A 46,252-nucleotide genomic window follows, 5' to 3' on the forward strand; every position below is an offset into this window, starting at 1 on the left:
TCCGGCGGTGGCTTAAAAAGCCGTTGAGCCGATGAGGAGCAGGAGTGCGGATACACCATCAGGGCACATAGATGCCGAATATACGTTTGCATCCACCTCTTAATCAATCCAAGCTTGACTTCTGGGCGGGACCATATACGCCGGAGGCATGCATATGATCGATGCTCTTTCCCCTTGGGGTATTGAAACCCTCGAACGCCATAATGATAAGAATATTCCCGGTAGCCCGGAACGGGCAATCTCACGCTCTGTAATTGAAGACACTGAGAACAGACTTTGGCTCATGGAACGTATTGCCGGAACACAGGTGAATAAACGTTCCGCCATTGCTGAGAATCTGCTGACCTTGCAGAAATCAGGCATGGACTGGCTGCTTCCCTATCAGGAAACCAAGGATGGGCAGGTTATCGCAGAGGTAATGGGCCTCCCTTGGCAGCTCTCGCCCTTTTACGAATCAGACGAACTGCCAAGACCGGAATATGTCTTTGACGCTCAAAGAGGCACAGAACTGGCGAAATTCATTGCCCAGTTGCGTAAACATACAAAGGGTAAAGAGATGCAGGGACAGGACCAATCCTTTGCCCTGATCGAGTATGCCCGCAAACTGGCTGAGACCGTTAAAGAACGGGAACCGACTGTATATAAACGGCTGGAACCGATCTGCGCACGCCTGTTCCCCAAGATGAAGCAATTTTCGCAACTGCCCAAAGCATTCTGCCACGGCGATTTTCATCCCCTGAACGTACTTTGGAAAGGTAAAAAAGTCGGCGCGGTAATCGACTGGGAATTTTCCGGCATGCGTCCTGAAATTTATGACGTGGCAAATATGATCGGTTGCGTGGCCTTTGAGAATCCCGGCGCACTAGGTGAAGGCTTAATCCCGGCCTTCATGGACGGACTTTATGACAATACCGATATCAACGACGACAGTTATGAATCACTTCCCGCCTATATTCCAGCCCTGCGCTTTGCATGGCTTTCCGAATGGCTGCGCAAAAAAGATCACGAAATGGTGGAGATGGAATTAGAATTTATGGAGCTGCTTTTGGCGGTGATGGGATAATTTTTCCACTGGGATCATTTTCGTGACTTCACGAAAATGATCCCTTAATTTTTTTTAGAAACCTTTTTCCAATGGCGGATTAACCAGACTCCCACCGTCAGTCTTGGCAAGCTCCACATCAGCTTCAGCCAGCTTCACAAAACGGTCCTCGACGGACAATCTCTCTTTAGCCAGCCACTGTGCGGCCTGCGGCAGGATGCGGTGTTCCTGCTTGAGGATGCGCTTGCGCAATTCGTCTTCATCTTCACCGGGATAAGCAGGAACTGCCGCCTGAATGATCACCGCGCCGTGGTCCATTTTCTCGTCCACAAAATGCACAGTACATCCGGCTAGTTGAACGCCATATTTCGCAGCATCGCCCTGCCCGTCCACACCGGGAAAGCTGGGCAGGATTGCGGGGTGAATATTGATAATCTTTCCGGGGAATGCATTCAGAAAAACCGGAGTGATAATGCGCATGAAGCCAGCCATGACCACAGCCTCGACTCCGGCATCCTTCAGGATACGCACCATTTCTGTATCGAATTCCTCACGGGAATTAAAATCTTTATGGCTTAGTGCCGCAGTGGGGATGCCGTAAGCTTCGGCCCGTTTCAGGCCGTAAGCGTCAGCCTTATTAGAAAGAACCATCCTGATATCCACGTCAAGGATGTTGTCTTCCATTTTTTCAATAATGGATTGTAAATTCGATCCGCCACCAGATATGAGAACAGCAATAGGAAGACTCATTTTCCTTTTCCCTCCGGGGGCCAAAGAACCTTTTTTTGAGAAAAAAGGTTCTCTGGACTCTCCAAAAAAACTTTTTATCGGGGCTTCGCCGCTTTGTATAATTAATCGTGCTGAAAAATTAGTCCGTTCTCCCATCACACCCCTGCGAAGCTCTATTAAAACGTCTTTGAAAGAGAGGGGATGGGGTCTGGGGAAGGGGAGAGAAAAAAAGAGGACCGCAAGCGGTCCTCTTTTAATAATTACTCAGCAGCTTCCTGCACCAGTACATCGACCAGTGCGGGTATGGTGTAATCTTCGGGCTGAATATCCGGCTCATAACCGAACCCTTCGAGGGTCTTGGCGGTGATGGGCCCGATGCAGGCGATTTTCACACTCTCTTTATATTTATGAAAAACTTCCGGCTCAATGAGATTGAAGAAATTTTCAACCGTGCTGGAGCTGGTGAAAGTCAGGTAATCGATCTTTCCGGCTTCGAGGGCCTCGGCAATGGGTCCGGGATCGTTCTCGGAAAGTCCGGTCTCGTAGACGGGCAGGATTTTGACCTCTGCTCCGGCCTTACGCAACTCTTCGGGTAGCACTTCACGGGCAATCTTGGCGCGCGGTATGAGCACTTTCTTGCCCTTGACGCCCTTTTCGAGCAGTCCGGCAACAACACCCTCAGCAACGTACTTTTCAGGTACGAAATCAGGCTTGATGCCTTTTTCTACCAATGCTTCGGCTGTTGCGGGTCCGATGGCAGCGATTTCAATTCCGGCAAAGGCGCGAGCATCGAGACCAGCTTCATCCATCTGGCTAAAGAAATGTTTTACACCGTTCACGGACGTGAAGATCAACCAATCCCAATTGGAAAGTTCTTTGATCTCATTCTGAACGTCTGCGTAATCAGCAACAGGCTCGATGTTGATGGTCGGGAACTCATGCACACAAGCACCGAGCTTGCCGAGAGTGGAAACAAGTCCGCTGGACTGTTCGCGAGCACGGGTAACTACAACGCCTTTACCAAGCAGGGGCTTTTTCTCAAACCAAGCCAGCTTGTCGTGCAAGGAGCAGACACCGCCGACTACGATAATAGAAGGAGCCTTGAACTTGCGCTCTTTTGCTTCCTCTGCAACGTTCTCAAGAGTAGAAACAAAAGACTGCTGATTGCAACGGGTTCCCCAGCGCACGAGGGCTACCGGAGTTTCAGGATCGCGACCGTTCTTGATCAGATTCTCGGCGATCATGGGCAGGTTTTTCACGCCCATGTAAAAAACGAGTGTGCTGGTGGACTTGGCGTAAACAGCCCAGTCATGACCGGACTTTTCCTTGGTGGGATCTTCATGTCCGGTGATGAAGCATACGGAAGTGGTGAAATCGCGGTGAGTTACCGGGATACCTGCATAAGCGGGTGCGGCAACGCCTGCGGTGATACCGGGAATGACTTCAAAAGCGATTCCGGCTTCGACCAGCTCTTCGGCTTCTTCGCCGCCGCGACCGAAAACATAAGGATCGCCGCCTTTAAGACGGGCAATGACTTTGCCTTCGTTAGCTTTTTCAACGATAAGCTCGTTAATTTTATCCTGCGGCAGGGTGTGGTCGCCGCCTTTTTTACCTACGTAAAGGATTTCGCAATCAGCTTTGCAGTAGGAAAGAAATTCAATATTTGCCAGATAGTCGTAGATGAGCACATCTGCAGTTTCCAGCACTTCTTTAGCCTTAACAGTCAGCAGACCGGGATCACCGGGACCCGCACCAATAAGATATACCAAACCCATATTTGCACCCTCATATGTTATATTTAAAAATAGGGGGCATATACCCCCTATTTTTAAATATTAATCTTATTCCATTACACTGACCAATCTGTCTTTCAGTTCAGTCAGCTTTGCTTTCTTATCATTAATCTCTTCCAAACGGGCTTTTTCTTTCTCAACAACCGCTGCGGGAGCGTTGCTGACAAAGCCTTTGTTGGAAAGTTTCTTTTCTATCACTCCGAGATCTTTGTCCAGCTTGGCGAATTCCTTGTCCAGACGGGCAAGCTCGGACTCGAAGTCCACTGCGCCTGCCAGAGGTACAAAAAGTTCGTTCCCCTGAACAACTGCGGTACCGGATGCGCTGGGACCTTCTGCGTCAGGACCTGCTGTTACGCTATCCAGACGGGCAAGAGCCTTAAACAGATCGATATTGTCGTTAATCAACGCGGCGGACCTTTCATCGGCAGTACGCACGATGAGTTCCAGCTTCTTGGAAGGAGCAATGATCAACTCGGTACGGATGTTACGTACAGCGGAAACAAGACCCTGAAAAAGTTCCATATCTTCTGTGGCTTTTTCATTGCGGCAGTTGTCGCGCTTTTCGGGATAGGCAACGGTTGCGATGTCGCCATTTTCGATTCCGGGCAGTACGGACCAGATTTCCTGAGTTACGAAAGGCATTACCGGATGCAGCAGAACCATGGTCTCGGAAAGAACGGTCCAGAGAACCTTCAGGGTTGCGTCTTTGCGGGTAGGATCATCGCTGTAAAGATCCGGCTTGATCATTTCAAGGTACCAGTCGCAGAACTCATTCCAGATAAATCTGTACATGGTCTGAGCCACTTCGTTGAAGCGGTAGGCTTCCACTGCTTCACGCATGGTATCCTTAACTTCTTCAAGGCGGTGCAGAATCCACTCATTAGCAAGGCCTGTTGCATCATCAAGAGATGCTTCAGGTTTCTTGCCGTCAAAGTTCATGAGCGCGAAACGTGCAGAGTTCCAAATTTTGTTAACAAAATTGCGGTAACCATCAATGCGCTGCTCGGAAAGCTTGATATCGCGGCCCATGGCAGCAAAAGAAGTCAGGGTAAAACGCAGGGCATCAGTACCGTACTTGTCGGACATTTCCAGCGGATCAATAACGTTTCCGGTGGACTTGGACATCTTCTTTCCATGCTCATCACGCACAAGAGCGTGGATGTAAACATGATGAAAAGGAATCTGATCCTGAAAGTGAATACCCATCATCATCATACGTGCGACCCAGAAAAACAGGATGTCGAATCCGGTAATCAGCACGGATGTGGGGTAGTACTTGGAGAGTTCCGGGGTCTCGTCAGGCCAGCCCAGTGTGGAAAAAGGCCAGAGAGCGGAAGAAAACCAAGTGTCGAGCACGTCTTCTTCCTGAGTGAGTTTGGAAGAACCGCACTTGGTGCACTTGCTGGGATCATCAAGGGAAACAATCAGTTCGCCGCACTCTTCACAGGTCCAGGCCGGGATGCGGTGTCCCCACCAGATCTGACGGGAGATACACCAGTCGCGGATGTTATCCAGCCATTCGTAATAGACCTTTTCCCAATTGGAAGGGAAAATCTGGGTTTCAGAAGGAACAGCAGCGCGGGCTTTTTCTGCCAGCGGCTTCATGGCTACAAACCACTGCTCGGAAACATGAGGCTCGATGGTGGATTTACAGCGGTAACATTCACCAACGGAATGTTCGTGATCGTCGATGGAAATGAGGTAACCCTCAGCTTTCAGATCTTCGACGATGACTTTGCGCAAATCATCCTTGAACATGCCCTGATATTTTTCAGGCGCGTTCTCGTTGATGTTACCGTCTTCGTCAAACACGGCAAGAACTTCAAGGTTATGCTTGCGGCCCAGTTCCCAGTCATTCATGTCGTGAGCAGGCGTCACTTTCAAAGCACCGGTACCGAATTCCATATCTACGTAAGAATCACCGATGATAGGCAGTTCGCGGCCCACGATGGGCAGGATGGCGGTCTTGCCGATAAGATGCTTGAAACGATCATCTTCGGGGTTAACGCAGATAGCGGTATCGCCGAGCATGGTTTCGGGACGGGTGGTGGCGATGATCAGTTCGCCGGAACCGTCGGAAAGTTTGTATTTAATGTTGTAGAAATGGCCCGGTTTGGGAGAATGTTCTACTTCGTCATCAGCAAGAGCGGTATGGCAACGGTTACACCAGTTGATGATGTAATTGCCTTTGTAAATGAGCCCTTCTTCGTAAAGCTTTACGAAAACTTCGCGAACAGCCTTAGCGCGCTGTTCATCAAAGGTGAAACATTCACGGTCCCAGTCAACGGACGCGCCCATGCGGCGAATCTGCTTGAGGATGTGACCGCCCTTTTCTTCCTTCCATTCCCAGACACGCTCAATGAATTTTTCACGACCGAGGTCGTCGCGAGTCTTGCCTTCAGTTTTAAGCTGACGCTCCACAACGTTCTGGGTGGCAATGCCTGCATGGTCGGTTCCGGGAACCCAGAGAACATTCTTGCCCTGCTGACGCTGGTAGCGGCAAAGAATATCCTGCAAGGTGATGTTCAGAGCGTGGCCCATGTGCAGCACACCAGTGACGTTGGGCGGCGGAATCACGATGGAGTAAGGATCGCCGTCAGCTTCGGGATCTGCTGTGAATGTTTTATTTTCTTCCCAGTGGTCAAGCCACTTTTTTTCTACATCCCAAGGTTCATAGCCTTTGGGGAGGTTGGATTCCGCCATTTCATGACTCCTGTTTCAAATATAAATTCTTAAGCAAAAAAATACGTACCGGGTCACCGTTATCCGGCTTCCCGTTGCGTACAGGTCTGCTAAGTTGGTTTCATAATAATATTTTTAAAAAAAGATGTGCTTTGCCTGCCCTGATTTTCCGTGTATTTACGGATCAAGGTTCAAAAGCAAAACACTCGCCTCGTCAACTTGCGCTACACACACTTATAAAGAGACACGAACATGTCAAGTATCTATATACTATGGGATGACTCCCACATCTGGGGGCTGCTGATCAAAAGAGCCCTTGAAGCATGGAACATCGACCACGAATTAGTGCGTGGGCATCAAATAGCGCAAGGGCTGCTTTCAGGCAAGCCTCCGGCGGCACTTATCGTTCCCGGCGGCTGGGCCAAGGGCAAAGCCATGCATCTAGGCGGCCCCGGCATCCTTGAAATCCAGAAATATGTAGGTGAAGGCGGCAACTACCTCGGATTCTGCGGCGGAGCAGGACTAGGCCTTTCCGATACAGGTGGGTTAGGTTTAAGCTGTTGGCATCGCAAAGGGTTTGAAAAGAGACTGCACCATTTTTTAAGCGGGCATATCAACGTTAAGCTGGACCAGTCCAGCCCGCTGGTCCCGGAAAGCCTTGGGGAGACAGCTCTTATTCCGGTCTGGTGGCCGGGCCAATTTTCACCGAATAAATGCGACTCCACCACAGCACTGGGCCGCTACCGCGAACCGGGCAAAGACTTCTGGGTGGCCGACCTGTGCATAAGTTCACTACCTGAAGGAACCCTCAATGACTGGCACAACATGTACGGAATCTCGCTTCTGCCTGAATTCCTGCATGACCGTCCGGCTGTTGTTTCCGGCCAGACCGGAAAAGGCAACTTCATCCTCAGCTATCCGCACCTTGAAACTCCGGCTTCAGCACAGGCCAACATATGGCTCTCGCACATCATTGACCACATGTTAGGGCAAGAAGCGCAAAAACGCCCAACTCTCCCGGCATGGGAGCTAGCGGATACTCCGGTCAAATGGAATGACCCGAATCTTATTTCCGTACGCAATTCTCTTGAAAAAATCATCGCCACCGGACAAGGCCATTTCCTGCTTTTCTGGCGCAATCCCTGGTTGCTGGGCTGGAGGAGAGGAATTCCCGGAGCAGCACTGAACAGCCTCTATGCACTTATTTGCAAAGTAACTTCACATGAACCGAATGATGCTTCCATTGAAGCATGGAAATCATGCAAAGATGACTTCATAAAATACATGAAAGTCTTTGAGGAAGGTGTAACCGGCTACTTATTAGCAGAACGCTTTGCTATGACCATGCGCAGTCTAGAACCGGAAACTATATTTCCCAAGGCATTGCAGGAGCAACGTAACGGACTTTTCGGCCCCCCTCCCGGAGCAGGTGGAATTTACGCAAAGCTGCTCTCTATGTTGGAGGAACTCGTTTGGGTCATGCATAAAGAAAAATAAAAAAGACTCCGAATAAGTAGATATCAGTAGTGTTTGAACATTAACTGAATCTAATATAGGGTTAGCTTATAAATACAATTTTTTTCCAATTTCGGTACAACAGCAAATTCTAAAGACACAGGTAACATAATCTATGACTGACCAAGCGACATCTGCACGGGGAGCAGACCTTCGCAACAAGCGGGATGGTACTGCTGTTAAAAGTCATAATGCTGTGCTGGAATTTAAAGTTACCTCAGACAAGATGGCAGCCTTCATCTCTTCCTACACTCCTGCGGAAGGAAATGGAAAACCTCTATCACTTGAGCTGATGCAGTCTGAGCTGGACCGCTCAGGAATCGCCGGGGAATTGGACCACGACGGAGCCATGTTCGCCCTCAAAAGAGCAAGTGAAGAAAAAAGTATTCTCAATGTAGCCCTTGTCCGGGCTCTTTATCCACAAAATGCTGAAGATGGTCAGATCATAACTGACGCAGACCTTAATTTTCCGGTGCTGCCGGGAATGGAAATCGGAAAACTAGGCAAAGCACAGCCTTCCTCCTCCGGCAAGAATCTTGACGGAGAAGAAATCCCGGCAGCAGATACCCATACTCCCAAACCCCTGACTCTTGCAGATGCTGAAAATCGCAACTGCACCCTTGACTCTGAAAGCGGCAAACTGGTGGCCAGCACTTACGGACTTGTGAAAATTCAAGATCAGCAGGTCATGGTTGAACCTCTCATCAAAGTCTCAGCCAACATGATGAAAGTCTCCACCAAACTTTTCCCCCATGACTGCTTTAGACTCAAGTATGACCTCGCTGCCCTTGAATCGGCCCTTGAAGAGATGGACATTTCACGCCCCCTGCAACATGTTGTGGGGCAGACCGCTATAAAAAAAGCCCGCGAAACAGGTGCTGCTCAAGAAGCAATTATAGTGCATGGCACTGAACCGGTTCCCGGACGGGACGGATATTTTGAATATGCCCGCGAAGATCAGACCGCCAGCTCCATCGGCACTACCGGGGAAGATGACCGTGTAGATTTTAAAGACCGTGGAGTTCACCCCATGGTCAACCCCGGAGACATCATTGGCAAAATCCATCCCCCGGTAGAAGGTAAAGCCGGGGAAGATGTCTACGGAAGATTAACTCCTCCCCCCGGCGGCAATCCCCTTGAAATCAAAACCGGGGCGCATGTCGCTCCCATGCCGGACGGTATTACCTATAAGGCCACAGCCACCGGTATTGTCCATTTTCAAGATAATACCCTTGCGGTTAAGGATGTTCTGGAAACCAAGGGAGATGTGGACTACTCCACCGGAAACATCAAACTTGAAAAAGGATCAGTACATGTAAACGGCTCCATCAGAGATGGCTTCACTGTGGAAGTTCCCGCACATGTAGTTGTAGCCGACTCCATAGAAGGGGCCAGTGTCAAAGCCGGAGGCGATATTGAAGTCAAAGGCGGGCTGGTTATGTCCGGAAAAGGGCTGGTCAAGGCTGAAGGCGTCATAACAGCACAATTCGCCTCCAATTCCCGTATTGAATGCGGAGATGAAATCATCATCAAACATGAAATGAGCAATTGCCTCATTCGTTGCAAAGGCCCTGTCACTGCCTTTGGTGGCAAGGGTATTATTCAAGGCGGAGTTGTGAGTTCGAGTGTTGGCATTGAAGCCAACGAAATCGGCTCGGAAATCGGCGTGAAAACCGTTGTCGGCATTACCGCTAAACAAAAGATCAACAGTAAGCTGATCAAAGAAAGGGATGATTTACGAGCCAGACTGCTAAAAATAAATTCTGCCGTAGGACAAGGGGACAACGAGTCCATCCTCAAATCCACCCCTGCGCCCAAGCAGGAACAGATGAAGCAAATTCTCATGATGCGCGGACGCATAAAGCTCAAACTCAAAGAGATACGCAAGCAGCTTTCCAAGGAGCTTAATGATTATTATAAGTCCCTTGAACTTCTCTCCATCCGGGTACACCGCAAAATCCATCCCGGTGTGGAAATAAGAATCGGCGGCAAGACTGTGCAGATCAGCAAACCAACTCCGAGGATGAAGTTCCGCTTTGATGCTGAAGAGCGAACTATTATCGCTACAAAATTCTAACCCCCCGCACATTCCTGTACGAGGGTTTGTAGAATCAATTAGTCCGTTTACATGGACAATCCATTTTTCCATTCACGGAAGACTTCCGGATATTCAAGCACACTTGAATCCACATACATGGGCAGACTGACCATTGCCCCGTTTTTTATAGCCGGAACCTGTGCCAAAGAGGGGTTTTCCTTCAATGCTTTTGCCAGCATCCGCTGCACGGCAGCCGCGTCTCCGGTGATGACGATGACATCAGGGTTTGCCTTATCAAGATCCCTGAATCTTCTTTTGGTAGCAAAGCCCTTACTGACTTTCATCTTTTCCGAAATCAACTTTCCCCCCACATTAGTACAGCCAAGTCTGGAAAGCATATATTTGTCAGAATAGCCTCCGGGGGCCTCCACCTGCACGAAATACTTCCCGGAAGCCATATCGAGCCCCCTAAGGATCAAAACTTTTTTGTTCAGTGAAGCATTCTGAATCTTATTCCTCCGCTCTTCGTATTTCTGGGCCAAATCCTCACCTTTCCGCTCCTTGCCAACTATTTTTGCCACCTGACGCACTGCTGAACCAACGCCTTTTGAAAAGTCCACATACTCTACGCGTACATTCGGAACATCTTTGACCAGATCGGCCATATTAGCAGGATTTACATTTTTCTTATACAGGCAGAAATGGGGGCTTTTCTCAAGGATCAGCAACTTCAGGCCATGTTTCGTCATATAATCAGAAATGGCTTTGGGCTTTCTTTTCGATGCATAAAGCGGGCAGCCCAATATGTCCGTAGCTAGCCTTAACTCTACACCTTTTTCCCACAATGAAGCCCTAACGGCCATTGCCTGCGGGATAACGCCTAATGCCAATGAAACGTCCACCAACCTGTCGCCGATCATTACTGCTTCCATTTTTTCCGGCGCATAGGTCGGCCCTGCGAATGCGTCCATGGTTGCCAATTGTAACAAAATGCCTACAGCCAACATCAAGCCCAACACCTTTGAACAAGAAGTTATTATTCTCATCTCACTCTCGTAATTTAAAATGAATTTAATTTTCAAAATCACTACAGTGGTATACAAAACATAATGTGTAGGTCAAGAGCCAGCACAAAATGATTAAAAGCTCATCTTTATCACTACACGAATAGATTTAGTAAGAAAAAACGAAATAAAGACCACCCGTGAGATAACACCAATAATTACAGCAAAGCAGGATCACCCTTTAGTGGAAACAAGCCGCCCGGTATCATCTGCCGGTTCATCAAAATCAAAATCAAAGCTGTCTTCAAAAGTATCGACCAATTCCTTTTTTACTTCCAGCTCCAGCTCGGTACGCGGTGAAGGTTCCGGCAACCATGGTCCGGGCAATGATGTTTCCGGGATCAGGTAAGAACTGACCTTGTTCTCAATCACCTCATTATTCACATTCTGCCAGCGGGTAAACAGCCCATCCTCTTCATCTTCCAACAATTCGCGAACTTTGTCCGGTTCGGCCAGCAATGCATCATAGAAGGTATCGGAATCAAACCAAAGCAGATTATCTTTCTCCGCTTCCTTAAGACCGATCCACTCCAGATCAACCGCATTATCAGCGACCGGATCACGCCAGAGATCGGCAAAGCCTTCACGAAAGAGGTCTTCGGCAGGCAGGATGGCTTTACGCAAGTCATTGTATCCGTCGGTTATCAATCCGACATTCTTCTCCATATCAGTGACCGCATCCACCACCCGCAAGGGTAGACTTTCCCCGAAATTTCCTTCCAGCTCTACAGTGACCCGGCCTCGATCAAGGGCAAATTCACCGGGCGCACGCACTTCAGTATAACCGTCGATGGTCATCTGTGCGTCTCCACCCGGATGGGCGGTAACATTCAAACCCAGCACATCCAGACCGGAACCGGGTTCCAGCTCCAGCCGTTCCCCGATCTTAGGATTAACCGCAGTAATACTCACTGCCTTGCCGTCAATAAGATAGTAATCGTCCCCGGTATAAACAGGCGAAACCAGTTTGCCATCAACAACTTCAGCATCAATCTTATCTGAGGTAGAGGCTGCGGAGTTAGCAATACGGCCCAATACCGTATCCCAGTCGTCTCCAGCTTCAACGTAGAAATCAATGGTCCCGGACTCGGCACCGATAGTGTAATCAATGGAATGATCCCCGGCGGTCAGGGTTGTGGTTGCATTTATGTCAAAAGACTTACTCAAGAACTGGGAAGGCCCCCCGGCAACAGCATTGGAAAGATCGTAACGGCCCTCTTCCGCCGGGCCGATGGGGACTTGAGTAGCATAAAGCTTCAGATTGGAAATTAATTGACCGCTGCTGTCGCTAAAGGAAAGTTTGTTGGCAGCGTCCAGAGCCTGAGTACTGTCACCTCGGTTTTCTTCAGTGACTACGTAAGCGGTGTTCACGGAAAATGCGAGAGCCGATCCGGTACCGAGCAAATCATCCGGGTTGGAACCAACAGCATTTTGCTTAATAATACGTGCCTGCACAGGCAGGGAGCTTTCATTAACCGCATCACGGACCGCTTCCAGCAACTCGTCATTGGTCATTCCTTCGCTGACTTCAACTTCAAGCTGTTTTGAGGATGCCCCCAAAGCCATATCAAACTTGTAGGTCCCGGCATCAAGGGAAGTTTGTGACTCGCCGGTAAAACCGCGCGAGTAATAGCGGTAGTAACGCTGAAAATCGTCTTTATGAGTAAGAGAGGAAGATATGTTCTTATCAAGAAAGGGATCATTGACCACAAGGCGGGAACTGCTCAGACCGAAACCCTGATCGGGCCAACGAAAAGCAGCAAGGGTTTCACTTAGCGACTTGACCTTGGACTGCACTTCCATGGCCACGGAAGGTGCGGTGAGTTCGTATTTATTCTTGAGCGCGGCACGGCTGAACCGTTCTTCCCAGTATGATCCCGGGAAGACTCTTTGCAGGGAATCAGACTTATCCGTCGACTCCGCTATTCTGAGCTTGTTTCCGTCCAGTGTCAGTTCCGCCACAACCCGTTTCTCCATAGTAAACACCGGCCATACACAACCCCTGCGCAGGAGCCGTGGCCGGAGCCATAGTTCTGTCCTTTATCTGTAATAATGATCGGACAGTTTCGGGTTCGGCTTTACCCCGCCCGATTCTAACAAGGCAGCCGACCATGTTACGGACCATCTGCTTAAGGAAGCCGGAACCGCAGACCTCAAGAATCATCTCCTGCTCAGTCTGACCGGGGTAACGCTTAAAATCATGGATTGTACGAACTGTGGATTTGATCAAAGTTCCGGTATTCTGGAAGGAAGAAAAATCGTGTTCCCCCAAAAAGTACTCCATACCTTGATCTAGAGCGGAAAAATCAAGAGGACCGCATTTCCAGACATACTGCCTGCGCCACGGCAGAAAGAAACTGTTCTCCAGCCATAAGGTATAAGTATAGGATTTGCGGATTGCACTGTAGCGGGAATGAAATTCGGAAGAAACAAGTTCTGTTTCCAGAACGGTAACATCATCAGGCAGCAGAGAATTTAGTGCTCTTTGCCAATTCACCGCAGCAAATTTGCTTTGCACATCAAAATGGGCCACCTGCCCTAGAGAATGCACGCCGCTGTCTGTACGCCCGGAACCATGCACCCGCACCGGAATTCCGGTAACCCGGATTATGGCCTTTTCCAGCACGCCCTGCACTGTGCGCAGCCGGGGCTGCAACTGCCAGCCGCAAAAGTTCGTGCCATCATAAGCTATGGTAAGTTTGATTCTTTGCAATTTCAAAAAAATATTATTCTTCTAGAGGTGTCTGAAGCTTGGTGAGTTCTTCGGAAAGCTTGGCAGCCTTCTTCGGTGTCACAAAACCGAGGATTGCCCCGGCACTGCGGCCACGCATGCCTGACAAAATCTTGACGGCCAGATTAGTATCAAGAGACTCGATAACCTGTGCTGCCTGCTTGGCTTTCATGGCGGTATAAACACCCACCAGATGCTTGATCTTCTTATCTTTAAGAACATCAGCATCGGCTATCATTTTCTTAAGCCTCTTCTCAAGGCTGTTTAATTCGGCAAGCTTCTTATCCAGATTCTGCTCAAGAGTACGCAGGGAGCGTTCCTTACGGGCCAGTTCATCTTCCTTGGCCTTGAGTGCCTTCCAGTCAGCTTCAGGCATATTGGAAGGCTTAGCAGCGGTCTTCGGGGCAGCTTTATCCTTGGCCTCTGCTTCTGCGGCAATGGCTTGCGGAGGGGCGACAACATTACGTACAACATTGCTTTCCACCACGGCTTCCACTACTTGCTGCACTTCCTTAGAAGACTTGGTAATATCAAAACCCAACGATCCGATAAGGGAAAGTTTAAAAAGAGCCAGTAGAATCAGACAGACAAGTATTTTAGAAATTTTCAGGTTTGAAGCGAATCGTTGCCATTTCGTCGAACTCTTTTTGTTCTTTGAGATTTTCTTCTTCATGATATTTCTTCGCCTGATTCTCTTTTAGCTTTTCGAGCAATTTACGATCTTTTGACTTTTTAACAGCATCTGCACGACATTTTTGCAAGTTAAGGGCCAACTGTTTCAAACGGCTTTGAGCAGAATGAAGATCCTCTTTGAGGGCCATATCATACTGCTGCCAAAGCCACATATCGTTGGCTGATAAATTGTCGTATTTCTTTTTCTGGTGGGCGACGATCAATTCTTCAACAGCCCAGAGCTTTTTCTTCTGCTCCTGATGCAGACGCAGGGCTTCCGCAAGGGCAAGCCGAGCCTGCTCTTCTGCCTGTTCCCTGAACTCCAGGACCTTTTCAAGCTTGAAAACAAAAGGCTTGGGCATTTTATGAATTGATCATCATGAAGATTATTTCTTTTCTTCGGGCCTTCCGGCCAGTCCGCAATATCCTTTGTCAGCGTCAACGAATCGCCACATCATACACATGGTACCCTGACAAAATTTCATCTTGTCATCACTGGTCATCAGATAGGGACAGTATTTAAACTTGGCCTCATTTTCAGAATAGAGCATGAAAACCTCTCTGCTAATTGGAAACAACCTTTTCGTAAATCAGGCACTGCTTGCCCATGGCCTGCTTGACGTATTCTTTGACCAGAACGCCGATACGCTCCTCACGGGTGAACTTGTCGGCATACTTGCCTTGCTCGTACACTTCGGGGAACTCGTCGGACAGAACCGGATGCTTTGCTGCAATGTGCTCAACCTGCTTGGAATATTCAGAAATATAATTATCCATATCCTGATCGGACATTCCTTCAATTTCCCTGACCTTTTGAGCAAAAGCTGCGGGCTCAGGAAGATTACTTGATTCCATCAGGGCGGAAAAAGCACGTCCGAAACGCTGACTGCCTTCAAAAATATGCTTGGGACGAACCACGTTCAACCCGGCCCATCCGGCACGCAGCCACTTGAACAGATAACTCACAGTCTGCTCAGGATTATTCTTATCCTGAATGTACAAATTTACAGACATGGAATCGTACATGAAAGTATCCATCCAGCTCAAGCCGCCTGTGGTCAGTCCGGGAATTCCGCTATAGAAATAATTCCACTGGTTGTCATCCACCACCAGACCTTTCATCCCCACGCTGGACTTATCAAGCTGCTTGGAAACGGACAGGAAGACATCGCGCCCTTCAAACTTGAGCAGCACCAACAGACGATTCAAATCGTAACGGTAGTAAGCCCCTCCAAAGGAATCGGGGGTGTTGACTTCAAATTCTTTACCCCGCCAGACTCTGGGGGTATCGCAATCATTAAGATATTTCCATGGCTGAGCTTTCTCAGTGTAGAATTGACTGTCAGCAGACCAACCGCTGACCCTGATAACTGAAGGATAGATGGCGTAGTTAGGGATTTCCGGATTATATGTATATTCAAGAATCCTTTTCAATCCGGCATCGACCTGCATGCGCATGGCCGCACCATTGGAAGAATCACGCTTAGGAAGCTTGATCAGCTTATCAGTCGGGGGTGTGTCATCCACATACTTGATCAAAGCGTTGATTTTGGAAGCATCAAGGCTGGGTTCATTACCGGCAAGAAAATCGAACAGGTAATCAAGCCCTTCATCGACCTGAGTAGGAAGAGTTATTTTCTTCTTATCTTTAGAAGTGGAACACTCCCCTTCTGCTGCCATAAGAAACAAAGGAACCAAAGCGATTACGACCAAAGCAACCGCACGAATTAATGTCCGAAAAGAACTCGGACTTACAAAAAATTTCATATATTTTATGCACCTTCCCGCTCAATTACTGCGGGTTTTTATCTATTCTCTGTACTCCCTATTTATGCACTAATCCGCTTCTTGGCAAGCTCGGCGTTTTGCCGGGAACCTGCACAGCTACGGGGCTAAGCAAACATGCTACCCACATTCGGGATAAGCAAAATAAGTACCCTTTGTAAGTTAGTGCATAATTTAAAGTGCGTATGTATAAATGATGGGACTGTCAGCCCTAAATTAAAAGATCAACCGTCCATATTCCGTCGCTCACAAACCAACTTACATTCTCAGCATTTTTTAAATTTACGAAATATGTTTTTTATCAGTTTCAATTCCTGACTTGCAGTTTTCTTGTACGAATCCTCTGCAATACTGTCGAACTGAATGGAAACAGTTTTCTATTTCTTAAAAAAAAGACGCCCCTAAAGGCGTCTTAACAAAATACACATATGAAAAATCGAATCATTCTATCATAATACATTCAACCGGACAGGTATCTATCGATTCCGCAACACATTCAAGGTCAACTGCTTCCTCTTTAATCACCTCCGCCTTTTCCCCTTCTGAATCAAGGGCAAAGACTTCGGGACAAAGCTCCACACAGGTTTCGCAACCAATACACTCGTCCTGATCAATCACTACTTTTTTAGCCATAATCTGCCTCCAGATATTTGGATAAGAATTACTGATTTTATTTTGAAAACAACTTAAACATAAAGACCGTATTCAGGGCAAGCTTTTAGTTGCGCCACTCAGTTAAAACCATATTAATCCTATCATTTCCAGCAATCTAAAAAAACAGGATTATGCTTAATGCAATCCATACTTCTCCACTATCCGGTCAAAAGTCCCGTCTTCTTTTATGTCCTGCAAGCCTTGATTAAACCTGCGTACCAGTTCACTGCTTTCCTTGTTTTTTCTTGTGAACAACATATAAAGACTCTCAGCTTTTACTGGAGCGGGAACAGAACCGAAAAGAGACTGCTGGGCTGGAAACAATTTCCTGATCAAGTCGTACCCGACAGCACGACTTTCACTCATCAAAGCAATATGCCCACGCACCAACTTTTGCATGCCCATTTCATTATCAGGGACTATAACTATATTAAATCCCATCTTACGGTATTGATCAACCTGAGCATACCCCCGAACAACACCTATGCTATACTTGTCCCCGTTTTGAACACCATTCTCTACTTCCCTTTTCACTTCGCCTTCTGAATAAAATTTTCGGTAATAAAATAACCTGACTGAACGGCTATGCAAGGGAGCTGAGTATAGAGCAAACTCTTCCCGATCAGACATCTTGATCCAAGGAAACGAAGCCATTGCCATACCACTTTTAAGAGTCAATAATGCTCGCTTCCAGGGATAATATTCATACTTGGCAGTTAGTTCCGCTCTTTCCATGGCAGCAGAGACAATTTCATAGCTCATCCCTCCCCCGCCAGCTTCGGCAGTTACATAAGGAGCCCACTCCCCGGTTGCAACAGTGACCACATCCTCTGCGGTTGCAATACGCACAGCCGAAGAGAGCAAAAATAATAAAATTAAAACTGCTCCCCAAAAAAGAAATGTATTAGTAAAGTTAAACCGTTTTACAAACACCGCTACCTCGTTACTCGAGACCTAGATATCATTATACAATGTATAGCATAGCCCACAAAAACTGTCTAAACTCTTTTAGACATTGCTCTAAAAAAACGAATCCCCCTGAAAGAACTTTCAGAGGGATTCAACGTTCAAGTCTATTATTTATTATTCGCCGAGATATGCCTTCTGGATGTCCGGGTTATTAAGAAGCTTTGAGGCTTCATCTTCCATAACCACGTTTCCGGTTTCCAGAACATAGCCGCGGTGGGCCATGCTTAGGGCGACCTTGGCGTTCTGCTCCACCAGAATTACCGTCGTTCCAAGCTTATTGATCTCTTTAATGATACTAAAGATTTGCTTAACGATAAGTGGCGCGAGCCCAAGCGAAGGTTCATCCAGCAGCAAGACCTTGGGGCGGCTCATAAGAGCCCTACCAATGGCCAGCATCTGCTGCTCACCACCGGATAGAGTTCCTCCGGCCTGCCTGCGCCTTTCCCGCAAAATGGGAAACATGGCAAAGACCCGTTCCATATCATCAGTGATTTCATTATCGCTACGGAAGAAGGCACCCATATCGAGATTTTCTTCAATGGTCAGTCTCGGAAAGATACGCCTTCCTTCAGGAACCTGACATAGCCCCATGGAAGGCAAACGGTCCGAGGCCACTTTATTGATGCGTTCGCCCTTGTAGTAAATATCTCCTGCGGTAGCCTCAACTATGTTGCAGATGGTCATTAGGGTTGTGGATTTCCCGGCACCGTTAGCACCGATTATGGAAACGATTTCCCCTTCCATAACCTTGATGCTGATCCCCTTCAGGGCCTTGATACTGCCATATCCCGCATGGATATCACGAAGTTCTAAGATAGGTTCTGACATGGCTTAATCCTTATTTGCCTTCATTCTACGCTTGGGAGGCAACAAACCCTGCGGTCTGAAGAGCATCATCAGAGTCATGACACCACCAAATACAAGCATGCGATAGAGTTCGAAATCCCTGAAAATCTCCGGCAGAGCAATCAGGGCCAGCGCGCCAAGGATAACACCGGGGATTGACCCCATACCGCCCAGAACAACCATGGAAAGAACCATTGCCGATTCAAGGAAGGTGAATGATTCCGGGCTGACAAAGCGCATCCGAGCGGCGTAAAAAGCACCGGCCATGCCGCCGAAGCAAGCACCGGAACAATAAGCCAGCAATTTCATATAAAATGTTGGGATTCCCATTACCTCGGCAGCGGTTTCATCCTCACGGATGGCTTCCCATGCGCGTCCGATACGGGAATGATTTAAACGGTAGACTGCGATGATGGTAAATACCACCAGAACAAGAATAACATAATAAATCAGGGAAAGTTTCTTGAGCCAGAGATGCTCTAGAGTCATACCGTTGGCAAAATCAGGCCAGTAAACGCCCGGGGCTTTAATCCCGGTAATCCCGTTGGGACCGTTGGTAAGACTCATCCAGTTGTTGAGCACCATACGCACGATTTCTGCAAAACCGAGGGTAACAATAGCCAGATAGTCACCACGCATACGCATGGAGCAGTAACCGATTATACAGGCTCCCAATCCGGCAACGCCAGCACTAATAGGCAGACAGATCCAGAAGGCCAGCTGAAAATGTATGGACAGCAGAGCATAAGTATATGCGCCCAATCCATAAAATGCGATATAACCGAGATCGAGCATACCTGCTAGGCCGACCACAATATTCAAGCCGAGCCCAAGGCAGATGTAAATCATGCAGTTAATGGCTACATCCTGCGCATAGCGTCCGAAGAGATGAGGATAAGCACAAGCGAAGGCAAGGATGACAAACGCCCAAACCGCAAAAGGCAGAGTAGATGTTGCCTTTTGCACTCCCCCCACAACCGAACCAGCAGGCTTGGTGATAAAATTGAATGCACCGATGCTGTTCAATTGCCTTAAGACAAGAAGAAACGAACACCCGGCGGCAATCTTCCACCAGACTGAAAAAGTTCTTGCCACTTCCAATCCTTCAGGCTTGACCCCCAACAGAGGCCAGAGCAGGACGAAGAGCCAGATCATCCCAACGCCTAAAGAAGTCCAGTGTTTTTTAAACTCTGGTATCGTCAACGTTCTCTCCCATGATTCCTGAAGGTCTGAAATAAAGCACTCCGATAAGAATCAAGAATGCAAACACATCCTTGTACTCACCGGAAATATAACCTGCGGCAAAGATCTCGACCATGCCGATGATAAATCCACCGATCATTGCCCCGGTAATGTTGCCGATTCCGCCCAGTACAGCGGCGGCAAAAGCTTTGATCCCCGGTACAAAACCCATGTCGTAACGCACCGAGCCGTAGTAGAGGCCGACCATGATCCCCGCCGCAGCAGCCAGCCCCGCACCGATGGCGAAAGTAAGGCTGATAATACGGTTGGAATTGATCCCCACCAGCGCGGACATAATCTTATCCTGAGCTGTGGAGCGCATGGCTTTACCGATGCGAGTCTTGAAGACCAGAAAATTTAGAGCCACCAGCAGGAAGGCGGTCAGACTGACAATAAAAAGCTGCATATAAGACAGCATTACTGTTCCGAACTCAAATCCACCCTGTGTCAATTCGGTGGGATAGGGCCTGTCATATACACCCTGAGTGAGCATCAAACCATTCTGCAAGAAAATGGACATACCCAGTGCAGAAAGAAGCACTGAGAGCCTTGAAGAGCTACGCAAAGGTTTATAAGCCACCTTCTCCACAGCCATAGCCAGCATAGCGCAGTAGGCCATAGCCAGAATAAGCGAACCGGACAGGCAGACCCATGCCGGAGCACCCTGTGCGAGCAGGTAGCTCATGAAGATCACACCGACGTAACCGCCAGCTGCAAAGAACTCCCCGTGGGCGAAGTTAATGAGCTGGATGATGCCGTACACCATGGTATAGCCCAGTGCGATCAGTGCGTAGACACTGCCGAGGGTAATACCGTTGATGAGTTGCTGAAAAAAATATTCCATGGATTTCCGGGGGCTGTACGTAATGGTCCCTGCCACTACGGGCAGGGACCGACACTTGTTTGACTTCTAGTAGAGCTGACCGGTTGCAGGGTTCCAGTAGTTGATGAACTTGCCGTTATCAACCTTACGGATAATGTAGTTGGAGCCGGAGTCTCCGTTGGACTTGAACTTGATGTGCTTGGTTGCACCATCGTAATCAAGCTTCATGAGTTCAGCTTTAACTTTTTCAGGATCGGTAGAACCGGCAGCCTTAACAGCCTTGAAATAAGCCATGGCGGAGTCATATGCATAACCGGAGTATGCACCGGGCTCACCGTACTTGGGCTGGTATTTGGCGTAGAATTCTTTATAAGCAGGAGCGTTGTTGTCAATGTAACCAAAGGTCAGGTAAACATCTTCAGCAGCGTCTTTTGCAATTTCAATAAGCTGCGGATGGTAAACAGCATCCTGAGCCAGACGGACAGCCTTGATTCCCATACGCTTAGCTTGAATAAGCATCAGTGCACCGGTGGCTGAGTTCTGCATGGACATGTAGAACACATCAGGCTTGGTAGTTTTAACTTTGGTCAGGATAGCGGAAAAGTCTTTATCGCCCTGGTTAACGTGCTCGTGACCGAGAACCTTGATTCCGGCAGCTTTACACATCTTTTCAACACCGTCTGCAAGACCCTGAGAGTAGGCTGTCTTATCATCAACAATGTATACGGACTTAGCACCAATCTTATCCTGCATGAACTTGAGCGCGATAGCGCCCTGATCGTCATCCCGTCCGCACATGCGGAACATATAAGGCAATCCGCGGGAGGTAACCCTTTCGTTAGTGGAGGCCGGGGTGATCATGACTATGGATTCTTCATCAAGAACTTCTGATGCGGGCAGGGTTGCGCTAGAGCAATATGCGCCAATAACGCCGTTCGCTTCTTCGTTAATCAGCTTGTTAGCGGTTGCAACAGCCTGACGGGGTTCGCATGCGGTATCCTGAGGCATAACCTCAATGTTGTCGAAGCCGGGAATTCCTCCGTTTGCTTTGACTACTTCCATTGCGGTGAGAACACCGTTTTTAATGTCGTTACCGTCAGCGGCGTAGGGTCCAGTCAGCGGTCCCATGGTTCCGACTTTGAGGGTTTTCGCGAAAACCATGCCTGCACCCAGCATAAGAATAGCTGCGACAAGCATTACTGTCATGATAGAACGTTTCATAAAATGAGCCTCCCTAAAGTGAATAAGGTTAGTTACCCAGATATGCCTCAATTACAGCAGGATTTTTCTGAATTTCTTCAGGGTTCCCCTTTGCAATCATTACTCCGTGATCAAGAACCACCAAACGTTGGCAGATGCCCATGACAACTTTCATGTCATGCTCCACCATAAGCACGTTGATGCCCCTTTCTGAGATTTTGCTGATAGTTTCCATCAACTCTGAACTTTCCGCCGGGTTCAGACCGGCGGCAGGTTCGTCAAGCAGAATAGAGCTAGGCTCTGAAGCCAGTGCTCTGGCTATTTCAAGCCGTCTCTGATGACCGTATGGAAGACTTGACGCAACCTCATCAGCAAATTCATCCAACTCCGCGAAACGGAGTTCCTCCATGGCCTTCTCCTTGATGCGCGCCTCTTCCCTCTTCTGGGCCGGAGTGCGGAAAACAGCGCCGAAAACTCCGCATGAAGAGCGGGAGTGTTGAGCTACCATTACATTTTCAAGGGCGGTCATGTTCTGGAACAGACGAATATTCTGAAAGGTTCTGGCAATGCCTTTATGAAGCACCTGGTACGGCTTAAGCCCGGTAAGATTTTCGCCGTTGTACTCCACGTGGCCCCCGGAAGCCGAATAGACCCCGGTTATCACGTTGAAGACTGTAGTTTTGCCAGCGCCGTTAGGACCAATAAGTCCCACAATCTCTCCCGGCATGAGAGAGAAGTTAACCTCTGCCAAAGCCTGCAGTCCACCGAAGCGGACGCTCACGTCGTGTAAATGAAGTTCTGCCATATTGGACATACCTATACACATTATTCTTCTTAAGATCAAGACAGAAGGAGATTTTTATTCCTTACTAACTCGATCTAAAGAATTAATATTCGTATCAACAATGTTTTACTGCGAATTAAAACATACAACTGATTGCAGAATCAGTAACTAAAGTAACTTTATAGCAATACAGTTGATCACCTGATCAAAAAACAGCAGAACACAAATATAACTATGTTCTGTATTCTAGTACTTTTCATTAACATTTGTATCTATAACTGCTGATTCACATCTAATCATACAGATTATAATGTTTAATAAAAGTCTTTTTTTGCTTACAAAATTGTCCATAGATTTAGCACTATTTTCCATATTTGGCTAATTTCAATTTAAATCATTGCAGGACTGGCTTTAGCTGACATTTCGTCTCTCAAAACAAACGTTTCATGAATTAAGTTCGAGTTTTTTCAAGTATACGATCACAACACTATCTATCCCGCATTAAACAGCTTCCTACTTATGTAATTTTTTTCAATAAAAATTTTATTCTGTCAGACTTTGGTAAAAAAAAGAGGCCCTGTCCGCCAAGCGGACAGGGCCTCACATACTTCAATTAAATGAAGCTACAGGCTTAAGCGGCCTACCAACCTTCGTCAGCGAAGGGGTCGGAACCAAAACCGAAGTCTTCAGCAGGTGCACCACCGGTTGCGGGAGCACCAGCGGAACCTGCATCAGCAGGAGCAGCGCCTTCAGCAACAGCACCGGCAGCAACGGTTACAACACCGTGCTTTTTAACATCTTCGATCATGTTGAGAAGTTCATCAACCTTGCCGATGTACTCTTCAACTTTTGCCTGGGAAGAAACGATGACTTTATCGCCTTCGTCTTTACCAGCAGCTTCAAAAGCTTCACACTTGCCTTTGAACTCAGCGAGGCCTTTTTCGGTTTCACCGAGTTTGCCTTCAGCTGCAGCAAGTTTAGTTTCAAGTTCCTGAATCTTAGCAGCCTGATCAGAAACGCTGGAGCGGTATTCAGCGAGCTTTCCGAAGATAGCGTCAACCTGAGTCATAACATCACCGGGAAGAGCGCCAACAGATACGTTTTCGCCAAGACCGGAAACCTGACCGGTTTTCATTTTAGCCAGTTCGGGATGCTGCTCGTAGATCCATGCTTTTGCAAGTGCGGCTGCAAAAGGTTCGAATTCAGCATCAATGTCTTTCTGAGTCATGTAGCCCAGAAGTTCCTGAACAGAGTTGTTGCTTTCGCCACCCTTAATATAGGACACAAAAGTGCTCATGGGGAAAGTTTTGCGTGCTTCAGACATGGTTAGTTCCTCCTTGCTCTATTACAGAGTAAAAGTCTTTTCTTCACGGACCGGCATGGGCAGACGGCCGATGTATCTTGCATAAGTTAAAGCTGCGGTCCTGTAGACAAGGTGTCCGAGCTTGGACCACGGCAGATAGACAAACATCATGAATACGGCGATCAAATGCACGTAGTACATGGGGTATGCGAGAATGGCCACGCCGAGAAGACGCAGGATTTCGCACATTACGCCAGATACGGCGATAGTCCAGATCAGGCCGAGCAGGTACCAATCATAATAACTGGAACCATGTACATCCTGATCCTGATTCAAACGACGCTTAGTAAGCAGTACCAGCGAGTATACGAGCAGTACCGCACCAACGTTGGCCAGAATCTTAACCGGGTGCCACAGCGGCATGGGAGTATGACCAATGGCACTGAGGAAAGGAATAATCTTTCCACCCCAGTGGGTTACTGCAACCACACCGGTAACGACCATCAGGCAGATAAATGCAACCATGATAAAACGGTGGCCGTTGAACTTCTGTTCGTCAGCTTCGTCGGTTTCACCGCATTCTTTCCACTTGGAGTGAGTCAGCAGTTCGTTTTTGCAAACGTCGATGAAGCACTCCAGCATGCTGGGCTTTTCAGATTTGTCACCTATAGCAAAGACCTTCGGCTGATCCTTAAAGGATGCGATGAGGTTTTTCACCCCTTTATAGAAGGTCCAAGCCATGAAGCCAAAGGCAATCATGAAGATAGGGTCAATGGTATAATCGCCGGGAAACAGCAGTCCGTAGACGATATCACCATCTTCGGTAGTGGGAAAAGCTGAACCGAGAATCATGCTTCTGATAATCCAGATCAGCATATAAATAGCTGCGGGAATAGCAATCAGTTTAGGCAGATGCTTGGGAGAACTCATCCATTCACCGATGATGGTAGGAGTCATCATCTTCTTGTAGGCCATGTTACGCATACCTGCGAGCAAATCTGCAGGACGTGCGCCGCGGGGGCACAGGTCGGAACAGGTACCGCAGTTATGACACAGCCAGATATCGATGTCACTTTCGAGTTTATCTTTAAGGCCCCACTGAGCCCAGACCATTTCCTTACGCGGGTAAGGGTTGTCGGCAGGCGAGAGGGGACAGGCTACAGAGCAAGTTGCGCACTGATAGCACTTCTTGAGGCTTTCGCCACCGACTTCCTGCAGTTCTTTGATGAACTGAAGATCCGGTTTAATGCGAATATCTTTTTCCATGTCGCGTCTACCTCCTAGTAGCCCTTGAACGGGTTAGGACCGATCTTGATCATCTCATTAACAAAGGTATCGATCATATCGGGTACTTTGTCATATTCGTCGATGGCAAGTTCAGCCTGTACAACACGTTCGGGTTCAACGCCAAGTCTGTTCAGAGAATCAGCGACGTTTTCCATACGGCGGTTACAAAGCTCAGAACCCTTCATGAAGTGGCACTGGTAGTCTTCACCGTACTTACAACCGAGCAGAAGAACTCCGTCAATACCCTTGGACATTGCATCAGCAATCCAGATGGTGTTCACAGAGCCGAGGCAACGGACGGGAACAACACGAACGTAAGGAGACCAGCCTTTACCGCGCATAGCTGCCATATCGAGTGCCGGGTAGGCATCGTTTTCGCAAGCCAGAACGATAAAACGGGGACCGTCAGCTTCCATATCATCAGGTACGTTAACCTGTTTGATCATGGAACCGATCATATCGATGTTGTAATTGTCGAATCCGATTACGCGCTCAGGGCAGGCACCCATGCAGGTACCACAGCGGCGGCAACGGGAAGGATTCGGCATTGGTGTACCTTTTTCATCATCATCAAGTGCGCCGAAGGGACATTCCTCGGTACAACGCTTACACTGTGTGCAGCGCATGAAGTTGAAAACAGGATAGGTGTTGTCACCGGAGCGGGGGTGGACAGCAACGCCGTGATTAGCGGAGTTGATGCACTGAATCGCTTTCAGCACAGCACCTGCTGCATCCTCACGAGCCAGACCCATGGACATGGGCTGACGGACACAACCTGCGGCGTAAATACCGGTACGGCGTGTTTCGTAGGGAAAGCAGATGTAGTTAGAGTCTGCGTATCCATCGAACTGCTGGAGATCGGGAAATGCAGGACCCTGTCTGTATACGAGGTTGATGGTCGGATCATGCGCGGTGGTGGGTACCATACCGGTAGGAACAACAACCAGTTCAGCTTCGATTTCAATATTTTCGCCCAGCAGTGTGTTCTCCGCGGCGATGACCATTCCGGCACCCTCTTCCTTAATGGAAGTAACGGTACCCTTGGTCAGCATTACGCCGGGATTGTCCTGTGCTGCACGGTAATAACGCTCGTTTACACCGGGGACCATCATGTGATCGTAGATGATGTAAGCAACTGCGTCTTCATTCATTTCGCGAACGTAGTTAGCCTGTTTGAGGGCTACCAAACTGCTCAGCTCAGAAGTATAAGGAAGGTGCTTGTAGGATTCCATGTCTTCATAGACAAATTTTTCCTCTTCTTCACCTTCAGCTGCTTCAGCTGCGGCAGCATCAGCTGCTGCGACCTCTTCTTCGGAACGGTTTGCGTATGCGTCTTCCTGAGCTGCGAATTCTGCTTCACTGAGGCGGGTATCAAGAACAAAGGCAACAGACTTAGCAGTCATTTTGCCTTCCTTAACCATCGCTTCAAATTCAGCAGCAGTCACAACCTTGGAAGAACCATAACCCATAGGCTCTACGTATTTAGTATCCTGAGGTACCCAACCGGTAGCCAGAACACATGCGCCAACAGGCATCTCTTCAACGGAGCCACCGACTTTCACTTTAGCAGTGTACTGTCCGGGAGCGCCTTCGAGAGCTTCGAGTTGTGCGGAGGTGAGCACTTTGATTCTGGAATTGGACTGAACTTCAGAGATCAGAGCCTCGATTCCGGTTTCATGTGCTTCAGTATAGGGGTAGGAAAGGGGAAATGTTTTGTACATTCCAGCAGCCTTACCACCAAGGTCGGCTTCCTTTTCCACCAGAATTACGTCGTGGTTGGTCTTGGCAGCGTAAATTGCTGCGGTAAGACCGGTGAAACCACCACCCATGACCATGACTACCTTATTGGCATCAAAAGCCTGAGATTCCTGCTCGTTTGTCTTGAGCAGCTTGGTGACACCCATTTTGACGTATTCGTTTGCCATTATTGTGAGGAGCTCAGGAATTTCGCCGTTAGGATCAGGCATGGTGCCGTCGGGATTCCTGAAAACCTTGATGCACTGTTCACGCAGGTTGACTCGTTCAACTGCGACACCGTCGAAGTCGAAAATATCCCAGTCAACGCGAGGGCTAGTGCCGCAGATACATACTGCGTCAACGCTGCCAGCGTCGATATCTTCCTGAATGAGCTTTCTTCCTTCCTCGCTGTTAAGGCGCGGATGCACCTTTACGACCGGACATTCGTTCGCGTAAACGCGACCGACCTGTTCAGCCATTTCTTCAGCGTTAAGGTAAGGAGATACGCTCGCTTGGTCGAAATAAACACCGATTTTTTCGGGCATGTCGACTTACCTCCCTATGACCGTTTGGATCGCTTTGAGAGCGGCAGCAGTACCAGACTGGGCTGTCTTCATGACATCCAGAGGCTGCTTTGCACACCCGGCAGCGAAAATGCCTTGTTCCTCACCGCCGACAATAAAGCCTTGATCGTCAACCTGTACTCCGGAAGGAACCGGGGTACCTGCCAGACTAGGCTGCATACCAGTAGCCAGCACTACGAGATCATGCTCGTTCTGGGCTTTGATACCGGTTTCTGCATCCTCAACAGTGACGAGAACATTGCCGGAACCGGACTCTTCGATAACATCAGCGACCTTACCTTTAACGGCATTGATCTTGTCATCGGAAAGAATGCGCTTGGCAAACTTGTCGTAACGTCCCGGAGTACGCAGGTCGATGTAATAAATGGTAACCTTTGCATCGGGATACTGTTCACGTACATAAGCGGCCTGCTTCAGAGAAGCCATGCAACAGATGTATGAACAGAAATTGAGGTGGTTTTCATCGCGGGAACCCGCACATTGTACGAATGCGATGTTTTTGGGCTGTGCACCATCAGAGGGGCGCACAATCTGACCGTCGGTAGGTCCGCTCGGAGCTGCAAGTCTTTCCATCGCCATGTTGGAAATACAGTTCTTTACAGTACCTGCGCCGAGGTTGGAAAGTTTGGTAACATCGTAAGGCTTCCAGCCGGTAGCGTAGACGATGGAACCGACGTTAAGTGTGATGACCTTTTCCTCTTCTTTAAGATCGATAGCATCGATCTCACCGAGGATCTTGAGGTCTTCATCGGTGCAATTTTCTTTTTCAAGAACGTACCTTGCGGGAAACGCAAAGGGAACGTCCATGTAAAGAGCCTTGCGGTCACAGAGTTTGAACTCGAACTCATCGGTAATGTCGTTAGACAATTTCTCGATAACTTCAGTGAGATCAACACTACCGGGACCCACGTATCTGGGTTTGATGCGAACCTTGACTTCGTAATTGCCTTTGGAACCGCCAATGGATTCCACTTCAGCCAAGGTAAAGAACTTTACGTTCTTATTGTTTTTGATTCTCTGAAACTGAATCTCCAGTCCGCAGGAAGGAGGACACAGCTTCGGAAAATATTTATTCAGCTGCATCACCCGGCCACCCAGATAAGGCGCCTTCTCCACGATGAAGACTTCATGGCCTACTTCAGCGGCTTCGAGTGCAGTAGTTATACCACTGAACCCGCCGCCTACGACAAGTATGCTATTTGACATTCTCTATCCTCCTGAACTCTTTGAGGCCCAAGCCATAAAATGGCCCAAACCCGGACACCGACCGCGCAGGTCGCAATTCGGATTCAGACCATTTCAGCGCATTAACCAGAGTAGAACGGCTGCGGGCCGTAAGACCCGCAGCCGCTTATTGTCATACCCGGCTTATTCAGTGGGGATGATCTGGTGGTATGCTTTTTTGAAGACGTTAGTTTCGCCTTTTTCTACGTCATACTTGGAGTTGACGAAGCATTTCCACTTGGAGTCATCGAGACCCATGAAGTCACCACGGTAGTAGAAACCGGGGTAACGGGACTCTTCACGGAATTCAATGTGCTGCATGTGCAGGCGTACAGTCCACAGTCTGTGGAACTGTTCCCAACAACGCATGAGTTCGTGGAGGTCACGAGCAGCCAGTTTTCTGGAATCTTCTTCGAGCATTTCGAGGAGATGGAAACCAGTGTGCAGCAGGGACTTGGAAGTCACGTACATGGTACCAACACCACCACCGTATTCATCAGTAGCCTTCATCAGGCGCATCATGAAGTTCTTAGGAGTGATGTAGTTGGGGTTAACTACGGGGTCGGTAGAGAGAGCTTTACCTTCTTCGTAGGTGTACCAAGGCTGGTAGATTTCTTTCAAAAGAGCAGGGCCGTCAATTTTCAGAGTCGGCTTGAAGTCTTTGTGATCTACACACCAGCGTACCATCTGCTTACCAACGATACGACCTTCAGCGTGAGAACCGGAGGAGAACTTGTGACCGGAAGCGCCAACACCGTCAGCACATGTCCAGAGGCCGTTAACAGTAGTCATACGGTTGTAGACTTTACCGTTGTCAGCTTTCACTTTGTAATCTTCAGGAACCCATTCTTCATCAGGACCGGAAGTCCAGATACCACAGCAACCGGAGTGGGAGCCGAGGAGGTAAGGTTCGGTAGGCATAATTTCAGAGCCGGACTCTTCAGGCTTGATGTTCTGACAAGCCCAGAGGTTAGCCTGGCCAACACACATGTCGAGGAAATCTTCCCAAGCTTCGGACTCGAGGTGTTTCTGCTCAGCAGGTGAAAGCTCTTTGAATGTGTTCTGAAGTGCGGTAGCGGTGTCCATGTAGATGGGGCCACGGCCTTCACGCATTTCGCGAAGCATCATGTGGTTACGCAGACAAGTAGGAATAACATGTCCTTTAGCGTAGCCGCGATCTTCGTAAGGCTTGAGCATTGCGCGGTTAGTTACGCAGTAGTCTTCGCCTTTGTAGTTGGTAGCTTTAGCTTTGAAGAGCAGGAACCATGCGCCAACAGGACCGTAACCGTCTTTAAAACGAGCGGGTACGAAACGGTTTTCCATCATGGTCATTTCAGCGCCAACCTGTGCACACATGGTGTATGTGGAACCTGCGTTCCATACTGGGTACCATGCACGACCGAGACCTTCACCAGTAGAGCGAGGACGGTAAACGTTTACAGCACCACCACAAGCTACAACAGCTGCGTTACATTTGAAAACATATACTTTGTTTTCGCGTGTGGAGAAACCAACTGCACCAGCGATGCGGTTAGGCTCATTAGCGTCGAGGAGCATTTTAACGATGAAAATACGTTCCATGTAGTTGTCTTCGCCGAGAGCGAGCTTAGCTGCTTCAGCGACGATGCACTTGTAGGACTCACCGTTAATCATCATCTGCCAGCGACCGGAACGAACGCAAGCGTCGCCGTTACGCAGGGAGAGACCAGCTGCTTTAGCTGCTGCACCGTCGAGGTTCTTACCGTCTTTTTTGATCCAGCAGGGAAGGCCCCACTCTTCAAAAAGGTGAACGGAATCATCAACGTGACGGCCGAGGTCATAAATAAGGTCTTCGCGAACGAGGCCCATGAGGTCAGTACGAACCATGCGTACGTAGTCATCAGCATCGTTTTCGCCGAGGTATGTGTTAATAGCGGACAGACCCTGTGCGATAGCACCGGAACGTTCCATAGCAGCTTTATCAAGCAGCATGATGGAAAGGTCGCCACCAACTTTTTCAATCCAACGGCATGCTTCATAAGCAACACCGCAGTTACCCATACCACCACCGACGAGGAGCAGGTCCACGTCTTTTTCTATAAGCTCAGGTTCTGCGAGAGCAACACCTTTAGAGGCTTCTTTACTAGGGAGAAGAGGCATGTTTCCTCCTTACTTAGGTTTTTGATTGCACGAATTAATAAGTCCGACTTCTTTCAAATTCAGAGAAGGGAATTAATTAATCCAGATCCTTCCAAGCAGTAGTTTTGTCTGCATCGGCAACATCAACTTTAAGACCAACTACTTCTTTAGGAGTAGTAAGCTCAGTCTCGGTGAAGAGAAGTTCATTGTCGAGGTCAGTCGGCTCGGGCTTACCTTCATAAGGTTTAATGGAACCTTCAGGTGTAGTACGGATGGGGAACTTGAAGCGCTTAACGTCACCGTTACGGAACTTCACAGTCCACATGATGTCTTCAGCAGAGCGCATGGGGATAGAAGTACCGCCCATGGGTGCGAAGTCACCGTAGGGGCGAGCTTCGATAGCGCCCTGGGGACAAATTTTTACGCAGGAATAGCACTCCCAACAGCCTTCAGGCTCCTGGTTGTAAGCGCGCATTTCTTCAGGGTCCAGGATCATAAGATCGTTAGGGCAGATGTACATGCAGGCGGTCTTTTCTCCACCTTTACAGCCATCACACTTTTCCGGATTGACAAAGGTCGGCATACCTAGTCCTCCTAAAAGGGTTTAATGTTATCAATCACCGACATCCTAAAAACCATTCATAACAGCCTAATATTTCAGGCTCGTGAAAATAGTAACTATCAAGCCCAATTCTCGGTGTCAAGGCGAAAGTGAAATTTAGAACAAGCTAACTCCAAATCCGCTGTATAAATGGTCCTGAAACACAGCCGCCAAGCTTTCCAGACACTTAAAAGCGCCTTCGGAAATTCGCGACAAAACAATAATGTGTTCCATCATGGATTGGTATTTAGTTCAATCTAGCCTTTAATTGCAAGCCTTTTTTTCATATTGCGGGATTTTCTTCACAACTGACCTAACAAACCGATTTTACACAGCAACAACGTAGACTTTCCCCTGATTTTCTCTAGACAAATTTCAAATTCAAACCCAATCTTATATGATAACTACAAAACCCCACCTTAATTTAAAACAAATGCCCCCTCACTTTGTACCCACCCTCGCACATTAAACTAAGCCAAATAGATCACTTCATCATCTCACCCACCCCACACCCACTTTCATCGCACTTTCATTTAAATCCACATAATTAAAAACTTTTTTGCAATACCCCAGACTAAAGCAAACACTCACAATAAATGTGTACGTGAAAAATTTCACTCCATTTCAATTTTGCCCTTGACATTTCTTTCACAAACCATTCATAACCCCTCTTAAGCTTTATGGAGAAATTGAGTTTTTGGACTATCCCACAAGCTCACTCCATGATATTGGTTTTTACTATATTTCGTTCCGCAGACCCGCCTCATTTCTATGAAGCGTTGCCTCCATCCTAAACCCGGAGGCCGAAGATCTAATTCCGGAGGTCTTGCGGAAGGGCCAAGGTGTTGAAAAAATAATTACTACAAGGAGACGTAAACATGTCTAAGCTCGTAGCCCCTCACGGTGGTAAAGGTCTTGTATGCTGCCTTCTCGAAGGCGCAGAACTCGCAGCAGAACAGAAAAAAGCTGCTGATCTTCCCAAAATCGAAATTTCCGCCCGCGCTAAAGGCGACCTCATCATGATGGGTTGTGGTGGTTTCTCTCCCCTGAACGGTTTCATGGGTAAAGCAGACTGGAAAGGCGTTTGCGAAAAATTCCTCATGGAAGATGGCACTTTCTGGCCTGTTCCGGTTACCCTCGACTCCGACGACGAAAGCGTTAAAGTCGGCGACGAAATCGCTCTCGTAAACGACGGTGAAGTATATGCTACCATGCAGATCACCGAAAAATACGAAATGACCGAAGAAGACAAGAAATGGGAATGCTACGAAGTATTCAAAGGTGAAGGCGAAGAATCTGAAGATTCCATCTTCTGGAAGACCGCACTTGAAGATCACCCCGGTGTTCAGATGGTTATGGCTCAGAAGAAATACAACCTCGCTGGTCCCGTTAAAGTACTCTCCGAAGGCGAATACCCCGAGCAGTACAAAGGCGTTTACCTGCGCCCCGCAGAAACTCGTGCCATGTTCGACGAAAAAGGCTGGTCCACAGTTTCCGCTCTCCAGCTCCGTAACCCCATGCACCGCTCTCACGAGTTCCTCGCAAAGATCTCCATCGAAGTATGTGACGGTTGTCTGATCCACTCCCTGATCGGTAACCTCAAGCCAGGAGACATTCCTGCTGAAGTTCGCGTTAAAGCTATCGACACTCTCGTTGAGCACTACTTTGTTAAAGAAAACGTTATCCAGGCTGGTTACCCCCTCGATATGCGTTACGCTGGTCCCCGTGAAGGCCTCCTCCACGCTACCTTCCGTCAGAACTACGGTGTTAACCGCATGCTGATCGGTCGTGACCACGCTGGTGTTGGTGACTTCTACGGTCTGTTCGAAGCTCAGGATATCTTTGACAAGATTCCTTACGCAACCGAAGCTTGTCCTGAGCCCGGCAAAGCACTGCTTTGCGAGCCCATGAAGATTGACTGGACTTTCTACTGCTACAAGTGCGACGGCATGGCTTCCCTGAGAACCTGCCCTCACGACAAAGACCAGCGCGTTATCCTTTCCGGTACCAAGCTGCGTAAAGCACTCTCCGATGGCGCTGAAATCGTAGATCACTTCGGTCGTGACGAAGTTATCGTACAGCTCCGCGAATACTACGAAGGCCTCACCGAAAAGGTTGAAGTCAAAATGCAGGGCGCAGCTTCCGGCGACGCAATGTAATTTAAGTAGTATTACTACTTGCATATTCAGGGAGGAAGCGGCAACGCTTCCTCCCTTTTTCTTTTCTTTACGGGCAGATAGAGACGTCTTTCTAGGCCTCCAAGCTGAGGGGTTGCCCATCCCGTTAAATCGCGCTATTAAAGTGGACTTCTCTATATTACATTTCAGGAAAAAAAAAAAAATGCCCGATTATAAAAAATTTGAACGGACCGGTGGCTCCGCACCGCGTAGACAGTCCCTGCTCGACGAAATCAAAGAGCTGGACTCACGACTTCTTTCCATCGTATCCCGCAGGAATTACCTTATGGGTAAAGCCGCATCCAAGCGCAAGCAGAAAGGCCTGCCCCTTGGTGATCCGGACATGGAAAGACGTATATTTGAAACATGGTCCGCTGAAGCCAGCAGTAAGAAATTTGATCTCAAAACTGCACGACGTGTTTTCGACCAGCTCAACAACCTTGCCTATGCAGCAGTAGCCAAGCCGGAAAACCGCAAGCTTTCTACATATGTTCTTTCTCCGCCTCATAAGCAAGTTGATGTAACCTTTGACGGCCCCGGCTCCCTGTTCCAGTCCAAACTCTGGATCGCTCTCAGTGCCGCAGCAGGTGCTGAAAGCAAAATGGGACCTTTGTGCGTCAATGACGAAATAACCGAACTGATCAAGGCTTTTAATCAGTCCGGCTCCCATCTTTCATGGGACGGAGACACAGTTGAATCCCGCGCTGGCGACGGCATTGAATTCGAAGACAAACTCGTCTTTGCCGGTAATAATGCAATGACCATGTACCTGGCCATTGCCTTTGGTCTTAAAACCATCGGCAAGTTTAAGATTGCGGGCGGCCCTATCCTCAAGCAGTATGATTCCCGCCCTCTCGCAGAAGTTCTTTCTCCGCTGGGCGCAAGACTCAATACTCTTGACCTCCAGAGCCACGGATTGCCTGCTCGCCTCGAATGCGGCGGACGCATGGCTTCATCAATTGAAATTTCAGATGATATTCCAGCTGAATTTGTTGCTGCCCTTGCGCTTGCCGCCTGGACCTATCCGCAGGGATTGACCATCAAATTCGCAGAAGGCTGGCATGGTAAAGATCTGCTTCAGGAAGTCATTGCAGCACTCAATGAATGCGGCATTAAAGCCAAGTTGAGCGAGACTGAATGCAGTGTTCCTGCGACTAAGGAGATCACTGTTCCCGAAGAGCCTTCCATTGCACTGGAGCCTGAACTTTGTGCCGCACTGCTGGCCATCCCCGCTTTCAGTGACGGACAGGTAACTATCAATGGAGACTGGCCCAAGTCCGCAGTTGCCGAAGATGCACTCCAGACTCTTAAAGCCGGTGGCGTTGATATTAAAATTTCCAAAGAAGGCATCACTGCAACTAAGGGTGAAACCGCAGCTGAAGCTTCCTTTGATTTTGGTAATGCAAACAACCTTTTTCCTATTGGTCTTGCCCTCGCGGTCAACTCCCGCTCTGAATGCAAGGTCAGCAACATCGCTGACGACGTTATGTTCGAACAGGGCATTGAACTGCTCGAACGCCTCGGCATCAGATACCAGCGCGGTGATGAAGAACTGACCGTTATTCCCGGCAGACTCAAATGGGACGAAGCATGGTTTGCACCTTCTCCCTTCTTCGGTATTGCTCTCGGTCTTATGGCCTGGATTCGTCCAGGTATTGCCATTGAAAACCCCGGCGACCTGACAGATCTCTGGCCTCGTTTCTGGACCCTCTACAACAGCCTGCCGGAAATCAACGGTCTTAAAGACCCAGAAGTTAGGAAAAAAGATGAATCAACAACCCGAAGAAGAATTAAAATCGATTAGTATTCCTGAGATCGAAGTTGAAATTGAAAACTTTAAGAAGGAATTGGATCTTTGCAAACAGCGTGTAAAAACGCTGTTTGCAAGTGAAAAACCTTCTGAAGGGATCTTTTTTGCCCAAGAAATCTTCGAATCTCAGCAAGATAAACTTCGTCTGGAAGCAGAGATTGACATCCGTCAACGAAAAATCAACCGAATGCGCCTCGGAATGGAAGGATAACTGACTCCCGCCCTCATAACAGCTTTAGCGGGCACTTTATGATGTACACGGGATAGCTACGTACAACAGGACACTTAGTTTCAAATCTGCTTATGAAAAGCACAATCACACCGGAGGTATCATGGGTTTAAATATTACTGAAAAGATCATATCAGCACACCTTTTGGACGGCGAAATGAAGCCGGGAACAGAAGTCGGGCTACGAATTGATCAAACACTAACTCAGGATGCCACCGGCACCATGGCTTATCTACAATTTGAAGCTATGGGTATTGATAAGGTCCAGACCGAGCTTTCCGTAAGTTACGTGGACCACAACACCCTGCAAATGGGTTTTCGCAACCCCGACGACCATCAGTATCTACGTACTGTAGCTGCCAAACACGGCGTTGTCTTCTCCCCTGCGGGCACCGGTATCTGTCACCAGCTGCATCTGGAAAACTTTGCCAAACCCGGCAAAACCCTGATCGGCTCTGACAGCCACACCCCCACAGCTGGCGGACTCGGCATGCTGGCCATGGGAGCAGGCGGACTTTCCGTTGCTTTGGCCATGGCCGGACAGCCATACTCTATCCCCATGCCTAAGGTGGTCAAAGTGGAACTTTCCGGTAAACTTACCGGATGGGCTTCCGCCAAAGATATCATCCTCAAGCTGCTTGAACTCAAAACAGTTAAGGGCGGCGTGGGTATTGTGTTTGAATTTGCAGGCAAAGGCGTGCAAACCCTTTCCGTTCCTGAACGTGCGGTTATCACCAACATGGGCGCGGAACTGGGTGCGACCACATCTATCTTCCCCAGTGATGAAAATACCAAGACTTTCCTCAAGGCCATGGGCCGCGAAGAAGACTGGTCCGAACTCATCGCCGATGCTGATGCAACCTACGCCGAAGTAGTTGAGATCAACCTTTCCGAACTTGAACCGCTGGTAGCCCAGCCGCATATGCCGGACCGGGTCGTGACCGTAAAATCCCTTGCGGGCCTTAAAGTCAATCAATCCGCCATCGGTTCCTGCACCAACTCTTCTTACTCCGACCTGAAGACAACCGCACTGATTCTGCAAGACCAGCAGTTGCCTGAAGGTGTGGATCTGATGATCTCTCCCGGTTCCAAACAGGTTCTCAAAATGCTTGCTTCCGACGGACTGATCGGCAACTTCCTTGATTCCGGCGCAAGGCTGCTTGAATGCACCTGCGGCCCCTGCATCGGCATGGGTGGTTCACCAACTTCTGCCGGAGTAAGCGTGCGTACCTTCAACCGTAACTTTGAAGGCCGCAGCGGAACTCAGGATGCTCAGGTTTACCTTGCCAGCCCGCAGACCGCAGCCAAACTGGCCCTTGCAGGAGAATTTACTGATCCGGCAACTTGGGGAACCCCTCCGGCCAAGATCGATTTTCCTGCCGATGTTCCTTCTATTCGCCATCTGTTCATCTTTCCCCCTGAAAACAGGGAAGGAATTGAAATCGTACGCGGACCGAACATCATTCCCCTTGAGACCTTCTCCGCATTGCCGGATGAGATTTCTTCTGAAATCCGCCTCAAGGTCGAAGATGATATTACCACCGACCACATTCTTCCTGCCGGAGCGCAGATCACAGCACTTCGTTCCAACATCCCGGCAATCAGTGAATATATTTTCAGCCGGGTTGATGAAGGTTTTGTCGGTCGTATGAAAGAATCCGACAACGGAATCATCCTCGGCGGTGAAAATTACGGACAGGGTTCAAGCCGCGAACATGCAGCACTCGGCCCCCGTCATCTCGGGGTTGTTGCCGTTATTACCAAGTCTCTTGCACGCATTCATCGTGCAAATCTTATCAATTTTGGCATTCTACCCCTTGTACTCTCTGAAAAGAGTGATTACGACAAACTGTCGGAAGGTAGTAAATTGACCATTGATACCACTTCCATCACTCCCGGCGGAGAAGCCGTTACTATGGCTGATGGAATTGAAATCAAAGTCAGAAACGATCTTTCCAAAAAAGAACTTGATATTATTAAAGCCGGCGGGCTGCTTAACTACGTCGGCAACCTATTGTAAATGAGTATGGCAGGGCTTGCGCGCGTGCGTAAGCCCTACCTATGTAAATAGAATCAACATTTGAAAGCAGCACCTGCTGCAAACGGAGACGGAAGAAGCCATGATGGACATTCTGCGCCAAAATGCCCAGAGCTGGGGCATCAAAATCGCTTTCGGTATCATTATCGCAGTTTTTATTTTTGCCTTCGGTGCCGGCGGATTCAACGGCGACACCGACCCGGTAATCGCATACGTTAATGACCAGCCTGTGCCCACTCAGGAATTCATGCAGGTCTACCGCGAAACCGCCGAAGCATTGCGGGCCCAAAATCCCACCATTGACTCCGACCAACTTCAGGCACCTGAATTCAAGAAAGCTGTTCTTGAGCAGCTGGTCAGCAAAAAACTTTTGGAAGCTGAAGCCCTGAAACTCGGTATTTCTGTTTCCAACAGCGAACTTTCTTACGGCATCAGCCAGATTCCCGCTTTTGCAGACCAAGACGGCAAATTCGACATGAATCTCTATCAGGCTTTCCTGCAAAGCAGGCAAATGTCCGCTGCCACCTTTGAGAACGACATGCGTAACAGCGCGTTGATCCAAAAGCTTCAGGAATATGTGACTCTGCCGGTCAAACCCACTGAAGCAGAAGCTCGCGCCCTTTTCGACTCTGCTTCTGAAAAAGTTCAGATCGACTACTACTATGTTTCCGGTGCTGATTTCGTTAAAAACATGAACATCAGCGACAAGGAAATTGAAGCTTTCTACAAGGCCAACCCGGACAAGTTCACCATTCCGGGCCGTTCTATTGTAAAGTACATTGCTTTCACTCCGGAAGAACTCTCTATCAACGAGACAGTAACTCCCGAAGAAATCAAAGCATACTACGAAGCAAACAAAGAATCTTTCCAGCAGGAAGAACAGCTTAAGGCCCGCCACATCCTGATCACTGTGGATGAAAACGCGCCTGATAAAGACGTTGCTGCTGCTGAAAAGAAAATCAAAAAAGTTCTCGCCAAAGCCAAGTCCGGTCAGGATTTCGGCAAACTGGCTAAGAAATATTCTGAAGGCCCCAGCAACTCCAAAGGCGGAGAACTGGGCTGGTTCGGCCACGGTGCCATGGTTAAGCCTTTTGAAGATGCAGCTTTTGCACTGAAAAAAGGTGAAGTCAGCAAGCCTGTCCGCACCCGCTTTGGCTGGCACCTGATCAAAATTGACGATGTCCGCGAAGCCGGTCAGAAGGAACTTGATCAGGTAAAAGATGAAATCAGCTCCATGATCGCTCAGGAAAAAGCAGCTGACTCCATCACAGACAAACTGGATCACGCCATTGACTTACTTGCTTCCGGCCTGAAGCTGGACAAAGTATCTGACGAAATCGGCGTTGCATTCAAGAAAAGCGAACAGGCCACTGTGCAGAACCTTTCCCGTGCCTTCGGCATGACCGAAAGTGCAGCCCAGACCATCATCGCTCTGCCTAAAGGCAGCGCAACTGAGATGCCTGTTGCCATTGACGGCGGCTACATCCTCGTGGAGAAAGAAGAAGACGTTCCTCCGACCCTGAGCCCGCTCAAGGATCAGAAACAGGACATCGATAGCTTCCTTTCCCAGCAGAGAGCCATGCAGCTCGCTAAGGTCAAAGCCATGGCTATCGTGGCCCAGCTGACAAACGAGCAAACCGCTGCCAAGGAACTCAAGTCCATCAAGAAAGACCTCAAAACTTCCGAGCCTTTCGGCCGCGACGGTTTTGTTCCCGGTCTGGGCATGAACCCCAAGCTGGCTCAGGCTGCTTTTGCAACCAAAAAAGACCAGTGGATGTCTGAGGTTTTCGAACTTCCCGGCGGATTCATCGTCGCCCGTGTTGACGACCGCATTCCTCCTAAGGAAGAAGCATGGGAAGCCCAGAAAGAAATGGTTATGAATGCTCTGTTCCAGCAGCGTGCCAACGAAGTGTTCAATGCATTCCTCACCGAACTGCGAACCAAAGCTCAGGTTGAATACGTCCGCAAGGACCTCCTGAACTAATCTGACCACTTTCAGATGATATTAAGGGTCTGTTCTTGCGGGAACAGACCCTTTTTTTGTCCATAAATGCAGAACTTTTGTTTTAATCGCTTCTTTTACCTTGCAGAGTTTTTTTTGAGAGAGTAACAACAAAAAATTACCGTCAACACTAGCGTTGACACGATATTCCAGAGGATGACAGACCATGCTTAAGACCCCCAAAGGATATAAATTCACAGCCCTCGAGGCTGGATTCAAATACAGCGGCCGGAACGATCTGGCCCTGATTCTCAGTGATGTTCCTGCTGTTGCCGCAGCAGTTTTTACTAAGAACAAATTTCAGGCTGCCCCGGTTACCGTAGGCAAGGAGATTCTCACTGAATCTCAAGTTGTCCGCGGTGCCATAATTAATGCCGGTCTGGCTAATGCCTGCACAGGAGCGGAAGGAATTGAAGACTGCCGGGAAAGCCTTGTGCTGGTCGCAAAGTATCTGGGATTGAATTCCCGTGACCTGCTCCCCTCCTCCACCGGAGTCATCGGGCCGCGCTTTAATATGGAGAAATGGCGCGAGGCAGCACCTAAACTAAAAGGTGCACTTGCTGAAAACGATCCGGTCAAAGCTGCTAAAGCCATCATGACCACTGATAAATTTCCCAAACTGGCCTGGGGCGAAATTGAATGCAAGGGTAAATCTGTACGCATGCTCGGCATGTGCAAGGGTGCAGGCATGATCTCTCCGAATATGGCCACCATGCTCGGCTTCGTAACCTGCGATGCCGAAGTAGATCCAAAGTGGTGGCAGGAAGCCCTGCGTCGCTGCATCGACAAAAGCTTCAACTGCGTAACTGTTGACGGCGACACCAGCACCAACGACACGGTCATGGCCTTTGCCAACGGAGCTTCTGGAGTAAAAGCTGACAGCAGCGAATTACAGGATGCCATTGAAGCCCTGCTGCTTGATATCTGTCAGCAGCTTTCCTATATGATCGTGCAGGATGCTGAAGGCGGAACCAAAGTTATGCATATCAAGGTCAACGGAGCAGCCTCAGATGAAGATGCGGAACTCATGGTCCGGGCAGTTGGCAATTCACCGCTGGTCAAAACCGCGCTTTTCGGCGAAGACCCCAATTGGGGCCGCATTGTAGCCGCAGCAGGACGTAGCGGAGCTGAATTCGACCCCGAAAAATTGACCTTGAGTTTCGGCAAGATCGTTGTCTTTGAAAAAGGCAAGCCAGTTGAAGGCGACATGGACGCCCTGTTGGAACCGATCATGCGCAAACAGGATGTTGAAGTAAACATAACCCTCGGTGACGGCGAAGGTTCGTCCATACTTCAAGCTTCCGACCTGACCCGTGAATACATCAACATCAACGCTGATTACAGATCATAACAATCCAAATTAAGATAGAATCAGATATTTATATGATGAAAAATCTCAAAAACCGCGATAAGATGACCAGACTTGCCGACTTCCTCTTTGAAGTCGGCATGTTGCGCAAAACTCCACGAACCGGATACCAGTTTTTGGGCACAGGCTCAGAATCCGTAGCCGATCATTCCTACCGGGTAGCAGTACTGGGTTACGTTCTTGCTGATATGGCCGAGGCAGACATGGCCCGCACTGTGTTTATGTGCCTTTTCCATGACCTGCACGAAGCCCGCACCGGAGATTTCAACTACGTAAACCGGATCTACAATCGCAGCTACCGGGACAAGGCTCTGCGCCATACATTGGCCGGCACCGGGCTGGAAGATAAAATTTTCCCCCACTGGGAAGAACTGGAAGAGGCCGAAACCATTGAATCTAAACTGGCTCAGGACGCAGACCAGCTGGACTTCATCCTTAACCTTAAAGAAGAGCTGGATATGGGCAATCCCTATGCCGGGAAATGGCTGGAATCGGCACTGAAGAGACTGCGCACTGAAGAAGGCCAGAAACTAGCCGATAAGATAGCTGAAACAGACCATAAAGACTGGTGGTATCTCGGCCCGCCGCCCAGTTGGTGGGAAAACAAAAACGGCCTTGATGACGAAGACTAAATCAGGGTCAGCGAAAAATGAGCCCGAAAGGTTTTAATACTGCTCCCGGAACCTTTTCACTCTTTTATTTTGTAGATCATTATGCTAAGTGGACCGTCTAGTCATACCCTAAATTAGTTCCCAACTAATTCATTATAAAATTTTAATTAACGTATTAAAAACAAATTGTGGTAACCAACTGACAATGTCTCAAGCCGAAACTGAAAATAAATTACTCCTTCCGTTCAATATGCTCGGTAAGTGTTTCATGAATATTCTTGCTGAAGCAGGAGCCATGTTCATTTTCCTCATTGACGGATTGTTTCGTATTTTCAGTTCGCTGGGTATTTTCAATAAAACCATCAAGGAACTTTACTTTATCGGAGTAAAGTCCATTACTGTAATATCGCTGATCGGACTTTTTACCGGCATGGTCATCGGGCTCCAGACTTATTACGCCCTTGCAAAATTCGGTTCTGAAGGTTTCCTTGGCGCAGCCGTAGCCCTCTCGCTGGTACGCGAACTGGGTCCGGTACTCACCGCCATTATGCTCACCGGCCGGGCCGGATCTTCCATGACCGCAGAAATCGGGGTCATGCGCATATCAGAACAGATTGACGCCCTTGAACTCATGGATATCAATCCCATGAATTATCTGGTCAGTCCTAAGATTGTTGCTTCACTTATTTCATTCCCGATTCTGACCGCCCTTTTCGACCTCATCGGCATTGTAGGCGGTTACCTGACCGGAGTAGCTCTGCTGGGCGGTAACTCAGGTGTTTATTTCCACCGGGTATACACATCCCTCTCGTGGGAAGATATTTCTGCGGGATTCAGCAAATCCATCGTCTTTGCCGTTCTGGTCTGTACGATATGCTGTTTTCAAGGTTACTTCACCCACCACCGCAAAGACGGCAAAGGCCCCGAAGGCGTCAGCCAGGCAACAACAACCGCAGTCGTCATGTCCTGTGTCATGGTCCTTGTGTCCGACTACATCATGACCTCACTGCTTTTCTAACGGGGCCCCATGAATACCAACGCACCGGATATTAAAATCGAAAACCTGACTATCGGCTACGATGACAGTCCCGTGGTTTCCGACATAAACGCGACCCTTCCCGGCGGAGGAATTTCCGTCATACTTGGACGCTCAGGTTGCGGAAAATCAACCCTGCTCAAAAATATCCTCAAGCTGAATACCCCCATGGGCGGAGCCGTCTATCTGGGTAAACACAATATTTACGAAATGAAACGCAAGGCCTTCCGCTGTCTGAAACAGCGTATAGGCGTTCTTTTTCAGGATGGAGCGCTGTTAGGCGCACTGAATCTCTTCGATAACGTGGCTCTGCCCCTACGTGAACATACCCGGCTTAAGCAGCCGGAGATTTACGAAGTGGTCAAGGCCAAGCTCAGCCTGGTGGGACTTGAAAAGTTCATGGACTATTACCCCAATGAACTTTCAGGGGGCATGCGCAAAAGAGCCGGGCTGGCCCGGGCCATGGTCATGGATCCGGATATTCTCTTCTGCGACGAACCCACATCAGGTCTCGATCCCATCAACTCCGCAGAACTTGACAGCCTGCTCCTTGAACTCAAGGAAAGGTTTGACATGACCGTCGTAGTTGTCAGCCATGATCTGGCCAGCATGGAAACCATCGCCGACTATGTTGTTGTTCTCGGCGAAGGTAAAACTATTTTCAAGGGACAGAAGGAAGAACTTCTGGCAACAGATGAACCTTACCTGCGTCAATTTTTGGATCGTGAAGGTGAAAAGCGCGAAAACCCGCGTTTGACAATGGCTCCCCTTGATCCTTCAGTTATGAAAATGGATTGCACCAAATACATTGGTGACTTGAACAGTAATTAAATGGACACGGATTCCGGCATGAAAAAATACCCCAAGGAAACAGCAGTCGGCATATTTGTCTTTCTCGGCCTGCTTTGCATTATCTACATGAGCGTCAAACTTGGTGATGTGCATATGTTTACAGACGACCACTACCATGTGACTGCCAACTTTAACGACGTGACCGGACTAAGGGTAAATTCCCCTATTGAAATGTTAGGCGTTCCCATAGGTTATGTGAATAAGATTGACCTTGATCTGGAAAAACAGAAAGCCGTGCTGACCTTGAGCATTGAAAAACGCATCGAGCTTACCGATGATGCCATTGCCTCGGTTAAAACCAGCGGGCTGATCGGGGACAAGTACATCAAAATCTCCCCCGGCGGTGTGGGTGACCCCATTGAACCAGGTGGAGTTATAATTGAAACTGAGTCCGCAATTGATATTGAAGACTTGATCAGCAACTATGTTTTTGGCAAAGTCTAAAAAACAACTTAATAAATAATCGGTTCTCAAAAATGAAAAGAACATTATCCATAGTCATTATAGTTTTGCTCCTCTGTCTTTCAGCCGGGGCTGGTTTTGCAGCAGAGAACTCCCCCATGGTCAGGCTACGGTCTGGAATTCAGGGAGTAATTGAAGTTCTCAACAATCCTGAATACAAGGGCAATCCCGATAAACACCCGGAAATGGCCCTCAAAATCCGTGAAACCATAAAGGATTTTTTCAATTTCGAAGAGCTATCCAAACGCTCCGTGGGACGCCCTTGGCTTAAGTTTACCCCGGAAGAAAAAGAAAGATTTGTCTCTCTCTTCACCAACCTCCTAGAGCAGACCTACCTCGGGCGTGTCGGGGAATATTCCGGTGAAAAAGTCGCATTTGACAAAGAGACCATTATTAAGGGAAAATATGCTCAGGTTGATACACGTTTGCTGACCGGCAAACAGGATATCCCGGTTTTCTACCGCATGAAGCTTACTGACGGAGAATGGGATGTTTATGATGTAAAAATTGAAGGTGTAAGTTTGGTAAAGAACTATCGCACCCAATTTACCGGCATCCTTGATACTACTAATGACCAAACTTTCGAGGCCAGCAAGAAAGAACTTTTCATTCGCCTTGAAAAAAAATGCGCTGAACTTAAAACTAACCCCAAAGCTACTGCTGAAAACGGCATTAAATAACGGAAACAACCATGACCCGGAACTATTCCACAACAATTCTCGCCTTTCTGGTTCTGACAATGATCCTGCTGACCTTTCCTTCACAGGTAAGATCAGAGGACGCTAAGAACCCGGTAATGCTCGCGCAGGTAGGTGCCGGTGTAATCGGTGCCGTAGAAAACAATCCTGAAGAATACGCCGAGGATGAATTCAGCGAGGACATGTGGGGCGATTCCGCACATAACGAAGAAGCCAGTGCCTCTGATCCGTGGCAGGGCTATAACCGTGCGATGTTCAAGTTCAACGACTACCTGTATTTCAACATCATGAAACCCGTCACTAAGGGTTATATGTGGGCGGTTCCTCTCAGACCAAGGACTTGGACCAACAACTTTTTCCAGAACATGCTCTACCCCGTACGGTTGACAAGCTGTCTGCTACAGGGGAAATTTTATACAGCGGGAGCTGAAACATCCAAATTTGTTGCCAACTCACTCTTCGGACTGGGCGGACTCGGCAACGTTGTAGGTGAGGCACAGTCCACCATGCCCCTCTACCTCGGTAACGAGGACATGGGACAGACTTTCGGCGTCTGGGGTATCCCCAACGGTCCTTACTTTGTGCTGCCTTTCTTCGGTCCTTCCACCATCCGTGATTCTGTAGGTCTGGGAATCGACACCTTTGTGCTCAACCCCTTCTGGTGGTTCGGCATCCCTTGGTACTATTCCGCTTCAGCCGGAGCTTACAACCAGATCAACAAACTTTCATTCCACATCGGTGAATACGAATCCCTCAAGGAAGGCTCTATTGATCCTTACCTCGCTCTCAGAGATGCTTACCTGAGCTATCGGGCCAAACAGGTCAGGGATGCCAAGATTGATCCCAATAAGCCCAAACCGCAGATGACCACCAACCCGGATGCGGCCCCGCAGAAGTAATTCCCGTGAAAATCGCAGTTATATCTGACACCCACCTCCGTGAGCCGGACAACAGGCTCACGGAGGTTTTTAATAAGTATCTCGCAGATGCGGATCTGCTCCTGCATTGCGGGGACATGACCACCTTTTCCATGTGGCAATTCTTCTGTCAGCACCCAAATTTTCACGCAGCCCTAGGAAATTGTGATGAATGGGCACTTTCCGATTATCTGCAACCGCTGGAATCCGTAAATTTCCACGGATTGCGCATCGGCATAGCTCACGGTTGGGGATCACGTTCACAGGTATCCCGAAACGTAGCAGATTCCTTCGGGCCGAACTTTGATCTGGTCTGTTACGGGCACACCCATATTCAAGACTGGTCCATTGTCAGTGGAGTGCAGATGCTCAATCCCGGAAGCCTGACTTCCCCCCGCGATGAACGACCGCCCTGCGTGGCGATTGTGGAAGTGGACGAGGAGCAGAACATGGAATGCTCTTTCGTGCCTGTAGATTAACGCCTCCGGCGTATATGGTCCCGCCCAGAAGTCAAGCTTGGATTGATTAAGAGGTGGATGCAAACGTATATTCGGCATCTATGTGCCCTGATGGTGTATCCGCACTCCTGCTCCTCATCGGCTCAACGGCTTTTTAAGCCACCGCCGGA

General features: G+C 48.6%; 38 protein-coding genes. 16 read left to right on the forward strand and 22 right to left on the reverse strand.

The annotated features are described in order from the left end of the window. Positions 1–154: 154 nt before the first annotated feature. On the forward strand, positions 155–1,063 hold the full coding sequence (locus D0S45_18595; GenBank protein ID TIH12234.1) for an aminoglycoside phosphotransferase: 909 nt from the start codon (positions 155–157) through the stop codon (positions 1,061–1,063). 54 nt (positions 1,064–1,117) lie between these two features. Here D0S45_18595 and D0S45_18600 read toward each other — a convergent pair whose 3' ends face one another. The 3 genes from D0S45_18600 to D0S45_18610 form a co-directional block, all read right to left on the reverse strand. Continuing rightward, the gene (locus tag D0S45_18600) at positions 1,118–1,792 is read right to left on the reverse strand and encodes a phosphoribosylglycinamide formyltransferase (protein TIH12267.1); all 675 of its coding nucleotides are present in this window, start codon (positions 1,790–1,792) and stop codon (positions 1,118–1,120) included. A gap of 239 nt (positions 1,793–2,031) precedes the next feature. Then, the gene (gene cobA, locus D0S45_18605) at positions 2,032–3,546 is read right to left on the reverse strand and encodes a uroporphyrinogen-III C-methyltransferase (GenBank protein ID TIH12235.1); all 1,515 of its coding nucleotides are present in this window, start codon (positions 3,544–3,546) and stop codon (positions 2,032–2,034) included. A gap of 66 nt (positions 3,547–3,612) precedes the next feature. Beyond that, positions 3,613–6,267: a valine--tRNA ligase gene (locus D0S45_18610; protein TIH12236.1), complete on the reverse strand. Its 2,655-nt coding sequence runs from the start codon at positions 6,265–6,267 to the stop codon at positions 3,613–3,615. Between the two features lie 231 nt (positions 6,268–6,498). On the opposite strand from D0S45_18610, the gene D0S45_18615 reads away from it, so the two are divergent. Both D0S45_18615 and D0S45_18620 read left to right on the forward strand, forming a co-directional pair. After that, entirely contained in the window at positions 6,499–7,743 is a 1,245-nt protein-coding gene (locus tag D0S45_18615) for a biotin--protein ligase (protein TIH12237.1), read from the forward strand. 133 nt (positions 7,744–7,876) lie between these two features. After that, complete coding sequence (locus tag D0S45_18620) at positions 7,877–9,838, forward strand: DUF342 domain-containing protein (GenBank protein ID TIH12238.1); 1,962 nt, start codon at positions 7,877–7,879, stop codon at positions 9,836–9,838. 47 nt (positions 9,839–9,885) lie between these two features. Here D0S45_18620 and D0S45_18625 read toward each other — a convergent pair whose 3' ends face one another. The 19 genes from D0S45_18625 to aprB form a co-directional block, all read right to left on the reverse strand. Further along, entirely contained in the window at positions 9,886–10,845 is a 960-nt protein-coding gene (locus D0S45_18625) for a hypothetical protein (GenBank protein TIH12239.1), read from the reverse strand. 192 nt (positions 10,846–11,037) lie between these two features. Next, positions 11,038–12,840: a hypothetical protein gene (locus D0S45_18630; protein TIH12240.1), complete on the reverse strand. Its 1,803-nt coding sequence runs from the start codon at positions 12,838–12,840 to the stop codon at positions 11,038–11,040. Beyond that, a complete protein-coding gene (gene truA / locus D0S45_18635; GenBank protein TIH12268.1) occupies positions 12,770–13,576 on the reverse strand; it encodes a tRNA pseudouridine(38-40) synthase TruA in 807 nt (268 codons plus the stop codon). The genes D0S45_18630 and truA overlap by 71 nt, the downstream gene beginning before the upstream one ends. A gap of 13 nt (positions 13,577–13,589) precedes the next feature. Further along, entirely contained in the window at positions 13,590–14,168 is a 579-nt protein-coding gene (locus D0S45_18640) for a hypothetical protein (GenBank protein TIH12269.1), read from the reverse strand. Positions 14,169–14,190: 22 nt separating this feature from the next. Next, the gene (gene fliJ, locus D0S45_18645) at positions 14,191–14,628 is read right to left on the reverse strand and encodes a flagellar export protein FliJ (protein ID TIH12241.1); all 438 of its coding nucleotides are present in this window, start codon (positions 14,626–14,628) and stop codon (positions 14,191–14,193) included. 202 nt (positions 14,629–14,830) lie between these two features. Next, a complete protein-coding gene (locus tag D0S45_18650; GenBank protein ID TIH12242.1) occupies positions 14,831–16,033 on the reverse strand; it encodes a hypothetical protein in 1,203 nt (400 codons plus the stop codon). A 459-nt stretch (positions 16,034–16,492) separates the two neighbouring features. Next, positions 16,493–16,684: a ferredoxin gene (locus tag D0S45_18655; protein ID TIH12243.1), complete on the reverse strand. Its 192-nt coding sequence runs from the start codon at positions 16,682–16,684 to the stop codon at positions 16,493–16,495. A 156-nt stretch (positions 16,685–16,840) separates the two neighbouring features. Further along, positions 16,841–17,638 carry a hypothetical protein gene (locus D0S45_18660; GenBank protein ID TIH12244.1) on the reverse strand — a complete coding sequence of 266 codons (798 nt, stop codon included), beginning with the start codon at positions 17,636–17,638 and terminating at the stop codon, positions 16,841–16,843. Between the two features lie 150 nt (positions 17,639–17,788). Further along, a complete protein-coding gene (locus tag D0S45_18665) occupies positions 17,789–18,502 on the reverse strand; it encodes an ABC transporter ATP-binding protein (protein ID TIH12245.1) in 714 nt (237 codons plus the stop codon). A 3-nt stretch (positions 18,503–18,505) separates the two neighbouring features. Next, positions 18,506–19,675, reverse strand: a complete 1,170-nt coding sequence (locus D0S45_18670) for a branched-chain amino acid ABC transporter permease (protein TIH12246.1) — start codon at positions 19,673–19,675, stop codon at positions 18,506–18,508. Positions 19,676–19,703: 28 nt separating this feature from the next. Continuing rightward, positions 19,704–20,606: a branched-chain amino acid ABC transporter permease gene (locus D0S45_18675; protein ID TIH12247.1), complete on the reverse strand. Its 903-nt coding sequence runs from the start codon at positions 20,604–20,606 to the stop codon at positions 19,704–19,706. 66 nt (positions 20,607–20,672) lie between these two features. Then, the gene (locus D0S45_18680; GenBank protein ID TIH12248.1) at positions 20,673–21,806 is read right to left on the reverse strand and encodes a branched-chain amino acid ABC transporter substrate-binding protein; all 1,134 of its coding nucleotides are present in this window, start codon (positions 21,804–21,806) and stop codon (positions 20,673–20,675) included. A 28-nt stretch (positions 21,807–21,834) separates the two neighbouring features. Then, positions 21,835–22,590, reverse strand: a complete 756-nt coding sequence (locus tag D0S45_18685; GenBank protein ID TIH12270.1) for an ABC transporter ATP-binding protein — start codon at positions 22,588–22,590, stop codon at positions 21,835–21,837. A gap of 619 nt (positions 22,591–23,209) precedes the next feature. Then, positions 23,210–23,893: a hypothetical protein gene (locus D0S45_18690; protein ID TIH12249.1), complete on the reverse strand. Its 684-nt coding sequence runs from the start codon at positions 23,891–23,893 to the stop codon at positions 23,210–23,212. 21 nt (positions 23,894–23,914) lie between these two features. Next, positions 23,915–25,138 carry a heterodisulfide reductase subunit E gene (locus D0S45_18695; GenBank protein TIH12250.1) on the reverse strand — a complete coding sequence of 408 codons (1,224 nt, stop codon included), beginning with the start codon at positions 25,136–25,138 and terminating at the stop codon, positions 23,915–23,917. 14 nt (positions 25,139–25,152) lie between these two features. After that, on the reverse strand, positions 25,153–27,441 hold the full coding sequence (locus D0S45_18700; GenBank protein ID TIH12251.1) for a hydrogenase iron-sulfur subunit: 2,289 nt from the start codon (positions 27,439–27,441) through the stop codon (positions 25,153–25,155). 6 nt (positions 27,442–27,447) lie between these two features. Then, entirely contained in the window at positions 27,448–28,686 is a 1,239-nt protein-coding gene (locus D0S45_18705) for a CoB--CoM heterodisulfide reductase iron-sulfur subunit A family protein (GenBank protein TIH12252.1), read from the reverse strand. Between the two features lie 162 nt (positions 28,687–28,848). Beyond that, a complete protein-coding gene (locus tag D0S45_18710) occupies positions 28,849–30,843 on the reverse strand; it encodes an adenylyl-sulfate reductase subunit alpha (protein TIH12253.1) in 1,995 nt (664 codons plus the stop codon). A gap of 76 nt (positions 30,844–30,919) precedes the next feature. Continuing rightward, positions 30,920–31,405 (reverse strand): adenylyl-sulfate reductase subunit beta, encoded by a 486-nt coding sequence (gene aprB / locus D0S45_18715; protein TIH12254.1) that lies wholly within the window; start codon positions 31,403–31,405, stop codon positions 30,920–30,922. Positions 31,406–32,301: 896 nt separating this feature from the next. Here aprB and sat point away from each other — a divergent pair. From sat to D0S45_18780, 13 genes are all read left to right on the forward strand, one after another. Further along, a complete protein-coding gene (sat, locus tag D0S45_18720) occupies positions 32,302–33,582 on the forward strand; it encodes a sulfate adenylyltransferase (protein TIH12255.1) in 1,281 nt (426 codons plus the stop codon). Between the two features lie 181 nt (positions 33,583–33,763). After that, positions 33,764–35,404: a 5-enolpyruvylshikimate-3-phosphate synthase gene (locus D0S45_18725; GenBank protein TIH12256.1), complete on the forward strand. Its 1,641-nt coding sequence runs from the start codon at positions 33,764–33,766 to the stop codon at positions 35,402–35,404. Continuing rightward, positions 35,367–35,621 carry a hypothetical protein gene (locus D0S45_18730; protein TIH12257.1) on the forward strand — a complete coding sequence of 85 codons (255 nt, stop codon included), beginning with the start codon at positions 35,367–35,369 and terminating at the stop codon, positions 35,619–35,621. The genes D0S45_18725 and D0S45_18730 overlap by 38 nt, the downstream gene beginning before the upstream one ends. 121 nt (positions 35,622–35,742) lie before the next feature. Continuing rightward, positions 35,743–37,659, forward strand: coding sequence for an aconitate hydratase (locus D0S45_18735; GenBank protein TIH12258.1), 1,917 nt, complete (start codon positions 35,743–35,745; stop codon positions 37,657–37,659). A 100-nt stretch (positions 37,660–37,759) separates the two neighbouring features. After that, positions 37,760–39,661, forward strand: coding sequence for a peptidylprolyl isomerase (locus D0S45_18740; GenBank protein ID TIH12259.1), 1,902 nt, complete (start codon positions 37,760–37,762; stop codon positions 39,659–39,661). Between the two features lie 184 nt (positions 39,662–39,845). Continuing rightward, positions 39,846–41,030 (forward strand): bifunctional glutamate N-acetyltransferase/amino-acid acetyltransferase ArgJ, encoded by a 1,185-nt coding sequence (gene argJ, locus D0S45_18745; GenBank protein TIH12260.1) that lies wholly within the window; start codon positions 39,846–39,848, stop codon positions 41,028–41,030. 32 nt (positions 41,031–41,062) lie between these two features. Beyond that, positions 41,063–41,680, forward strand: coding sequence for an HD domain-containing protein (locus D0S45_18750; protein TIH12261.1), 618 nt, complete (start codon positions 41,063–41,065; stop codon positions 41,678–41,680). Between the two features lie 184 nt (positions 41,681–41,864). Beyond that, entirely contained in the window at positions 41,865–42,677 is an 813-nt protein-coding gene (locus D0S45_18755; GenBank protein ID TIH12262.1) for an ABC transporter permease, read from the forward strand. Positions 42,678–42,686: 9 nt separating this feature from the next. Then, on the forward strand, positions 42,687–43,526 hold the full coding sequence (locus tag D0S45_18760) for an ATP-binding cassette domain-containing protein (GenBank protein TIH12263.1): 840 nt from the start codon (positions 42,687–42,689) through the stop codon (positions 43,524–43,526). Between the two features lie 18 nt (positions 43,527–43,544). Then, positions 43,545–43,991, forward strand: a complete 447-nt coding sequence (gene mlaD / locus D0S45_18765) for an outer membrane lipid asymmetry maintenance protein MlaD (GenBank protein TIH12271.1) — start codon at positions 43,545–43,547, stop codon at positions 43,989–43,991. Between the two features lie 32 nt (positions 43,992–44,023). Next, positions 44,024–44,689 (forward strand): ABC transporter substrate-binding protein, encoded by a 666-nt coding sequence (locus D0S45_18770; GenBank protein ID TIH12264.1) that lies wholly within the window; start codon positions 44,024–44,026, stop codon positions 44,687–44,689. Between the two features lie 11 nt (positions 44,690–44,700). Beyond that, a complete protein-coding gene (locus tag D0S45_18775) occupies positions 44,701–45,606 on the forward strand; it encodes a VacJ family lipoprotein (GenBank protein ID TIH12265.1) in 906 nt (301 codons plus the stop codon). A 5-nt stretch (positions 45,607–45,611) separates the two neighbouring features. Beyond that, the gene (locus D0S45_18780; GenBank protein TIH12266.1) at positions 45,612–46,103 is read left to right on the forward strand and encodes a YfcE family phosphodiesterase; all 492 of its coding nucleotides are present in this window, start codon (positions 45,612–45,614) and stop codon (positions 46,101–46,103) included. The last annotated feature ends 149 nt before the right edge of the window (positions 46,104–46,252 follow it).

The sequence above is a fragment of the Marinifilum sp. JC120 genome (assembly GCA_004923195.1).
GTDB lineage: Bacteria > Desulfobacterota > Desulfovibrionia > Desulfovibrionales > Desulfovibrionaceae > Maridesulfovibrio.

Coding starts and splice junctions, on each gene's coding strand:
- D0S45_18750 (TIH12261.1), top strand. CDS start 41,063: ATGATGAAAAATCTCAAAAACCGCGATAAGATGACCAGACTTGCCGAC.
- D0S45_18630 (TIH12240.1), bottom strand. CDS start 12,840: ATGGAGAAACGGGTTGTGGCGGAACTGACACTGGACGGAAACAAGCTC.
- D0S45_18610 (TIH12236.1), bottom strand. CDS start 6,267: ATGGCGGAATCCAACCTCCCCAAAGGCTATGAACCTTGGGATGTAGAA.
- D0S45_18730 (TIH12257.1), top strand. CDS start 35,367: ATGAATCAACAACCCGAAGAAGAATTAAAATCGATTAGTATTCCTGAG.
- D0S45_18655 (TIH12243.1), bottom strand. CDS start 16,684: ATGGCTAAAAAAGTAGTGATTGATCAGGACGAGTGTATTGGTTGCGAA.
- fliJ (TIH12241.1), bottom strand. CDS start 14,628: ATGCCCAAGCCTTTTGTTTTCAAGCTTGAAAAGGTCCTGGAGTTCAGG.
- D0S45_18740 (TIH12259.1), top strand. CDS start 37,760: ATGATGGACATTCTGCGCCAAAATGCCCAGAGCTGGGGCATCAAAATC.
- D0S45_18600 (TIH12267.1), bottom strand. CDS start 1,792: ATGAGTCTTCCTATTGCTGTTCTCATATCTGGTGGCGGATCGAATTTA.
- D0S45_18620 (TIH12238.1), top strand. CDS start 7,877: ATGACTGACCAAGCGACATCTGCACGGGGAGCAGACCTTCGCAACAAG.
- D0S45_18680 (TIH12248.1), bottom strand. CDS start 21,806: ATGAAACGTTCTATCATGACAGTAATGCTTGTCGCAGCTATTCTTATG.
- D0S45_18755 (TIH12262.1), top strand. CDS start 41,865: ATGTCTCAAGCCGAAACTGAAAATAAATTACTCCTTCCGTTCAATATG.
- D0S45_18690 (TIH12249.1), bottom strand. CDS start 23,893: ATGTCTGAAGCACGCAAAACTTTCCCCATGAGCACTTTTGTGTCCTAT.
- D0S45_18685 (TIH12270.1), bottom strand. CDS start 22,590: ATGGCAGAACTTCATTTACACGACGTGAGCGTCCGCTTCGGTGGACTG.
- D0S45_18615 (TIH12237.1), top strand. CDS start 6,499: ATGTCAAGTATCTATATACTATGGGATGACTCCCACATCTGGGGGCTG.
- D0S45_18760 (TIH12263.1), top strand. CDS start 42,687: ATGAATACCAACGCACCGGATATTAAAATCGAAAACCTGACTATCGGC.
- D0S45_18670 (TIH12246.1), bottom strand. CDS start 19,675: ATGATCTGGCTCTTCGTCCTGCTCTGGCCTCTGTTGGGGGTCAAGCCT.
- sat (TIH12255.1), top strand. CDS start 32,302: ATGTCTAAGCTCGTAGCCCCTCACGGTGGTAAAGGTCTTGTATGCTGC.
- D0S45_18725 (TIH12256.1), top strand. CDS start 33,764: ATGCCCGATTATAAAAAATTTGAACGGACCGGTGGCTCCGCACCGCGT.
- mlaD (TIH12271.1), top strand. CDS start 43,545: ATGAAAAAATACCCCAAGGAAACAGCAGTCGGCATATTTGTCTTTCTC.
- cobA (TIH12235.1), bottom strand. CDS start 3,546: ATGGGTTTGGTATATCTTATTGGTGCGGGTCCCGGTGATCCCGGTCTG.
- D0S45_18650 (TIH12242.1), bottom strand. CDS start 16,033: ATGAAATTTTTTGTAAGTCCGAGTTCTTTTCGGACATTAATTCGTGCG.
- D0S45_18625 (TIH12239.1), bottom strand. CDS start 10,845: ATGAGAATAATAACTTCTTGTTCAAAGGTGTTGGGCTTGATGTTGGCT.
- D0S45_18595 (TIH12234.1), top strand. CDS start 155: ATGATCGATGCTCTTTCCCCTTGGGGTATTGAAACCCTCGAACGCCAT.
- aprB (TIH12254.1), bottom strand. CDS start 31,405: ATGCCGACCTTTGTCAATCCGGAAAAGTGTGATGGCTGTAAAGGTGGA.
- D0S45_18700 (TIH12251.1), bottom strand. CDS start 27,441: ATGCCCGAAAAAATCGGTGTTTATTTCGACCAAGCGAGCGTATCTCCT.
- argJ (TIH12260.1), top strand. CDS start 39,846: ATGCTTAAGACCCCCAAAGGATATAAATTCACAGCCCTCGAGGCTGGA.
- D0S45_18675 (TIH12247.1), bottom strand. CDS start 20,606: ATGGAATATTTTTTTCAGCAACTCATCAACGGTATTACCCTCGGCAGT.
- D0S45_18775 (TIH12265.1), top strand. CDS start 44,701: ATGACCCGGAACTATTCCACAACAATTCTCGCCTTTCTGGTTCTGACA.
- D0S45_18695 (TIH12250.1), bottom strand. CDS start 25,138: ATGGAAAAAGATATTCGCATTAAACCGGATCTTCAGTTCATCAAAGAA.
- D0S45_18735 (TIH12258.1), top strand. CDS start 35,743: ATGGGTTTAAATATTACTGAAAAGATCATATCAGCACACCTTTTGGAC.
- D0S45_18770 (TIH12264.1), top strand. CDS start 44,024: ATGAAAAGAACATTATCCATAGTCATTATAGTTTTGCTCCTCTGTCTT.
- D0S45_18665 (TIH12245.1), bottom strand. CDS start 18,502: ATGTCAGAACCTATCTTAGAACTTCGTGATATCCATGCGGGATATGGC.
- D0S45_18705 (TIH12252.1), bottom strand. CDS start 28,686: ATGTCAAATAGCATACTTGTCGTAGGCGGCGGGTTCAGTGGTATAACT.
- D0S45_18710 (TIH12253.1), bottom strand. CDS start 30,843: ATGCCTCTTCTCCCTAGTAAAGAAGCCTCTAAAGGTGTTGCTCTCGCA.